This is a genomic window from Flavobacterium sp. CSZ (genome assembly GCF_015350725.1).
Taxonomy (GTDB): Bacteria; Bacteroidota; Bacteroidia; order Flavobacteriales; family Flavobacteriaceae; genus Flavobacterium.
This window is the reverse complement of the sequence record NZ_JADKPQ010000022.1, coordinates 1-57,671: the sequence shown is the minus strand read 5'-3', so window position 1 is coordinate 57,671 and position 57,671 is coordinate 1. Positions and strand designations below refer to the sequence as shown.

The window sequence follows — 57,671 nt, the reverse complement described above, 5'->3', positions numbered from 1 at the left end:
TAGCCCCTAAATATTTACAGGAGTATTGGCATATTCAAAAACATTATCCCAAAGTTCATCGATGGTAACAAGGGCTTTGTCTAGCGGAATAACTTCCCATTTTCCGTTGGTTTCTATGCCAAGGCCAATATTTTTAAGTTTCAGTAAAGCGTCTTTTACATTAAAATCAAGATCTGTATGGAGCTTTGTTATGAACCAGGATTCTATTTGGTTATCGAGTTCTTCGGCGGTTAAAGGTTTGTCGCTTTGGTATAGAAAAGTATACGCCAAAATGGTTTCTTTAAGGACTTCTTCTTCGGAGGAATTCAGCAGTGAATAAAAGGCGCCGCTGTTGTTCCCGAGATTCTTAAAATAGAGACTGTCTGAAAGTATTTTAGAGTATTTGATTTTCTTGTTTACAAAATTGCTGTATTGGCGAAACAGGTACAGCGACAAAACGCCAAGGGCAATTAAACCCTGATTTAGCGAGGCTTTACTGTTTAATAAATCGATTGTCTCGCCAGATTGATAGGCCGCATACATACCAATTAAGGCCGGAACTACGGTGGTACTTAATAATGAGATGCCGCCGCCAATACCGGGAACCCAAAAGAATAGTTTGTCTCTGGTAGACATTCTGGGGATGGCGTTGGGAAAAATGGTTTCGAGATCGTTTTTCGGAACACGCTTAAAGATTTTTAAGGCTATCGTTCCCGGATCAATTGGCATTTTACCTAATTTGACTTTGTTTTCGCTTAGGTATTCTTTTTCGTTATAGTTGAGGTAAATCAGGACACGATCGTAGTATTCGATTTCGATTTCTTTTTTCCAGAAAATATATTTCTTTACTTTTTCTTTTGCCTGATGGTGCCCGCGAACATATAATTCGTAATCTTTGAAGGCATTAAAATCTATTGAAAGATTCAGGCCTATTAAATCCGAATCTTCAAAGGCTTTGTCGAGAGTTTCCTGATCTACACGACGATAATTGCCTTGATCTAAAACTTTTAGAAGGGTTTGTTTGAAAACAGAAAAATCACTTTTGCCCAAAAATGCCTGACGCTCTTTGAGACTTAAATCCGGATCGAATAAGGCGTAGTTTTGCTTTAGGTTTCGGTTCAGGTTAAAGGCTTCGTAATGAAAATAGTGCTCGATGATATCAAATAATTTTTTGAAATCTTCGACCTTTTTTTGATCATCAGCGAAAGTGGCTATTTGTTGTTCGAGTAAGAATTCCTTGTTAAAGGGAATATAATGTTCTCGCTTCATACATTTTGGGGGCTTAAATTTAGTGGTATTTCTAAAACGCAAAAATACCATCGGAAATTTGATTTCTGAACGGATTTTCTATTAAAATTTAGTTATTTTCTTTTAAAGGTTTAAAGACGGTAGAGACATGGGTATCACACAACAATTCGAGCAGAATTTTGCAAATAACGCACTACAGATTATCGTAAATTTGGATAGGTTTGCTTTGAAATAAAACTCAAATTTTAAACTGGAAATTAAAACTTTACACCAATACATCCTGATATGGAAAATATACATACTTCTAAAACTCAAAATTTTGTTAGAATACTTTTGGGTATTTTTATGATAACAGCCGCCATTGGTCATTTTACTTTTCAAAGAGATGATTTTCAGGCACAGGTTCCTAATTGGGTTCCCCTTGATAAAGATCTTGTGGTAATACTCTCCGGAATTGTAGAAATTGCCTTAGGTCTTGGTATGATATTTTTAACCAAATATAAAGTACAGGTAGGAATCGCGCTGGCTTTATTTTACGTTTTGGTTTTTCCGGGTAACATTGCACAGTATCTAAATGGTACAAGCGCTTTTGGTCTGGATACTGATCAGACCCGTTTGATAAGATTGTTTTTTCAGCCCGTTTTGATTTTCCTGACGTTATGGTCTTCGGGGGCAATAGCTTTCTTTAAGGGATTAAAACGCTAAGGAACTAATTTGCTAAGGTTTTTTTAGGAAAGGGGCAGAGCAACAAAGGTTCAAAGGGGCAAAGTTTAGAATTTTTTACTTTGGATTTTTTTCCCGTTTAGAATTTCAGTATTGGAATTTATTTTCCCAATACTATCATCATTATAGCTCAAGCCATTTCTATTAACCTACCTTACCAAAAAAAGGATGGCGATAGAAGAGAAGGTTAGGCAGGTTGAAGCATTATTTGATCGTCTTGAAGTTGAAATTACTGCTTTTCAGTCAGAAACTCATTTGTACTGTAATGCGGGTTGTGGCAAATGCTGTACTACGCCTAATATCGATGCTTCGCCTTTAGAATTTTTACCTTGGGCATTTCATTTGTTTTTGAATGGTAAAGCCGAGGAAACCTTAAGACTTTTGAATCAGACTAATAATCATAATTGCCTGATATACCGTCCGCTTTCTGTCTTAGAAGATAAAGGAAATTGTAGTAATTATCTTTACCGTGGGCTGATATGCCGACTTTTTGGCTATGCCGCTACTACCGATAAATATGGAAAACTACGTTTGGCTACCTGCAAAATTATCAAAGAAGAACAACAGGAAAATTTTATCGCTGCCGAAGAATCTATTAACAACGGTAAATATGTCCCGATTTTTACGGATTATTATATGCGATTGGCGCAAATAGACATGAGGATGGGCGTTATTTTAGTACCCATAAATGAGGCGCTCAAAATAGCAATCCAAGAAGTTTTGCATTATTACGCCTACAGACCATTTCCGGACGGACTTGGCAACATAGCTTAAGTTTCTTTGTGAAAAGAAGTTCAAAGTGGCAAAGATTGGAATTTGGAATTTATTAAAAGATTTTGGACCAAAGCTTCGGGATATTTTTGGTGCATAATCAAAGCTTGTTTCATTTTATAATTTGAAATATAGTTTGTTTCTAAAAAATGATTTATGTCTTTTTAACTTTATAATTTTATAAGACTTTTAAATACTGTTTAAACTTTAATAAAGAAATGGATCTGTAAAAAATAGAATGATCTGCAACAGTATTGATCGCAATGTAATTTTAAAAATTAACGTGTTAGTTGCCGCATAGTAGGCTAGACTCTTACTATTTTTATTTTACTTAATTTAAAAAATCATTTTATATCCCTCCCAAACGAATTGCACAACGCAAAATTTGCCGAATATATTGAATCTATCAAAATCATGTATTTGGTAGACGATCGATTTAAATGATTTGTGATGATTATTGTATCAGTAAAATAAATGCTGAAAAATTCAGGGAAAAACTCGAGAGGGATTTCCAGCATCAGCTCAAATATGAGCTCTTATCTAAAGAGCTAGAAGAGGAGATACTGATTTACATCATGAAAAATACTTAACTTAAAATCTGTTTTACTACGATTCGAGAACTTGCTGTGTTTTCTTATCGACTCCTCTAGATTTGATCTGGATACCTAAAATTTATAAGTGCGATGGTGCTTTATAAGTTACAGGTAATAGTATGTCGTCTTTGGGAAGAAGTGTTGATATTGTTATCCATAAAAAGGTATATAATCATAAGGAGACAGTATCATTTGCGGAGAAATATATCTTGTTTATGTCAACAATGATGATAATGAATTCTTTTTTATCCTTTTTTAAAACAATCTGAGCAGGAATAATTTGTGTAGTTAGTGGCGCAAAATCCAGATCATTAAACTATAGAATTTCCTTTAAGCAGTAATAAGGCATTGTCTTTGGTAATGGCTTCAATTACTGTAAATTTTCAGTTTTGGAATTTAAAGCTACTAAGGTAGGGGGCTTGTAAAAAAAAATAAATAAATAGAAATATAAAAAAAGTGAGACTTTTAATCGTTGGCGTCGATTAGAAATCCCACTTTTATTGTTCCAAAAAAAAGTGACAGCATTTAATATTTTCCTTTCGGTAAAATGATAAATCTTGAGTAAAAATTATTTACCGCAATTTTACCACTAAATATAGTTTTGGCAATAGGTATTTATACCTGTTTTTTAAATTTAGCCACCAGGACACTAAGACAATAAGGCTTTTTATTTTGAGGCTTTTGATATGAAGATACTAAGGCTTTTTTGCTGAGGTTTGTTTTGCCCCGAAGTGGCTAAGTCACAAGTTTTTTGTTTAATGTTGTACGATTATTTGGATTAATTGAGTTCAGGGCTTTTTAATTCGATTATTTTTTCGACGTATTGTATAAGGTATTTTCTTTCTACCGAAAATATAGCATCTTCATCTTCTGTTTTTAGGTATAAATCGGCGATGCTTTCGGCATCCATTTGATTGTTTAGGTAGTGGTGTTCGGCGTATTTTATAAGATTGTCTAAAAAAAGTTCTCGTATTTTTGCTTTTTCGAGTGTTGCTTGGTCCCCTTCTTTTATTTTTTCCATTTCAGATTCCGTTAAATCTATAGTGAGGTATGTGTAGTCTACAGGAACTTTTGCCAGCATTTCTTTGTCTACTTTTCCGGATCCTAAGCAATACGCGCAAGGGGCGGGGGTCCATTTTAATTCTTGGTTCAGGCGTCGTATGTCATCCCAATCCACAAAAGCTTTTCCTAGGCATCTCGGGCACTCTATATTTGATTTTCTAAATAGGAAATTAAAAATGGTCATTTTTCTCTACAATTATTTAGCGATTAGTGGCGTCGCGAATATAATTATTTATGTAAGAAAAATTGGTTTAGGAATGCATTTTTTTTAAGGAAACGATTTATGAGTCCTGAGAATTGAACATTTTTTTAGGGTAAAGAGAACAGTTGGTTTTTATAATCTAAGTTTTTTGTTTTGTGTATTCTACAGATTTAAGCCTTTTTTTTCATCAAATAATAATAAACATTTTCTGCGCCATCGGCGACAATATTCGAATGTATAAATTCGTATCCGTAGGCTGCCATAAAGTTTAAAGCATCAATAATAGAGTTAAATACTAAAACTTCTCCATTTTTATCTATTAAACGCGCTGTCTCATTATTGCTCGACATGAGTTTTGTTCTTTGCCCAATGTCTATCAAAATCCTAACTTTAGAAGACATGTATTTTGAAGTTCCAATAATTTGAAGGTATTCTACATCCAAATCCTGAATAGGAATTCCGTTGATGGTTTGTGCAAAACCAGAGAAACTGAATAATAGTGTAAGGGTAAGAAGTAGTTTTTTCATGGGTTAATTTGGGTTAATAATTAGTGGTTTAGATAAGATAATTTTGATGTTAAGATTGCAATTTTTGATTTATAGCTTCGATACAGGCTTTTTTAAGAAATATCAAGATTTATACCACAAAATAAAAACTATCAAGTGTTTTATCATTGATTAACAAAAACAAAAAAGCCCAACAAAACTTGAGCTTTTCAAATTGTCTAATTTTCAAATCTACTATTTATCTAATTTGCAGATTATCCAACAAAATTTGGTATTTCCTCCCAATAGGAATAATTTCGCCATTGAATATGGTAAGAGATTTAAAAGTTACAGCTGTAATTTTGGTGATATTTACAATAAAGGAGCGATGAACTTGTACAAAATTGGCGTTGTCAATTTCTGTAGCAATACTCAAGAGTGAACCGTAAATTATGATAGGAGATTTTAGTTTGGTGCTGTACAATTTCATGTAGTTGCCCAGGCTTTCGATATAAATAATATCGCTTAAGAGGGTTTGAGTCATTTGTCCGTTTACGCGGTGCGAGAGGACTTTGGTATTGGTAGTAGTTTCTTTTTTTATGGTAGTGCCGGAGAAATAAATCTTGGCTTTTTCAATCGCTTTTGAGAATTTTTCGAACGAAATGGGTTTGAGTAAATAGTCTATAGCATCGTTTTGGTAAGCCGAAAGAGCAAAATCAGAATAAGCTGTGGTGACAATGGTAAGCGGTCTTTTAGGCTGTAACTCCATCAATTCGACACCGGAAATTACGGGCATATTAATATCCAGAAAAATAATATCATAGGTGTTTTCGTTGAGCATTTTTACCGCTTCCATACCACTAAAAGCACTTCCGGAATGTTCCAGATCGTCAAATTTAGACATGTGTGATGCAAGCGCCTTATGTGCCGGCGATTCATCGTCTATGATAAGACAGCGGTAGGTAAGTGCCATATTTTTAATTTTACCATAAAGATATTCTTTTCTTTCTTGCAGTTCAGTTCATGTCGTAAGCCGTAAACTTCCAGACGTCTTTTTAGGTTTTCGATTCCAATTCCCGTGCTCGAAAGTCGTGAACCCGATTCGAGATAATTGTTTTTTAAAGTAAAAGACAATTGGTTGCACTTTACCTTAAGATCTATATTTATAAAAGGTTTTGGAGTTTCTGCCGAGAATTTAACAGCATTTTCAACTAGTGGCAAAAAGAACAAAGGCGGAATATCGATATTGTCATAATCGCCTTCAAAAAGCTGAGTGACCACAAGGCGTTCGTTTTGAAAAGTATAATATTCGATGTATTTTTTGATAAAGGCAATTTCTTCTTCCAGAAAAACATAATCCTTTTTAGTGGCTTCAATCTGATAGCGGAGCATGTCCGAAAGATTCAGGATTCTGTCCGGTAATTTATCAGGATCAGATAACGATTCTCCGTATAAATTATTCATGGCATTCAGTAAAAAATGCGGATTCAGTTGCTGTTTCAAAAACGAAAGTTCAGATTTGAAATTCATGATATCCTTATCTGCATCCCTAATTTTTTTAGTGATGACAACATGAATAAAATAGAAAAACATTCCGTTGATAATCAGTGATAATATTTGAAGCGTTTTGAAATTTCCCAGACCAACCAGCGGAAAAAACCAATTCATAAAAAAGTAAAATGAAGTCCAGTAAATGACAAAGAGTGTAAAGAATGTTTTCAGTTTTCTTTTAAATAAAAAAGGCCTGATGATAAAAACGTTAAAGATCGTTACCCAGATAATACAAGGTAAATACCCAACGGCTATTTTACTGAGCATATAAGACCAATCGCGACCGTCTAATTTTATTTCGTCATAAACACAAGCCAAAATAACCAAAATTATAAAGGCGTTGACAATGATGTTGCGCAGAAAAAAGTTCTGATAAATTTTTAAAATCTTCATAACGGCAAAAATAGGCTAATATTATAGTTTGTAACACTTTGTAAAGCATAATTTATACAAACGCCATTCGTATAAATGATACGCCATTTGTATAAATATGCTATTATAATAGATGCTTCGCAGTTACTTTTGCCGAGGGTTTTAATCCTTTTCCAGTAAACAAATTTTAATCTTATACCAATTTATGAAAACAAAAATCATTTGTGTTTTATTCATTTGCGTGTCGATACGAACTACGGCTCAGGAAAAAGAAGCGCCTATGAAAACGGTGGTAAAAGCAATAACGGATAAGTTTCCTACTACCCGAATTCTGGATGTGCAATACGAACAATTGGGACCAACAAATTATGATTCGAAGCTTTTTGGCGATCGTTATGAAAGAGGCCGAATCGACCATCACGACCGACTAAAAGTAGCGATCAATGTGCCGTTTTTTGCCACAGCATCAAAACGTTTTGTGCTAACGGGTTCTTTGCGTTATAAATACGAAACCTATGATTTTGGTGATGTTTATAATTATGCTGCGGCTTCTGCCTACACAAAACCAAAAGAGGAATTTCATTATTTTGCAGGGGCTGTGAGTGCCACTTATATGTCGACACTTTTTCGCAAACCTGTTATTTACAACGCCACCGCCACAGTGGACGGGAATCAGGATAATGTACAGCGCGTAAAAGGATTTGTAACTGCCAATATCGTTCTTAAAAGAACAGCCAATACTACGATTACCGTTGGAGCTTTGGCCATGTTGGATCCCTCATCAATTATCCCCATTACGCCGCTTTTTACGCTGAATCATAAATTCGAAGATTCAAAATGGGATTTGGACTTCATTCTTCCCCAGCGTTTATTGTTCAGAAGGCAATTTTTAGAAAATGGAAGAATTTCCTTAGGAACAGAACTAAATTCTGAAAGTTTTTATTTAAATTTAAATGCTTCAAATTTAAAAGGAATTTACGAGTTAAATCAGTTGGAACTAAAGTCCGGTATTACCTATGAATACCGTATTACAGCTCAAATAATTGGTTTTTTAAAAGGAGGTGTTAATAATATTTTGAGTACTCGTGTAACAGAAAGAGGTGAACGAACGTCTAAGTATATTTATGAGCACAAAGAAGATGCTCAGGGATATTTTAGATTTGGAATCTCATACAATCCTTTTTAATCAGAATTAGTTCTATAGTTCATTTATTGTTTTTTATTGTATTAAAATAAATAATTATGGTTGTTGAAGTTTTTAAAACAAATGTTCAAAAAGAAGCAGATACCAATTACATCATTGCCGTAATCCTGACGCAGTTTCCTGATTATAAAATTAATTTTGATCTCGAAGATTGTGATAAAATATTACGTGTCGAAGGTGTAGATCTCGAGCCCAATAATATCATAGACTATGTAAATTGTCTGGGATATACGTGTGTGAAATTAGAATAGTTTATTTTTTTTAGATTACTAATGAAGCACTAAGATTAGTTTTATTTATTGCTGTAATAAAATAAAAACAGGTATAAATACGCAGCTTTATATATCATTTTATAAATAATTTTGTACGATAATTTCTTTTGAAAATTAAGTTATGACAAGTTTTATTCTTTCACTTTTGGTTTTACTTTTAAAACAGCTTAGTTAACTGTTTTGATACCTTATTATTTTTATGATGCTTTTTCAGATTTGAAAAGGTTAATGCTCTTTTGGTCATTATTTTCTACATTTGTGGCCTATGAAAAAAGCGCTCCATCTCTTTGACTTTACCCAAAAAGTAAATTACAAAAACGAAATTTTAGCCGGTTTAACCGTTGCCATGACCATGATTCCTGAATCGTTGTCCTTTGCTATTTTGGCTGGCTTTCCGCCTTTGGTGGGTTTATATGCTGCTTTTATTGCCGGTTTGGTTACTGCTGTTTTTGGTGGAAGACCCGGAATGATTTCGGGCGGGGCAGGAGCAACTGTTATTGTTTTGATTGCCTTGATGAAATCCCACGGTATAGAATATGTTTTTGCAGCTGTCGCCCTTGGCGGTGTCGTGCAGATCTGCATCGGACTTTTTAAACTCGGAAAATTTATTCGCTTAGTGCCTCAGCCCGTTATGTTTGGTTTTGTAAACGGATTAGCGGTCGTGATTTTTATGTCGCAGCTCGAGCAGTTTAAAACCGTTGTAAACGGACAAGTTTCATGGCTGCAGGGTACTCCTTTGTATATTATGCTGGGTTTGGTCGCCTTAACAATTGGAATCGTTTTACTTTTTCCGAAATTGACCAAAGCAGTTCCGGCTTCCTTAGTTGCGATAATGGTGGTTTTTGCCATTGTCCTGATTTTTAATATCGAAACCAAAACGGTCGAGGATATTGCCTCTGTTCAAGGCGGATTTCCTCCGTTTCATATCCCTGATATTGCACTTTCTTTTGAGACTTTCAAAGTTATATTTCCCTATTCTGTAATTGTTGCTGCTGTTGGTTTAACCGAAGGTTTGCTTACGCTGAATTTAGTCGACGAAATTACCGGAACACGAGGCAACAGCAATCGCGAGTGTATTGCGCAGGGAAGTTCGAATATTTTAAATGGTTTCTTTTTTGGAATGGGAGGTTGCCCAATGATTGCACAGACTCTGGTGAACCTTTCGGCAGGTTCAAGAGCACGACTTTCGGGAATTATTGCAGCACTGACGATTTTATTGATTATCCTTTTTGGTGCGCCTGTAATTGGTAAATTGCCCATGGCGGCTTTGGTAGGAGTAATGATGATGGTAGCAATTACCACTTTTGAATGGGCGAGTTTCAGAGTCATCAATAAAATGCCCAAACATGATATTTTCGTTGGAATTTTGGTAGCCGTAATTACAATTGTATTGCACAATCTGGCTTTGGCGGTTTTAATTGGTGTGATTATCTCAGCCCTTGTTTTTGCATGGGAAAGTGCTAAAAGAATCCGAGCAAGAAATTTTATTGATCAAGCAGGAGTAAAGCATTACCAGATTTACGGTCCTTTATTTTTTGGTTCGATAGCTGCTTTTGTCGAAAAATTTGATGTTGCAAACGATCCTGAACATGTTATTATCGATTTTAAAGAAAGCCGTGTCGCTGATATGTCAGCGATTGAAGCTCTGAATAATTTGACTAAAAAATACAATCAGCTCAATAAAGTAATAGAACTTCAGCATCTCAGCCCTGATTGTATCACATTGCTTAAAAATGCCGAAGCGGTGATAAAAGTAAATGTAATTGAAGATCCTACTTATAAGGTAGTTTCTTAATTAGAAAATCTGCCAATTGGACCGCCCTTGGACTGTGCTCAGAGTGACACACCATTCATGATCAAATTATCTAATTGCCTAATTTGTTTGATTTTTGTAACTTTGCCAAATGAAACTACAAGAAACACTCGAAGATTTTTATACTGTAAAGATAAAAGGAATGCCCGAGAATCTTAAAAAAGAAATCGGACACTTTAATGTTTTTAAACTCGACGATTATGTTGGGAGTACTTGTAATCCTTTGCCTTATACCCGAAAAGACTTTTATAAAATAAGTTTAATAATTGGTAAAAACAAAGTGCATTATGCTGATAAAGTCGTTTCGATTGACAATCAGGCTTTATTTTTTGCCAATCCACAAATTCCGTATAGTTGGGAACATATTGACGAAAACCAAACCGGATTTTTCTGTATTTTTACAGATGCATTTTTTAGTCAGTTTGGGAATTTAAAAGAATATCCTTTGTTTCAGCCCGGCGGAAATCCGATTGTTCCGGTTTCAAAGGAATTGGCCGAGTCTTTAAATAAGGTGTATCTGAAAATGTTTGATGAAATCAATTCAGATTATGCTTTTAAATATGATGTAATTCGAAATTTGGTTTTTGAAATTATCCATCTTGCGCTAAAAACACAAACGCTAACTGCTTCATTATACAGTAAGTCGAATGCTACGATTCGAATTTCATCTTTGTTTCTGGAATTGCTCGAACGTCAATTTCCTATTGAATCTATTTCGCAGCAAATTAACTTTCGATCCCCTTCAGAATTTGCGAATCAATTAAATGTTCATGTCAATCACCTCAATAAAGCCTTGAAAGAAACTACCGGAAAAACCACTTCGCAGATTATATCTGAAAGAATTGTTCAGGAAGCCATGATTTTATTAAAACAAACCAATTGGAATATTAATGAAATTGCGTGGTGTTTAGGCTTTGATGAATTGTCTCATTTTATTAATTTCTTCAAGAAAAATACTCAGGTTTCACCCAAAACGTATCGCGTGACCGAAATTGTTTGATTTTTGTAACTTCTTGTTTGATTCCTTTAATTTTTTAAAAGTACTTCGCCAATACCTTTGTCCTGTAATTAAAACGTAAAAATTTAAAATCATGGAAAATAACAAAGTTTGGTTTATCACAGGTGCTTCAAAAGGACTTGGATTAGAATTGGCTAAAAAACTATTGAATGAAGGTTACAAAGTAGCTGCAACGTCAAGAAGTGAAGACGCCTTGATTAAAGTACTAGGAAATCCATCAGCAAACTTTCTTCCGCTGGAAATGGATTTGGTTGATGAAAAAAGTGTCAAAAATGCAATAGAAGTTGCCGTAAGTCATTTTAAAACAATTGATGTTTTAGTAAATAATGCAGGTTACGGATTATTAGGTGCATTAGAAGAATTAACAGATGCCGAATCAAGAAAAAATTACGAGGTAAATGTTTTCGGATTGTTGAATGTAATTAGAAATACAGTTCCGTATATGCATGCCAATCAATCGGGACAAATTTTTAATATTTCATCTGTTGGTGGTTATTCGGGTAATTTTCCGGGTTGGGGAATTTACTGTTCGACAAAATTTGCAGTTGCAGGTTTGACAGAATCGCTGGCAGCAGAAGTAAAACCATTCGGAATCAATGCTACTATTGTATATCCAGGTTATTTTAGAACCGATTTCTTAAAAGACAGTTCTTTATTATTGCCTCAAAACCCAATTGCAGATTATAAAGCGGTAAGACAATCTGAAAGCGCGCACAAAGATGATATCAACCAAAATCAACCGGGAGATCCTGTAAAATTAGCAGAAGCTTTAATTAAAGTAAGTCACGAAGAAAATCCTCCTTTGCATTTATTCTTAGGACAAGATGCGTATGATATGGCGAACCAAAAGATAGAAAGTGTTCAGAAAGATTTAGAAAACTGGAAAGCGGTTTCTGTTTCGACAGGTTTCTAATTAGATAATTAGAAAATGTGTTAATTAGATAATTAATTACGGTGTCTTAAAAATAAAATTTTTTTGAATAGCCTCCAGCTTTAGCTGTAGTAAAAATAAGATTGCAAAAAAGGCTTTGGCCAAACTTTAAAGTTCGGCTAAAGCCTTTTCTATTTCATTCAATATCGCCAGCTAAAGCTGGGGACTATTCATATATTTCTGATAATAGGAAATAAATAAATATATTAATTCAATTTTCAAATTATCTAATTTTCTAATTGACACATTCTCTAATTAATTCACCAGCATCGACTTTACATGGCTGAATTCCCCATCAACTTTGTCTATATGCAGTCCTAAAATATGAGCAATCAAAGGATAAACTGAAACGTTTTGAAACGTTTTTACTTCTTTATCTACTTTAAAAGCCGGGCCTTTTGCATAAAAAATAGCGTGCATATCTTTTTCGCTATTGTCGTAGCCATGCGTTCCGCCTTTTATATTTTGAGTTTTGTCTTTTGCTAAACTATATCCTTTTTTAGCTTCAATCACAAAATCATGTACACGCGGATTGGTTCCGTAATGCAGTCTCTTTGGGACTTCGGTAGATTTCCAGAATTTAATATGGGGTACTTTCTTTAACGCTTTTGCAATAGAATCCTGATAACCCGGTTTTGCTTGAATACTCATAATGGGGTTAATTACATCTTTGTAACCCAGCCATTCTGGTTTTAGGTAATCTAAGACTACTACTTTTTTATCATTGCTGATATTGGCCATTCCGTGATCTGAAACAATAATTAAATTAATTTCTTTTCCAATGGCTAACTGATCTAATCTTCGTGATAATTCACCCATAATAGAATCCATTTTGATGACCATTTTTTTGTTTTCCCCGGAGAGCGGACCAAAATTATGTCCGGTATGGTCTGGTTCATCAAAATATAAAGTAACCAAATGCGGACGTTGTTTCTCTGGAAGCTGTAACCATTTTAAAACTGTATCGATTCTGGCTCCGTACGGAATTTTATTGTCATAATTTTTATAAATACCAGGATTTCTTTTGTCAATATCAGATCCCGGCCAGAAGAAAGAAGCCGTTTTTACACCTTGTTGTTCAGCTACATTCCAAATTGGATTTCCACCATAAAAACGCGAATCATTTTTTGCTTTGCTTGATAGGGAAAAAGATTCGTTGAGTTGAGTATCATAAAAAACATTATTGATGATCCCGTGATGATCCGGATAGAGTCCGGTTACAATTGAGTAATGATTCGGAAAAGTTTTACTTGGATAAGACGGTTTCATAGATTTGGCATGAACACCTTTTTTAGCAATTTGCTTTAAATTCTCAAGATTAAATTGTTTTTGATAATCCCAACGAAATCCATCCATAGAAACCAAAACGACGTAAGCATCTTTATTGGATTGAGAATAGGAAAAAGAGGTAAGAAGTAAGAATGTAAAAAGTAATAGGTGAGTGGTGAATTTTCTCATTTTGCAATTTTAATAGAACTGTAAATTTACTGATAAACGATTTTTTAAAGAAAAAGACAATGTTAAACTAAAGGAAAAGTTTGTCCCGAAATAAGCTAAAAGAGTTTGCCACGAACTTCACGAATTTTCGCTAATTTTTTAGGTATAATTTATAGAAAAAGAATTTGTGCTAATTTGTGCAATTCGTGGCAGAAAAAACTATAGCAAAAAAAAACGCCAGATAAAATATCCGGCGTTTCAATTTTTAAGAAGTGAAGAACGATTACATCATTCCTGGCATACCGCCGCCCATTGGCATTCCGCCTGCGTTTTCTTCTTTAATATCAATTAATGCACATTCTGTAGTAAGGATCATTCCTGCAACAGACGCAGCATTTTCTAATGCCACACGAGTTACTTTTTTAGGATCGATAATTCCAGCTGTAAGCATATCTACATATTCGTCAGTTTTTGCATTGTATCCAAAATCACTTGAACCTTCAGAAACTTTTGCTACTACTACAGAACCTTCAAGACCTGCATTTTCAACAATAGTTCTTAATGGAGATTCAACAGCGCGAGATACAATCTGAATTCCTGTAGCTTCGTCAGCGTTGTCAGCTTTAAGATCGGCTAATGCAGCTTTTGCTCTTAATAAAGCAACACCACCACCAGCAACAATTCCTTCTTCAACAGCAGCGCGAGTAGCGTGTAATGCATCGTCAACTCTGTCTTTTTTCTCTTTCATTTCAACTTCAGAAGCAGCACCAACATAAAGAACAGCAACACCACCAGCTAATTTAGCCAAACGCTCTTGCAATTTTTCTTTATCATAATCAGATGTAGTAGTCTCCATCTGACCTTTAATTTGGTTTACTCTGTTTTTGATGATATCAGCTTCACCAGCACCACTTACAATTGTAGTGTTGTCTTTATCGATAGAAACTCTTTTTGCAGTTCCTAACATTTCGATAGTTGTATTTTCAAGTGTATAACCTCTTTCTTCAGAAATTACAGTTCCACCAGTTAAGATAGCGATATCTTCAAGCATTGCTTTTCTTCTGTCTCCAAAACCTGGAGCTTTTACAGCAGCAATTTTAAGAGCACCTCTTAATTTATTTACTACAAGAGTAGAAAGAGCTTCTCCGTCAACATCTTCAGCGATAATTAATAATGGTTTTCCTGATTGAGCAACCGGCTCTAAAACTGGAAGTAATTCTTTTAAAGAAGATACTTTTTTGTCGTATAATAAGATGTATGGAGAGTCTAATTCAACTTCCATTTTCTCAGGGTTTGTTACGAAGTAAGGAGAAAGATATCCTCTATCAAACTGCATACCTTCAACAACGTCAACAAAAGTATCGGTTCCTTTAGCTTCTTCAACAGTAATAACACCTTCTTTACCTACTTTTGCAAAAGCAGTAGCGATTAATTCACCAATTACTTCGTCATTATTTGCAGAGATAGAAGCAATTTGTTTGATTTTATCAGAATCACTTCCAACTACTTTAGCTTGTTTTGCAAGATCAGCAACGATAGCTTCAACAGCTTTATCAATACCACGTTTCAAGTCCATTGGGTTTGCACCTGCAGCAACGTTTTTAAGACCTTCTTTTACGATAGCCTGAGCTAAAACTGTAGCAGTTGTAGTTCCGTCCCCCGCTAAATCATTGGTTTTAGAAGCAACTTCCTTAACCATTTGCGCGCCCATATTTTCTAATGGGTCTTTTAATTCGATTTCTTTTGCAACAGAAACACCATCTTTAGTAACAGTTGGTCCACCAAATGATTTACCAATAATTACATTACGACCTTTTGGTCCAAGAGTTACTTTTACAGCATTTGCTAATGCATCAACACCACGTTTTAATCCGTCACGTGCTTCAATATCAAATTTTATATCTTTTGCCATTTTCTTTTTTGTTTAATGTTTTATTTGTTTCAGGTTTCCCTAATACTTAATTCTTGAGACCTATGTTTTTTTAGATTATAGCTAAGATATCATCTTCACGCATAATCAAATAATCAGTTCCTTCAAGTTTTAATTCTGTTCCTGCATATTTACCATAAAGAACAGTGTCGCCAACTTTTACAGTCATAGTGTGATCTTTAGATCCATTTCCTACTGCAACTACAGTTCCTTTTTGTGGTTTCTCTTTGGCAGTATCCGGAATAAAAATCCCTGACGCAGTTTTAGTCTCAGCTGCAACAGGCTCAATAAGTACGCGGTCTGAAAGCGGTTTAATGTTTAAAGTCATGATTTATATTATTAATAGTTTATATTTTTTTAATGCTAAAGTAACTTTCAGAAATTGTGCCATGCTGGAAAAACTGACATTATTTCCTAAAAAAAATGCCAGCTTTGACAGGCTGGCATTTTATATTTATTTCAAAATTATTATTTCGCTGCAGGAGTTGCCGGAGCAGGTGTTTGTTGAGCTGGAGCAGCAGGTGTGCCAGCAGCAGGAACTTCAGATTTGTCAATAATTTTAGAGTCAGTATCACTTAATGATCCTGTAAAACTTAAACTTGAAAGCAAGATTAAAGCAATCAAAATAGTAGCTAGTGTCCAGGTACTTTTATCTAAAAAGTCAGTTGTTTTTTGTACTCCACCTAACATTTGAGTTCCGCTAATTGTAGACGATAATCCGCCTCCTTTAGGGTTTTGAACCATGATTACTACGATCAATAGAAAACAAACTATTGTGATTAAAACTAAAAAAATTGAAAATGTGCTCATTGCTTAATTATTATTGTTATTTTGTTGTAAAATCTTTATATCCGAAATACGGTCTGCAAAGAAACTAATTTTTTCTGGATATTTCAAAATTAATATTTCATATGCTTGTATTGCTTTTGTATATTTCTTTTGTTCCAAATATACTCTGGCCAAAGTCTCTGTCATTAAATAAGAATTATCTTCTTTATTAAGGTCAAATTGTACTGCAGGGGTTATTGCAGTTTGTTTTATTGGAGATATTTTTGGGTTTGTCTCGATGAATTTATCGATTATTTCTGCCTTTTTCTTTTTCTCCAGATCAATTATTTCTGCTTTAACTTTTGGCTCAGCTGTCTTTTTGATTTCTTTTTGCTCTTGAGGACCTTCTTCTGTTCTGTCAATTGGTTCTGTTCGTGCTAATTGAAGCCACTCCTGAAAAGAGTGTTTTTCATTAACAGAAAAATCAAGTGGTTTTCCTATTTCAAGGTTTTCCTCTGCGATTTTTACATTTTCCTGAATTTCTATTTCTTTTGGTTCTTCAGCTATTTTTGGTTCTTCAAAAACTACTGCATTTGCTTCTTTGATAGAATTTAATATCGATTGTTCGATAGGATCAATTCTTACTGATGGAATTTCCTGTTCTACTATTTCTTCTTCTTCTTCTTCTCCGTCTTCTACTGTTTCTTCAAAAAAGGTTTTGGTATGTTCTTTAGTCGAAGTTAAAATGGGCTGCTCAGCAATTGGTTCCTCTTTTGACTCTTCTATTTTTGGAGCTTTCTCAAAAGTTATATTGGCTACTTCTTTTATAGATTCTAAGATAGACTGTTCAATAACCGGATCAATTTGTTTTTCTTCAGTTGTTGCCGGTCCTTGAAAAGTGTTTGGTGTTACTTCTTTAAAAGTGTCTAAAATAGACTGCTCGGTAATAGCTTCAATTGGTTTTTCTTCAATTTTTACCGGTTCTTCAAAAGTGGTTGGCAGTACTTCTTTAAAAGTATCTAGAATTGATTGTTCAGTAATTGTAATTGGTTCTGTAATTGGCTCTACTTTAACCTCTTCGATTTTTACCGGTTCTTCAACAGTAGCAGGTATTACTTCTTTAAATGAATTTAGAATCGCTTGCTCGTCAATTATTTCAATTGGATTTTCTTCACTTTTTACTTCTTCTTCAACAGTATCTGGTGTTACTTCTTTAAAAGAATTTAAGATCGCTTGCTTGTCAATTATTTCAATTGGCTTTTCTTCTATTGCTGTAGGCTCAGTAAAAGTAGTATTTATTGCTCCTTTTATAGAGTTGAGAATCGATTGCTCAATGGGATCAATTCGAACTTCGGTTGCTTTTTTAATTTCTTCAAAAGAAACAATCTCGCTGTCGAATACTTTAATTTCTAACAGGTCTCTTAATTTTTGATCATAAAAATCGTTCTGAATAGAGGTAAAACTTTCTGAGGTAATAAAATCAAATAAAACAGCGCGATCAGTAGTATGAGCGGCTGTAACTTTTAATGCATAATTATACTTAAAGCTGTTTTGATTGTAAAGTCCTTTTAATCGTAATGCTCTTGCACTTTGAAAATACGGAAATTCATTCAAAACACTTCCTAATGCGTCCGCTTGCTTTTCTGTGATAGCATCGGGTTTGTTCATTAAGTAGGTATAATCAGTTACATTCATGTTTTTATGTTTAATCGTTTTTTTTGTTTAACTGTTTAATCGTTTAAAAGAATCGATTAAACAATTTTACCATTTAGCTAATGAATCATTAAAAATATCCTGCGTGATTCTTTCAAAAATAGCCTGAAGGGCAGTATTTAAAGTGGCACCTGTTGGTAAACCGGTTCCAGGGAAATCATAATAGAATTCGAATGGTTTCTCGAAATCATCTGTTTCTTTATTTTTATTGGTAAACCTAACATTTATACGAATCGTTAAACGGTTTTGAGCCGCTTGCTGATCTGCAGTTGCTGTCATTGGAGTGGTTCTGTAATCTACAATTTCTCCTTCGTAAACTAAGTCACCACTATTGCTTACTAAGTTTAAATTGGTCTGATTTTGAATTAAATCCTGTAAAGCCAGTGTAAAGGTTCTGTCAATTCCCGGTTCAATCAAATCAGCATTATTCTGGAAAAAGTTAACCTGAAATGTTTTAGCATCGATTTTTCCTGTTCCTGTAAAATTGTAAGGCCCACAGCCGCTTAGCATAAAAAGGCTCATTAAAGCTAATAGAGAATATATTTTTTTCATAAAATCAGTGTAGTTGTAAAATTCCAATTTTTTTCAAATATAACAATTTGGACCCGAGCGCTGGCGAACTGCTAAGTAATTTGGGATTTATTTTTTAATATTTAACTTTTTAAAAGTTGGAATTTAGTATTTAAAAAATTTGGGATTTATTTATTTTTATAAATCGAATTGTTTAATTTTTCTGTATAAAGTACGTTCAGAGATGCCTAATTCATCAGCGGCAGCTTTTCGCTTTCCTTTGTTTTTTTCTAATGATTTTTTGATCATTTCGATTTCTTTTTGTTCTAAACGTAAAACCTCTTCTTCTTCAATGGTTTCAGCAAACAAATAGTTATCGTCCTGCATCTGATAATTATCTTCGCGCGTTGCAGGAGTCATAACAGCGGTTCTAGGTTCCTCTTCAAAATCAATTTCGCTTTCGTTTTCCTGCGAGCCGTATATCTTCTGAATCAAATTAGGGTTGATATCCTGTACTTTTGTACCGTTTTTCATCAATTCCAGAGTAAGTTTCTTTAGGTCATTCAGATCGCTTTTCATATCAAAAAGGACTTTGTATAAAATGTCTCTTTCGGTACTAAAATCGCTTTCTTTTTTCTTATCGCTAATTACAGACGGCAAATTAGTGCCTTCAGTTGGTAAATACGATTGTAAAGTGGCAAGTGTAATATCGCGATTGGTTTCTAAAACAGATATTTGTTCGGCTACATTTCGCAGCTGACGAATGTTTCCGTTCCATCTGAATTTTTGCAAAAGCTGAACTGCATCATCGTCTAGTTTCAACGGTGGCATTTTATATTTATGTGCAAAATCGGCAACAAATTTTCTAAACAATAAATGAATGTCTTCGTTTCTTTCTCGCAAAGGCGGTAGGGTAATTTCGACAGTTGTCAAACGATAATACAAATCCTCACGGAATTTTCCCTTTTCAATTGCATTGAATAAGTTTACGTTTGTAGCGGCCACAATTCTCACATTTGTTTTTTGAACCTGAGACGAACCTACTTTTATAAACTCACCGTTTTCAAGTACACGAAGCAAACGAACCTGAGTTGTCAGTGGTAATTCACCCACTTCATCCAGGAAAATAGTTCCGCCATCTGCCACTTCAAAATAACCTTCACGTGTACTTGTAGCTCCTGTAAAAGCGCCTTTTTCGTGACCAAAAAGTTCACTATCGATAGTTCCTTCCGGAATTGCACCACAGTTTACGGCAATATATTTACCATGCTTTCTGTGCGAAAGCGAATGGATTATTCTTGGAATATTTTCTTTACCAACACCACTTTCCCCAGTTACCATTACCGAAATATCAGTAGGAGCAACCTGAATGGCTTTTTCGATGGCGCGATTTAATTTCGGATCATTTCCAATAATTTCAAATCGCTGTTTTATTGCTTGAACTGTTTCCATGTATGTTTTGTTTCAAGTTTTATTTGTTTCAGGTTTCAAGTTACGCAATGTATACGAGTCTTAAAACCACAAATAATATTTTTATTTTTTATGCCACAGATTAAAATGATTAACACAGATTCTTTTAATTTTTATAAAACATATCTTTTATGTTGAAGCGATTTTGTTTGGAAATTGACAAGAAGTCCAACTTCTGAATTTGATAATTTTATATAATTTAAAATCTGGGCAATATGTTCATTTGAAAATTCTTTTACTGCTTTAACCTCTAAAACTATGTCTTCATTAATTATACAATCAGCATAAGATTTATGAGGTAAGATTCTACCTTTATATTCAATTGAATATTCTTTTTCTCTTTCAAAAGAAATATTGTTTCTAAATTCTATTTCTAAAGCATCTTTGTAAATTACTTCTAAAAGACCTGGTCCAAGATTTGGATGGACTTCCATACAAATTCCTATAAGCTTGTAAGTCTGAGCTTCTCTATAATGTTGCTTAATTAATTTTTATCACAACTTAAAAGTAAGAAAAGTAATGTATAAAATCATTTTGATCCTTTTAATCTGTGGCAAAAAAAACTTTAATTCATGCTGCTTAATCCAACCGCTTCACCTTTTAGAGTTCCACTAGTACAACTTGTGATTTTTACGTTTACAAAATCCCCAATCTTATAATTCTCTTTTGGGAAAACCACCGTAATACTCTGAGAATTTCTTCCTGAGAATTCTTCGGTTGACTTTTTAGACACTTTTTCTACTAAAACCTCTACAATTTGTCCCACATATTCTTCACTACGAAACCAGGCATGTTTTTGTTGTAAATCCACAATTTCCTGTAATCTTCTGGCTTTGGTTTCTTCCGGAACATCATCCTGCATTTTTCTTCCTGCCAGAGTTCCAGGACGTTCAGAATACGAATACATATAACCAAAATTATACTTTACATATTCCATCAAGCTCATGGTATCCTGGTGATCTTGTTCAGTTTCTGTTGGGAAACCGGCAATCATATCTTGCGAAATCGAAGCATTAGGAATAATTGTTCTGATTTTGTCAATCAAAGTCATATATTCTTCACGGGTATGCAAACGATTCATTTCTTTTAGAATTCTATCGCTTCCCGATTGAACCGGTAAGTGAATGTGTTTGCAGATATTTGGATATTTGGCAATCACGTGCAAAACACTTTCGTGCATATCCTGCGGATTAGAAGTCGAAAAACGAATACGCATTTTAGGGAATCCAATAGCAACCATTTCAAGTAATTGATCAAAATCAACAGCAGTTGCTTTTTGCATATCCGATGCATTTACGAAATCTTTTTTCAAACCGCCACCATACCAAAGATAACTGTCAACGTTTTGCCCTAAAAGCGTAATTTCCTTAAAACCTTTGTCCCACAAATCCTGAATTTCGTTGATGATACTCTGAGGCTCACGACTACGTTCACGTCCGCGTGTAAAAGGTACAACACAAAACGTACACATATTATCGCATCCACGAGTGATCGAAACCAAAGCTGTAATTCCGTTGCTCATCAAACGAACCGGCGAAATATCTCCGTAGGTTTCCTCTTTGGATAAAATTACATTAATGGCGTCGCGGCCCTCTTCAACTTCTGCCAGTAAATTAGGCAAATCTTTGTAAGCATCAGGACCAACAACAAGGTCGACTATTTTTTCTTCCTCCAAAAACTGACTTTTCAAACGTTCGGCCATACAGCCCAAAACGCCCACTTTCATTTTTGGGTTAATACGTTTTACCGCATTGTATTTCTCCAGACGCTTACGAATAGTCTGTTCGGCCTTATCCCGAATCGAGCAGGTATTTACCAGGACTAAATCGGCGTCTTCAAGAGTTTGTGTAGTATTATATCCGTTTATTGATAAAATAGAAGCTACAACTTCACTGTCCGAAAAATTCATCGCACAACCGTAACTCTCTATAAAAAGTTTTTTAGTATTCTCAGGTTTATTTTCTAAAACAAGACTTTCGCCCTGTTTGCTTTCTTCAATAATCTTTTCCATTGTATAATTTCAAAGTGCAAAGATAACGCAAATGTGATCAATGTGACAAGATGGCAGAGAAAAGATTTTAGATTTTAGAATTCAGATTTTAGATTGTTGGAAGCGACAAAGAATAAGGGAATCTAAAATCTAAAATATTTTAAAGCTATTTCCAGCTTTCCGTTACATCGCGATAGCTATCGGGACATAAAAAGCACAAATTTTCTAATGTTTTCAAAAGAGATTCCGTTGGTCGCTTTTTTAAAACAAGAAACTTTTGCATTTTTTATTCTGGGCTTTTCACTACAATCCGTGCTATTAATATTGGGTAAAAAAGAATATTTGGTGGTCATAAACCTATAAAAGTTATACCTATATATAATAGGTAGCAATACAGATAAATCTGTAATTTTAAGAATCATAATACTAAAATAACTCAAAAATCAATTCGCTAGGCTGATATTTAAAAAAAATAGATACTTTTGTTGCAGAAAAATAGAGCAATGGCAAAGAATTTAGTAATAGTGGAGTCACCTGCAAAGGCGAAAACGATAGAGAAATTTTTAGGAAGTGATTTTCAGGTAGAGTCAAGTTATGGTCACATAGCCGACTTGCCATCAAAGGAAATTGGTGTAGATGTAGAGAATGGTTTTAAGCCTAAATACGAAGTTTCTCCGGATAAAAAAGCCCTGGTAAGTAAATTAAAGACACTATCTAAGAATGCCGAAATGGTTTGGTTAGCAAGCGATGAGGACCGCGAGGGGGAGGCTATTTCATGGCATCTGGCGGAAGAATTAAAATTGGATGTTAAAAAAACCAAACGAATTGTTTTTCATGAGATTACAAAATCTGCGATTCTTAAAGCAATCGAAAATCCAAGAGAAATAGATTATAATTTAGTAAACGCACAACAAGCACGTCGAGTATTAGACCGTCTAGTAGGTTATGAGTTATCTCCTGTTTTATGGAGGAAAATTAAAGGAGGATTATCAGCTGGTCGTGTACAATCAGTTTCAGTACGTTTGATAGTAGAGAGAGAACGCGAGATTCAAAACTTTAATGCAGTTGCAAGTTATTCTATCGTAGCAGAATTTGTAAATGAGGCTGGAAAATCTTTCAAAGCCAAATTGCCAAAAAACTTCAATACAAAAAAAGAAGCCGAAGATTTTTTAAGACAAAACATCGGATCAAAATATAAGGTAGCCGATTTAGAAACTAAACCTAGCAAAAAATCACCAACAGCACCTTTTACAACTTCGACTCTTCAACAAGAAGCAGCGAGAAAATTGTATTTGCCAGTTGGAATCACCATGCAGCTTGCACAACGTTTATACGAGGCTGGACTTATTACTTATATGAGAACAGATAGTGTGAATCTTTCTAAAGATGCAATGGATGCCGCTGAAGCTGAAATCATAAAATCATACGGTAAAGAATTTTCAAAACCGAGAGTTTTTGCCAACAAAAGTAAAGGAGCTCAGGAAGCGCACGAAGCAATTCGTCCAACTGATATGTCGCGTCACACCGTAAACATTGACCGTGACCAGGCTCGTTTATATGATTTGATCTGGAAAAGAACATTGGCTTCTCAAATGAGTGATGCGCAACTTGAAAGAACAAACGTAAAAATTGAGGCCAATAATCACAGCGAAATTTTTACAGCTTCAGGAGAAGTTTTACTTTTCGAAGGATTTTTGAAAGTTTACCTAGAAGGACATGATGATGATGAGGAAGAACAAGAAGGAATGTTGCCGGCATTAAAAGTAAACGAAAAATTAGTTAACAACTATATCACGGCAACCGAGAGGTATTCAAGACCTCCGGCTCGTTACACAGAGGCTTCTTTGGTAAAAAAATTAGAAGAATTAGGAATTGGTCGTCCCTCTACGTATGCGCCAACTATTTCGACTATCATCAACAGAAATTATGTTGAAAAAGGAACTCTTGAAGGTCAGCAACGTAATTATACTCAACTTACTTTGCAAGCAGATAAAGTTGATGAAAAGCTGTTGAAAGAAAATACAGGTTCTGATAAAGGGAAATTAGTTCCAACAGATATCGGGACAATCGTTACAGATTTCTTAGTGAAGAATTTCGGGAACATCTTAGATTATAACTTCACTGCAAAAGTAGAACAGGATTTTGATGAAATTGCCGAAGGAAATATCGACTGGGCAATCATGATGCAGGAGTTCTACAATAAATTTCACCCAAATGTAAAAGAGGTTGAAGCAAATGCAGAACGTGAAAGCGGAGAAAGAATCCTGGGGAAAGATGCTGAGGGAAGACAAGTTTCTGTTCGTTTAGGAAAATTTGGACCAATGGCTCAAATTGGAGAAGCAGATGACGAAGATAAAAAGTTTGCCAGTTTAATGGCAGATCAAAACATTGGGAATATTACCCTTGAAGAAGCATTGAATTTATTTTTATTGCCTAAAAACTTAGGTGAATATAAAGGAGAAGAAGTAGAGGTGAGTAATGGTCGTTATGGTCCTTATGTACGTCACGGAAGTGTATTTATTTCTTTACCAAAAGGAGAAGATCCGTTAAGTCTTTCTAAGGAAAGAGCGCAGGAATTAATCGATGAAAAAGCAATTGCCGATGCTCCGATTGCCGTTTACAAAGGCGAAGGTGTTCAAAAAGGTGTAGGGCGTTTTGGTCCGTTCATCAAATGGAACGGTATTTTCATTAACGTAAGTAAAAAATACAATTTCGATAATTTATCTCAACAGGAAATCGAGGAATTAATTGAGGATAAATTACAGAAAAATATAGATAAAGTACTCCACAATTGGGAGGACGAAGGAATTTTGGTTGAAAAAGCACGTTGGGGGCGCTCGGTAATTACAAAAGGTAAAATCAAAATTGAACTAAGTAAAGATGTTGATGCAACAAAATTGACACTGACCCAAGTTCAGGAAATGATTGCGGCTAAAACACCGGCAAAAAAGACACCAGCAAAAAAAGCAACAACCGCTAAGAAAGCTCCAGCTAAAAAAACAGCTGCTAAAAAGAAATAATAAATGGAATTTGATTTTCTAGAACCAGTTAATGACGGAATTTTAAAATTCATTAATTCATTGTCTTCACAAGAATTGGGAAGCAAAATTGTTTTGCATACACAGGATCAGTTTCCTGATATTAGTAAAATTACAATTGCAATTGTAGGTGTTTTAGAAGATCGCCGTAATAGCAATGTAATTAATGAGGTTAATTTGAATGCAGTTCGTAAGAAACTGTATAATATGTTTCCCGGTAATTGGGATGCATCGATTGCTGACTTAGGAGATATTCTTGCAGGGGATTCTGTAGAGGATACTTATTTTGCTTTAAAAAAGGTAACTTCTACTTTAATTAAGAATAAAGTGATTCCTATAGTTATAGGAGGTTCACAGGATTTGACCTATGCATTATACCGTGCATATGATGATTTAGAGCAAATGGTAAACATGGTTGCTGTAGATAATAAGTTTGACTTTGGTAAAGAAAATGAAACCGTTTCGGCTAATTCTTATCTGACTAAAATTATTATCGATGAGCCAAATAATCTTTTTAATTACTGTAATATAGGATATCAAACCTATTACAATTCTCAGGAAGAAATCGATTTGATCGAAAAATTGTTTTTTGATGCCTATCGTTTAGGGGAAATTTCCAGTAAAATTGCATTGGCAGAGCCCGTTTTTAGAGATGCTGATTTGGTAAGCATTGATCTTAATTCAGTAAAATCATCAGCGTCAGCTAACATGGTTTCTTTTGAGCCAAACGGATTCAACGGAAAAGAAATATGTTCATTGGCCAGATATGCCGGAATTAGTGATAAAGTTTCCTGTTTTGGAGTTTTTAATCATCATAGTACAGCGCCGGAAGCAGCTATTATTGCACAAATAGTGTGGTATTTTATCGAAGGGTATCATTATCGATCAAAAGAATATCCTTTTGGTAGTCGGGCAACGTATTTAAAATATATTGTTCCTCTTGAAGATGAAGAATTAGTTTTCTATAAAAGTGATAAAACAGATCGTTGGTGGATCGAAATTCCGTTCGAATCAAATGGTCATAATAAATTGAAAAGAAATACGTTATTACCGTGTTCGTACGACGAGTATTTGAGCGCTTGTAATCAGGAATTGCCTGAAAGATGGTGGAAAGCACAACGAAAAAACGCTTTATAGAGTAAAATTTAAGCGAAAATTGTGGTTTTTTTTGAGTTTTTTAAAAATGTTAAAATATATTAGTAAGAAAATAAATATAAAGTATAAAATTTAACGTTTTACGTCGATTTTTTCTGTTAGTTTATCGATGAAATATTTTTTTTTTATTTTATTTAACATTATTTTTGAACGGTAAAATAAATTTCGCAACTAGTATTGTTTTTTAGATAAATAATAAATACGTTTACGGACTTATAATAATGAATAGATAATCCCAAATTTATATGAAGAAGTTTATTGCATTTGCAGCAATGTTAACACTGGTAATTGGCTGTGGTAAGTCAGGAGACAAAGGTGAGTTAGTTGGTGTTACAGGAGGGAAATGGCATCCTGAAAAACCTTATGGAATGACGTTAGTTCCAGGTGGATCTTTTATTATGGGTAAATCAGATGCTGATTTAGCTAATGTTGAAGATGCTCCGACTAAAACAGTAACGGTTCGTTCATTCTATATGGATGAAACAGAAATTACTAACAGCGAGTACCGTCAGTTTGTAGAATGGGTAAAAGATTCTACAATGAGAGTTCGTTTAGCAATCTTAGCTGATGAAACAGGACAAAAATCTACTGGTGATAAAGGTAAAAAAGGTGGAAGTATTGCAGATTATGCATTTAATGATTCAGAGCCGGACAAAATGACGGCATATGATAAATATATGTATGATAACTACTATAGTGTAGGAACAAAAGACGATCCGTATGCTGGTAGAAAATTAAACAAAAAAGTGAAGTTAATTAAAGATACTAAAGCTTATCCGGATGAGTATTATGCTGAGGTAATGGACTCTATGTATTTGCCAATTGAAGAATCATATAATGGTTTAAGAACAATTGATGTAAATAAATTGAAATTCCGTTATTCTTGGATGGATATTCAGGCTGCTGCAAAAGCCAAAGTTGGAAAAAGAAAAGACTTCGTTAAAACAGAACAAGTAAGCGTTTACCCTGATACAACAGTTTGGATTAAAGATTTCGCTTATTCTTATAATGAGCCAATGCACAATGATTATTTCTGGCACAAAGCTTACGGAGATTATCCTGTAGTTGGTGTAACATGGAAACAAGCAAAAGCATTTTGTGCTTGGAGAACTTTAAACAAAAACAGCTATATCAAATCTAAGAAAAAAGGACGTGATTTAGTAAATGCATTCAGATTGCCAACCGAGGCAGAATGGGAGTATGCTGCAAGAGGAGGTCTGGAATCTGCAACTTATCCTTGGGGTGGTCCTTATACTAAAAGTGACAGAGGTTGTTTCTTAGCAAACTTTAAACCAAGCAGAGGAGATTATGCTGCAGATGAAGCTTTATATACAGTTGAAGCTAAATCATACGAAGTAAACGGTTACGGATTATACAATATGGCAGGAAACGTTTCAGAGTGGACAGATTCAGCTTATAATCCAAATGCATACGAATATGTTTCTACAATGAATCCTAACGTAATTGACGGAAACAACCAAAGAAAAGTGGTTCGTGGAGGTTCTTGGAAAGATGTTGCTTATTTCCTACAGGTAAGTACTCGTGACCACGAATATGCAGATTCAGCAAGAAGTTATATTGGTTTTAGAACTGTACAAGATTACATGGGGACTCAAACAACAGGAAGCGGAAAAAAAAGTAAATAATAATTAAATTCAAATAACCAAATCAAATCTATTTTAAATTAAAACCTAAAAAAAAGTATTATGGCATTATTAAGTAAAAAAGCAATGAATTTCGCTTATGGTATGGGAGCGGCAGTAGTAATTATTGGAGCTTTATTCAAAATTACTCACTTTGAAATTGGACCATTAACAGGAACTGTGATGTTATCTATTGGATTGGTAACTGAAGCGTTAATCTTTGCACTTTCTGCTTTCGAACCAGTTGAAGATGAATTAGACTGGACTCTTGTTTACCCTGAATTAGCTAACGGTCAGGCTAGAAAAAAAGCTGACAAAGTTGAGGCTCCAGCGGATGCACAAGGATTGTTGTCACAAAAATTAGATGTAATGTTGAAAGAAGCTAAAATTGACGGTGAGTTAATGGCAAGTTTAGGAAACAGCATTAAAAATTTCGAAGGAGCTGCGAAAGCAATTTCTCCAACAGTAGATTCTATTGCAGGACAAAAGAAATATGCTGAGGAAATGTCTATGGCTGCTGCACAAATGGAATCATTAAATAGCTTATACAAAGTACAATTAGAAAGTGCTTCAAGAAATGCACAAGCAAACAGCGAAATTGCTGAAAATGCTTCTAAATTAAAGGAACAAATGCAATCTATGACTGCAAACATTGCTTCTTTAAACAGTGTTTACGGTGGTATGCTTTCTGCAATGAGTAACAAAGGATAATTAGTTTTTGACTATTATATTAAATTTATTAATAAAGAACTAATTAGAAAAAATGGCAGGAGGAAAATTAACCCCTAGACAGAAGATGATTAACCTGATGTATCTGGTTTTCATCGCAATGTTAGCAATGAATGTATCAAAAGAAGTTATATCTGCTTTTGGTTTGATGAATGAAAAATTCGAAGGAGCAAATACTAATTCAACTGAAACAAATGCAAGTTTGTTGATGTCTTTAGATCAAAAAGCTGCTGAGGCAAAAGGTGAATTCGCTATTGCTGCATCTACTGCTCATAAAGTAGAAACAATCTCAAAAGAATTTTACGATTATATTGGTTCTTTAAAAGCTCAATCTATAAAAGGATTTGAGGTTGATAAGGAAACAGGAAAACTACCTTATGAGTCTATGGACAGAGGTGATAATATCGATGACTGGTTTACAGGAGACGGTTATACAGCAAAAGGAAAGGAAATCATTACTAAAATTGAGAAATACAAATCAGATATTAAAGCTGCTTTAGGTACAGATAAAAAATATGCTGGAATTATTTCTGAGGTTGAGAAAAAATTTGATGTTTCTGATGTAAAAAACAAAGAAGGTATCAAAGAAAGATATTTAGAATATCACTTTAAAGGTTTTCCTGCAATTGCATCAGCTGCTAAACTTTCAGCTTGGCAAAATGACGTAAAGAAAACTGAAGCTGACGTTTACAATAGTGCTTTAGGAAAAGCGGCTGTAGCTGCTGCTTCTTACAGTAACTATCAAGCAATTGTTGTTTTAGATAAAAATGCTTATTTCCAAGGGGAAAAAGTAACTGGTAAGGTAGTTTTAGGACGTTATGATGAAAACACTAAGCCAGAAAGTGTAACAGGAGCTTCTTTAGATCCTGCTACTGGACAAGCTAGAATTAATTTAACAGCTGGTAATGTTGGGGAACAAAATATTGGCGGTCAGTTTAATTTCATAGAAGATGGGAAAAAAATTAATTTGCCATTTAAAGGAACTTATGTTGTAGTACCAAGACCAAATTCTGCTACTATTTCTGCTGATAAAATGAATGTTGTTTATAGAGGTGTAGTTAACCCAATCTCTGTATCATTCGCTGGTGTTGCTGACAACAAAGTTGTTGCAAGTGCTCCGGGATTATCTTCTGCTGGGAAACCAGGGAAATATAACATGAATCCGGGTTCTGGTAATGAAGCTACAATTGCTGTTACAGGTACATTACCAAACGGAGATAAAGTTACAGATAAGAAAACATTTAGAATTAAAGGTATTCCTGGACCAACTGGTACAATTAGAGGAGAACAAGGTGTTGTTAAAGGACCTAAATCTAACTTAGAAGTTGCTACTATTGGAGCTAAATTAAATGACTTTGATTTTGAGGTTGGTTTAGATGTTGTTGGATTTAATATGAAAATTGCTGGACAGCCTACTGTTGTTGTTTCTGGTAACAGATTAAATGCACAATGTAAACAAGTACTTTCAAGAGCCGGAAAAGGAGATCAGGTTACTATTTCTGAAATTAAAACTAAACTTGTTGGAGCTGGTAGTTACTTATTGCCAAGAACTGCTCCGGTAATTTTCGAAATACTATAATAAAAGTAGGTAAACCTACATTCAATATTTTATAATAATACCACGATGAAAGTAAGAAATTTTTTAATAGCTATTGTTTCTATCGCTGGAGGTTTTTCTTCTTATGCGCAATCTAATTTGCTAAATGCGAAAACACCTGCTCAGATAGGACTTAAAACTCCTGCGCAACTTATCTCAGATAATGATAAACCTTTGGCTTATGGTTATGTAGATGATAGAGACATCTTGATGGGAAAAACGACTTGGGAAATCATTGATTTAAATGAAAAAATCAATTTTCCAATGTACTTTCCGGTAGATACGGCTAATATTGGTTCTGATAGACGTTCTCTTTACGACGTTTTGACGAAAGCTGTTAAAAACGGCAGAATAACTGAAGTATATAGCGACAGTTATTTCAATACTAAAAAATCTTTGAAAGACATTCAAGGTGCATTATCTCGTATTGATACAACAGATGCTGGTAGAGAGTTAATCAACCAATATCCGGATGACTACAAATCACGTGTTGTGAAGAAAAAAGTAGTTACTGGTACTGGTAAAAAGAAAGTTGTTTCTTATGTTGAGGAAACAGTTGGTCCAACAAGATCTGTTCCGGCTGAGTATATCCTGAAACAAGACTTAACAGCAGCTGATGTTACACAATATAAAATTAAAGGATACTGGTATTTTGACAAACGTCAGAGTGAACTGAAATATCGTTTACTAGGAATTTGTCCTGTAACCCCGGATGTTTATACAATGAATAGTGACGAGAAAGATTATATCGAGTTATTTTGGGTTTTCTTCCCTAATGCAAGAGAAGCATTACATGAAGCAAAAGCATTTAACGACAGTAACTCTGCACTTCCAATTTCATTCGATCAGATCTTAAATTCAAGACGTTTTAACGCAGTTCTTTATAAAGAAGAAAACTTGTACGGAGATCGTGAGATCAAAGAGTACATGAAAGATAACGCACAAAACCAATTGTTAGAATCTGAAAGAGTAAAAGAGAAGATTCGTAACTTCGAACAAGATATGTGGAACTACTAAGTATCTAAAATACATTATATAAAAAGCTCTTATTGCCTTGGCAGTAGGAGCTTTTTTTATTGGACCTAATTGGCCTTTGTAATGATTTTGCAATTAAGATTTGATAATTGAATATGGAGTCTTGTTACATGTTTGATAGTAAGTCGTTTATATCGCATTTTCTTGGTTCGCTTTTATTAGGTGTATCGCTGTTAAATATGAGCTTTTTAGGCCTTAATTATAAAAACTCAGTTAATTGTAGGAAAATAACAATAAAATACAAAATATTGCGTTAGCTTTGTTACAAAAAATTGTTATGATGAAAGGGAAATTTTTTTTATTGTTTATTGTATTTGTTACAGGCGGTCTTGTTTCAAATGCACAATCGAATCTGCTTAATGCAAAAACAGCTGACCAGATTGGTATAAAGAGTGCGGCGCAGCTTATTTCAGACAATGATAAACCATTATCTTATGGTTATGTCGATGACAGAGATGTTTTGATGGGGAAAACAGTATGGGAAATTATTGATTTAAACGAAAAAATCAACTTTCCGTTATATTTTCCTGTAGACACGGCCAATATTGGTCCTGACAGACGCTCGCTTTATGATGTTTTGACAAGAGGTATTAGAAGTGGAAGAATAACTGAAGTGTACAGCGACAGTTATTTTAATACTAAAAAATCTTTAAAAGACATTCAGGGTGCATTATCCCGAGTAGATACAACAGATGCGGGCAGGGAATTAATTAACCAATATCCGGATGAGTATAGAACTCGTGTGGTAAAGAAAAAAATAGTTACCGGTACAGGTAAAAAGAAGTCTGTTTCTTATATTGATGAAACTGTTGGTCCGACAAGATCGGTTCCGGCAGAATACATCTTAAAACAAGATTTAACTGCTGCTGATGTGACACAATATAAAATAAAAGGATATTGGTATTTTGACAAAAGACAAAGTGATTTAAAATATCGCTTGCTGGGAATTTGCCCTGTTACGCCAGATGTTTATACAATGAATAGTGATGAGAAAGATTATATTGAGCTTTTCTGGGTTTTCTTTCCTAATGCGCGGGAAGTATTGCACGAAGGAAAAGCTTTTAATGATAGGAATTCAGCAACTCCAATTTCATTTGATCAAATCTTAAATTCAAGACGTTTTAATGCTATTATCTATAAAGAAGAAAATATGTACGGAGATCGTGAGATTAAAGATTACATGAAAGATAATGCACAAAATCAGTTATTGGAGTCTGAAAGAGTAAAAGAGAAGATTCGTAATTTCGAAGAAGATATGTGGAACTACTAAGTATCTAAATAACATTAAAACAAAAACTCTTAGTACCTTTGTATTAAGAGTTTTTTTTATATTTTATCTTTTTACACATGTTAGATTATTTAATTGTCGGATCCGGATTAGCCGGAATTTCTTTTGCCGAAGTTGCCCTTAAAAACAATAAATCTATTTTAATAGTAGATAATATGTCTCAGGTTTCTTCAAGAGTTGCCGGTGGATTTTATAATCCTGTGATTTTAAAGAGATTTAGCGAAGTATGGAATGCTCAGCAGCAATTGGTTATCATGAATGATTTTTATGATCATATCGAAAACAAACTCCAAACCAAGTTTAATTTTAAACTTCCAATACTGAGAAAATTTTTCTCTATCGAAGAACAAAACAATTGGTTTGCCGCTTCTGATAAAATAAATCTGGCGCCCTTTTTATCTACAAAAATAATTTCAAAAAAATACAAAGGCATTGATTCTCCGTATGATTATGGCCAGGTCCTGCATACCGGATATGTAGATACCATGTTGCTATTAGATACCTACAGAGAATATCTGCAAGGGAACGATTTGCTATTAAATCAGTTTTTTGATTACGGATATATTGAGTTTTTCGATTTTGGAATTCAATATAAAAATATTCAGGCACGTAATATTGTTTTTGCAGAAGGATTTGGACTGCATAAAAATCCTTTTTTCAATTATTTACCTCTTGATGGTACAAAAGGCGAAATGTTTGTAATAAAAGCTCCGGATTTGGACCTGGATGTTATTATGAATACCAGTGTCTTTATATTGCCATTGGGTAATGATTTGTTCAAAGTAGGGGCTACATACAACTGGGAAGATAAAACCGATTTACCTACAGAGGCAGGAAGACAGGAATTAATCGACCGAATCAAAGAAATTATCAACTGCGATTTCGAGATTGTAGAGCATTACGGAGGAGTTCGTCCTACAGTAAAAGACAGAAGACCCCTGATAGGAACTCATCAAGAGTTTAAATCACTCCACGTTCTTAACGGATTAGGAACAAGAGGAGTGATGCTTGGGCCATCAATGGCAAAAGTTTTATATGATTACATCGAAAACCAAATTCCTTTGACTCGTGAAATTGATATTAAAAGATTTCATAAAAGATATCTAAAAAGTCTTATTTCTGACCGGCCTTAGGATCATAAGAAACAAACATATTAATGTATAGATTTCGTGATAGTCGTAAAACAAAAGGAAACAATACGATCAGGGTAATTACGATTGCTATAAATGACTCTTCGATTGTGGCTTTAAAAAACACAAACGAAACAATAAAAGCAGCAATTCCTACGGCAACATTCAATCCGTAACTTACATACATTGCACCATAAAAAAACGAAGGTTCAATTTGATATTTAAATCCACAATGACTGCAATGATCGTTCATTTTGAGAACTTTAGTCAGGTGAAGCGGATTTTTGTCTGAATACATGCTTTCTTTTTGGCATTTTGGACAACTTCCTGTTAAAATACTATTTAGTTTCGATCCTTTTTTTAACATTTGCAAAAAATTAAAATTACCCATTGATTTGGGTGTGTAAATTTACACAATCAATTAGTTATAAAATAACATTACATGCTTAATATACATAATTTATCGGTTTCTTTTGGTGGTACTTATTTATTCGAAGAGGTAACTTTTCGTTTAGGTGCAGGAGATCGTGTTGGACTTGTCGGGAAAAATGGTGCAGGAAAATCTACTATGCTTAAAATGCTAGCAGGAGATTTTGCTCCTGACTCGGGAGTTATTTCTCAGGAGAAAGATATCAGAATGGGTTTCTTGCGTCAGGATATCGATTTTGAGCAAGGACGAACTGTTCTTGAAGAAGCTTATGAAGCTTTTACAGAGATAAAAATTGTTGAAAAAAAACTAGAACAAATCAATCATCAATTGGTTACCAGAACCGATTATGAAAGCGAAGAATACAGCCAGATCATCGAAGATTTATCGGATTATACACATCGTTTTGAACTTCTTGGAGGTTATAATTATGTGGGAGATACAGAGAAAATCCTTTTAGGATTAGGTTTTAAAAGAGAAGTTTTTAATAATCAAACCGAAACATTCTCAGGAGGTTGGAGAATGCGTATCGAGCTGGCTAAACTACTATTACAATCTAATGATGTTTTGCTTCTGGATGAGCCTACCAATCACCTTGATATCGAGAGTATCATTTGGTTAGAAGGTTTTCTTCGTAATTATCCCGGAGTTGTGGTAATTGTTTCGCACGATAAAATGTTCCTTGATAATGTTACCAATCGTACGATCGAAATTTCGTTAGGAAAGGCCTACGATTTCAATAAACCTTATTCTCAATATTTAGAATTACGTCATGAAATTCGCGAGAAGCAATTAGCGACTCAAAAAAATCAGGCAAAGAAAATTGAAGAAACAGAAAAATTAATCGAGAAATTCCGTGCAAAAGCCTCAAAAGCTTCAATGGCACAATCGTTGATTAAAAAATTAGATAAAGTAGAGCGAATCGAAGTTGATGAGGATGACAATTCTGTTATGAATATATCTTTTCCCGTTTCAAAAGAACCAGGAAGAGTAGTAGTAGAAGCCGAAAATGTTACAAAAGCGTACGGAGATAAGGTTATTTTAAAAGATATTGATTTGCTGGTAGAACGCGGAAGTAAAATTGCTTTTGTTGGGCAAAACGGACAAGGGAAATCGACTTTTATTAAAGCCATTGTAAACGAATTCGAATATCAGGGAAACATCAAATTAGGACACAATGTACAATTAGGTTATTTTGCTCAAAATCAGGCCGAATACCTGGATGGTGAAATTACATTGCTTCAAACTATGGAAGATGCCGCAATGGACACCAACCGATCCAAAGTGCGTGATATGTTAGGTTCATTTCTATTCCGTGGCGATGATGTAGAGAAAAAAGTAAAAGTACTTTCAGGAGGAGAGCGTAACCGTTTGGCACTTTGTAAGTTACTGTTGCAGCCTATCAACGTATTGCTGATGGATGAGCCTACCAATCACTTAGATATTAAATCTAAAAACGTTCTAAAAGCCGCACTTCAAAAATTTGGAGGAACTTTATTATTGGTTTCTCACGATAGAGATTTCCTGCAAGGAATGTCGAATATCGTTTACGAATTCAAAGATCAAAAGATAAAAGAATATTTAGGAGACATCAATTATTTCTTAGAACAACGTAATCTTGAAAACATGCGTGAAGTCGAGAAAAAAGATGTGGCAAAAGCCGCTGCTCCTAAAGAAAGCAATAAAACATCCTATGAAGATCAGAAGAAAGGTAAAGCATTACAAAATAAATTAAGCAAAGTCGAGAGTCAGATCAAACAATTAGAGAAAGACATTCAGCACGACGATAAATTGCTGCTTTCTAATTATGACAAACATATCGAGGATGCTTCTTTTTTCACCGCATACAACAAAAAGAAAAAAGATCTGGATCAGCTACTTCTGGACTGGGAAATCGTTCAGGAAGAGATTGATAATTTTAATGCTTAGTGTAGTTTTTAGTCACAGTCACAGTTTTAATAGCCTTTGTTGAAGTTTTTAAGCTTTGACAAAGGTTTTTTTATTGTTTTCAGGTGCTAATCCAGCTTTGCGTTTCAAGTCCTCACAAAAAAAACACTAATTTTCTAAGCCATAAATAGAGTTTCTTTGGGTCGCTTTTTTTCAACAAGAAATGCAATTTTTTTTGCTTGGGGCTTTCCACTTCAATCTGGGCTAGGAGTAGCAGTATTCAGTCACAGTATTGAGTTTTAGATTTATTTAGTTTTCAGCTTAAGAATTTTTCGTAATGACAAAAACAAGAATAAAATCTGCGAAAACCAGTTAAAACCCTTATCATCCGTGTGCCAACCTTAAATAAGCCCAATGCTTTTAGAATGCATAATTGCTTCGCTGCTATTTTTATAATAACAAACAGAAACCTCTAAAGCCTGTAGATTTTTCATTATTTTTTTAGTCGATTCTTTCTGGTGTTTACCAGTTTGCCTGATATAAACCGCTTTTACGGTAACAGGAAATATTTTGCAGATTCTTTCATATAAAACAGGATCATGTTGTGAATCATCACCTAACAGAACATATTTAAGATTAGGGTAAAATTCCAGAACGTGTTTTATTTTATCAAATTTATGATCGTGATTTCCGCGTCCGCTCATAAAAAAGTCGGTGATGCCTCGTCTGATATCTTTTAGTAGAATTACTGCCCTTGGCAGATTGTGTATTTTAGTGAATTTTACAATAAAACGATACAAATTCCATTCGCTGCTTGAAACATAGAAAAAAGCATTTTCTTCTTCTTTATTATTTCTTCCAGCCGAACTCAAAGCCTGGTAATGAGGTACAACATCTGTAAATACCTTACGGTCATTTACGTTTTTGAATAAAAGAATATATATTTTTTTAAAGAAATTCTGGGTATGGGAGATCAAAAAAGTATCATCAATATCCGATATAATTCCCAGTTTTCCTTTGTGAGGTCTTATGAAACTGCCTTTTTCGGTTATGGTTTCATTTTCATCTTTAATGCTCACTTCATATTCCATCCAACCAAAATTGGTTTGAGTTTCAAGGGGAATGCAAAACTTAAAATAACCGTCATCCAATGTTTTGGTATGAATCTCCTGATTACCGCACTTTAGATAAATATCAAAATTTTCAAGCGTTTTTATCCTAAACTGATTGATAATTGAACGTGCATTTTTTAAGTTTTTCTTCTGAAAATCATAATCATACGTTCTTTTAAAAACATGGCCCATTACAATTAATTCTTCTTCATTGGCATAACCTCGATATAATTGTAAAATTGGTTTCATTAATTGCGTATATTTATAGATAGATGCTGTAAATTAATTATTTTAATTGACTTTAAAAATAAAACTTTGAAAAAGAATATCATATTTGTTGTAAACCCTATTTCCGGAGACCTTGATAAATCAGATTTGATTCAGGCTGTGCAGGAATTTGCAACTACGAATAATTTTGACCTGGAAGTTTACGAAACTACAGGTAAAACAGACCAAAAAGCAATACAATCAATTTATAATCAATTACAACCGGAGCGAATTATAGTAGCTGGCGGTGACGGAACTATAAAAATGGTTGCCGAAGCAGTAGAACAATATGATGTCATTATTGGTATTTTACCCGCTGGTTCAGCAAACGGTTTATCTGTAGATCTTAATTTGCCCACTACAATCGAGGAGAACCTGAAAATTGCCTTTTTAAGCCGTTATATCGAAATGGACATGATTTGCATCAACGGTAAAAAAAGTATCCATTTAAGCGATATTGGTCTTAATGCCGATTTGGTAAAAAACTACGAACAAAGTAATCTCAGGGGAATTTGGGGATACGCCTTACAGGCCTACAATACTCTTGTGGACTCCAGCGAACCATTTGTTGCCACAATTACGGCAAATAAAGAAACAGTTGAGCATACGGCAAGAATGATTGTAATAGCCAATTCTAAAAAGTACGGAACCGGCGTAACAATTAATCCAAATGGTGCAATGAACGACGGAAGATTTGAATTGGTTATCTTGAAAAGTCTTGATTTATTATTACTGGGAAAAATCATTACCGGAAATATGCCAATCGATTCTGATGATATTGTGATTATTTCGACAGACAAAGCGACTATAAAAACAAATTATCCGGTTAATTTTCAGATCGATGGAGAGTATTGTGGAGCGCAGACTTCGTTAGATATTCATATTTTGCACAAACAAATGAAAATTGCGGTGCCATAGTTCATAGAAAATTAGACAGCAATATATAATAGCTCGGTAGGAGCGATATTGAGTTTCTCTATTTGTAAAAAGCTATTTATTTAAAAGGATTTCGTTCCTGCCAGTCTGTTTTAGGTTCCAGATAATTAAACAATTTGGCAATGTTATGATTGATCAAAGCATTGCTATGTGTAATTAATCCGTACATTTTTAGGGGTTTTGCGCCTACAGAACTTTTAATTTCTAGAGCTGTACGGGCAAAAACAATTTCAGAGAATCCCTGATTGATAGAATAAGCAATCATGTCATATAACATGTTTAGGTACAACATTCTTTCGCGTTGAATGCTTTCGTCGTAACCTAAAAAGTAGGTGTCCATCACATTTCCGTTTTTAATCAGGGTATTGAAACCTATTAGTTTTTCGTCTAGGAAATAGCCATAAAACAAAAAGTCATCTTTCATGATTTCTTTAAAAAAACTAAAGTGATTTCGCGCTAAGAAAAAAGTATTAAAAGGCGCATTCTTGGCCACATGAAAGTACAAATCATAAATAACATCTTCGTACTTTTTAATATCAGCTAAAGACATTCTTTGCTTTCTTATTGCGTCAGCTTTTTTTCGGGCGCGTTTGTATTGGTCGCGATATTTTTTTGACAAAGCATCAATATAATCCTGTTCAGTTGTCCAGTTTTTATTGATTTCAAAAATCATATTGGGCTGGGTCGAAAACGTATAGTTGTTCTTAAATTCAGCCTGCAAAGGTTCGATCTCTGCTGCGGTAAAATCTTTTATACTGGTAATGTGTACTTTTTTTCCACTCGCTTTCAGGTCTTTTTTAAGCTGATTGATTGCTTTATGAAGCGTTTTAATGGCTTTAAGTTGCTTTACGTTTTTGTCGAAAGCAAAAGCGTTTTGTCCGGTAAGCATATTATTGCCCACGAATAATACATGCGATGCAAAATTTTTGAAAGCAAAATTACGTACCGAAGTTTTCAGGCATTGATCACGTTCTCCAAAAGAATCCAGTTTTTCTGCAAATAAAAATTGGGTCAGGACAATCCCGGCTAATTTATCTTCGTTGAAAATTCCAATAAAATGACAAATCATATTTACCGGAGAAGAATTTTCCAGTACTTCGAGATATTCTCTGGTCAAAAAAATATTATCTACAGCCAGCGAATTCCATTCTAAAGGCAATGATGATGTGCTATTGTAGATTTTAAAAGAATATGTTGTATTCAAAAGAGTGCGCTAATTTTTTCAAAATTAGGTAATATTTATAATAACTCATCTGGTTTAAGTTATTATTAAGAAAAACCCGTTTGAATTGTAATTTCCAAACGGGTTTCTGTTTTTGTCATTATGCATATGCACATATAATTCCGCCCATAAGTGTTAGGGTTAAAATCCAGTATCCTGAATTGATAAAAATGTATTTCCAGGATTTTCTTTCGAATAAACCATTAATAGCCAACATTGGAAAAGCAAAAAACAACCCCGATATAAAACCATGAAGCGCTCCGTGCTTAAAAGTGCGATAGGCAGTTCCGTAATCGGCCATAAAAGCCGCGAATGAAGGTTTTGCAGTTTCTATTAAAGGAGGTCCACCCACCATACCTACAGCTCCGGACTGGTGAATTGTCAGTGCTGAGATAATCATGGTCATCATTAAAGAAAAGATGTAGGTGAGTCCGAAAATTTTAATCATATTTCCGTTTTTCAGGGCTTCAGGCGTTAGTCCGGCCTCTCGCATCCAGACAGTTCCGAATACTTTAGGATTATACCAGATAAAACCGGTAACAAGAGTAATTAATGCCGAAATAAAAAAGGGTAAGAAATTCATTTCCATAAGATTAGGTTTTTGGATTAGTTGCTCAAATTTAAGCAAAAATAAAAGACGAAAGCCTCTGAAATTCTTTCATTCTTTTAGAGTGGAAATCTGTTAATTCTCATCAGAAAAAAATAATATATAATTAAGATCGTATTTTTTAAGAATTTGCTTTTTTTTCATAACTTTAATTCATCAATTTGCATAATCAAATAAAATGATAAAAATATTCTAACCTTTTAATAGCAAAATTATGGTAGTACAATATCAAGGTGAACAACACGGAAAAGCAACAACATTTACGATAAGAATTATAGGGAACAATTTGTCTAAAAGCAGTTCTAATTATCAAATCGATTTATTGGTAGGAGATAAAAAATTGCCAACATTTACAACGGCAATTCATCAAAGTTTATCGAATTGTCTTAAAGAGATTTATTTGTTTAGAAAACATAACGGAATAAAATTCGATGCTTCTTCAGAGAAAGTAGCAACGCCTTTAGTGCCTTACGATCAGGTTTTATACAACTATAACAAAGGAGCTTTATTTATGGCATAAGCTGCTTAGATATAGTATACTATTTAAAAGATTGTTCATTGAGCAATCTTTTTTATTTAGCATAAGTTTAAACTTTTAATTAAAAAAAGAGATAGGAAATGAAACAGAATATTTATGATGATATAGATTTTTTCGAAAGTTATGGCAAAATGCCGCGTTCGTTTGATGGTTTAAACTCAGCTGGCGAATGGCATGTATTAAAAAATATGTTACCGGATTTTAAAGGGAAAAGTGTTTTGGATCTTGGCTGTGGTTATGGCTGGCATTGTATATATGCAAAAGAACAGGCAGCGGAGAGTGTTGTTGGAATCGATTTATCGCAGAAAATGATTGATAAAGCGAAAGAAAATTCAAAAAATCTCTCAATCGATTATTATCAAATGCCTGTTGAAGATATTGATTTTAAGGATGAACAGTTTGATGTTGTTTTTAGTTCACTTACTTTTCATTATATAGAAAATCTGGAAACTGTTTTTAGCAAAATAAACCGATTTTTAAAGAAAGGCGGAAGTTTTGTTTTCTCAATGGAACATCCTGTTTTTACTTCAAGAGCCCAACAAGATTGGTCTACGAACGAGGAAGGAAGCAGGTTACATTGGCCGGTTGACAATTACCAAGACGAAGGAATCAGGCAAACAAATTTTCTGGGCCATAAAGTAATTAAATATCATCGAACGCTTGCCAGTATTATAAATACCGTCATTGATTCTGGTTTTAGTATTCAACAAATATCAGAGCCTAAACCATCAGAGGAAATTATTGAAAAATATGCTGAGATGAAAGACGAACTGAGAAGACCAATTTTTATTATGATTTCGGCTTTAAAATAGTATTAATCCTGATACCTGAGATAACAGATTACTTGCGATATTATTAGCTAAAAGTTTAATTATACTATTTGAATCTTTTTAATGCTGCTTATCACTTTAAGGCGTTTTATTTTAAATTACTTTTTCATAGTAACCTTTGATCAAAACAGAAATAAAACGCTTTAAATAGACTTCATTCAAAAAGGTGTTTGACCAATTTTCAAACCTGTTGCATTGAACTCCTAAATAAAAATAGTACATGCAAACACCCAAAATTGGAATTAGATGTTTCTCTTCATCGCTGATTTTTTCTATCGTCTCATAACCTTTATAAAATGCATTTATTTTTGTATTTCTTTCGATATCGTCTTTTTCAGTACTGTGCAATTGCAAAATGTAATAGGCAATGTCTAAGCAAAGCCAGCCATTTCCGCAAAAGTCAAAATCAAATAGTGTGACTTTATTATCATCAGAAATATTCAAATTATCAAACCATACATCCATATGCACGATTCCTGTTCGTAATAATTTGTTGTTGGCATTTAGTAATTCCTTTTCCAGAATGAATCGGGTCGAAGTAAGAAATTGCATCTCTTCGGTATCATCAGAGAGAAAAGGTTTGATATAATTCAGGGATTGATTTAATAAAATTTCTGGCGAATAGGTAATTCTGTTAAGCTCTAATCCTTTGGTTTGCTTATGAATTTTAGCCATTAGCGTTCCAATTTCAAAATGAATATCCTCGCTAAAGTTTAAAACTTTATTTCCTTTAGCAAAAGAGAACAAAACAGCAAAACGCAACCCTTCCGGAGCATTTATAGAGTTAATTAGATTATCTGAACGATCTGAAATTGGATATGAAACCGCAATATCATTTTGTTTTAAAAGCTGTAACAATTTTAATTCTTCTACAATTTCTTCTCTGGTTCGCCAGTTGTAGCTATAAAGTCTAAAGATAAATGTATTGTTATCGCTATCAATACGATACGTGTGATTGATTCCTGCTTTTAACAATCGGCAAGTTGTATTTGGGGATAATACATATTTTTCGCAAACAAAATCTGCAATGTCTGACAAAGAAATTATAGAGCTAATTACAGAGAAGGTTTTCATTTGATCGTGCTTAGATTGTTTATGAGTGCATAAAATTCAAAAGTAAGCAGATTTATTTTTGCAACAAAAAGATTTCTATATTGGATCGCCAACAAAAACGATTATTTAATTAGGTTTAAATAATCACTTAATAACTAAAAAAGTACTCTGGTTTTTATTGATTTTTAGAGATTTTAAAGGATTTAATCGTTTAGTTTTCAATAATCAAAACGGAATTTAGGGATAGCAATAATGAATTTCGGGATGCAGATTATCTTACAGGTACTGCTAACTTTGAGTAAATCAAAAAAATAGATTAGTTATGAGTTCTACAAATTCAAAATTCGAAAAATTATTACATGGTTCTAAAGAATATGGAAATGTGAACCACCAACCCGACTCAAGTAAAGAGATTCAAACACCACCAAATGCATAACATAGAAACGATCAAAGTTGTTTTACTAGTGATCGAGAATGCCTAGCAACTTATTATAATTATAAAAGGGTTGTCTCAATGTTTATTTGAGCCAACCCTTTTTTTGCTTTAATCTATAAAAGAAGTAAAACTGATATTTTAGAAATTAGTATTAATTTTCTTAGAACGGTCTGCAATGTATGACATAAGCCAGGTTACTTGTCCGTCTTTTACAAAATATATTTTCTTTGTCGCTACGTTAGGAATACTTTCAAGGCAGTTTGAAAGAATATTGTTTGCAGAAATAAGGTATTTCTGGTCGTATGTTTTTAAAACTCTGTCTACTTCTGCATTGGTTTTAGAGAGATTACTGAACTTGCTGAAGTTATTTTTCAGGATCGCGTCATAATTAATAACATCTTCTAAGCTGAAAGGAATGTAGTGATCTTTTAAGTTTTCATTATAATATAAAGTTGCAAAAGCCCATACAGCTCCTCCTGATAAATAGATTTTTTCCTTTTTTAATATAAGAGGATTTGCATCAAGCATTTCTTTGATTTTTTTACGCAAAACGGTATTAAAGTCAAAAGATTTTTCCTGATATGTCGACATATCATTGGCCTGACTTGGATTTACAACCGTCTTTTTTACTGCATCGGTAAGTGTCATTGTACCAAAATCAAGTTCTAGAGCAATGAACTCTAATTTGTTATCATCAATTTCATCAATGTATCCCCCTTTAGTAGTTTGAGCACCAATGTCTAATAATATTGCGTTAGAATAATCAACAGGAGGTATAGCACCTTTCACTAACATTTTAGCTTCCTCCTCAACGTTGATGATGTCAAAAGTTTTGTTGGTAAGAGTCGAAATTTTATTTTTTAAAACGTCGATGTTGCGGGCAGAGGAGAAAACTGGAGAAGCAACTATAAATATATTCCCTTCAGAAATTTTAAAGTCAGCTCTTACTTTTCTTAATTGGTCAGCAACTATAATACTGGTTTTGTTGATGTCTTCCTGAGGTAATTCTCCAAAACTTGCAATATGATCAGCAAGGCTAATTCTGTCATTGGAAAAGTAAAGAATTTTATAATCTGCTTTCTTGATATTGTTGATTTCAAGAACAGAAGTTTTGATTGCTCTTCTTCCGATTTCAATTCCTACATATACATTTTTTTGCGAAAAGGAATTAATGGAAAAAAATAAGTTTAAAAGAATAAAAAATAAAATCTGGGGTTTGTTTTTTTTAAGCATTGTGTTGTGTAAGTATGATTATAAAAATTTGTTTTGGATGAAGACTTTAAGGTAATTTTGAGGTATTTGTGTGAAAGTCATAATTTTGTGCTGAAAATAAACGGTTTCAATATAAGATTGCAAATTTATAAAAACATTTACGAATACAAACTGCGTTGTAGAGAAAACATTTTAATTAATTTACTGTAATGTTTTCCAATTGTTATTTCTTTTAGAAAATGTTTTTTATTATACAAAATCAAAACAAATTTGTACTATTTTGAAAGGCATCGTATTATTTTGAAAGGTGTTTGTAAATCGAATGAGAATGTATGTTTTTTATACTTGTTTGAAATTCATCCACTTATGATTTATCCCATTATTTTGGCACAACATTTGACTTTACGCAGAAAAAAGTGGTGAATTAAAATAAAAAAATATGAAAGTAAATAAATCAAGAAAAAAAGACACGACGAAACTAGCATTCTCTAATAAATCGATTCGGGCAAAAGACAGAATCGTAAACTCAATAGTATTTACCGTAGTTTTTTGTATTGCTATTTTTATAATTTCCAGATTGGTTTAGGTTTTCTAAGCAATAAAAAAGCTCCAGATTTCTCTGAAGCTTTTGTTGTATTAAAGCGGTTTTTCTAAAACTTAATAAGTATTAGAAAAAGAAATAACCAACAGATAATTGAAATACACTGTTTTTATTTTTGTTAGAAGAACCCTCTACATTATTAATATCCGTTAGTCCCAGATTGTATCTCGCGCCAAAATTAAGTCCGTTGTCAAGTTTATAGCCTAAGCCAAAATTAACACCAAAATCAAAAGTGTTAAACGAATCTTTTACATTTGTCTTTTCATTTTTGGCCGCAAGTAAAAAACCTATTTGCGGTCCGGCTTCAAGGCTCAATCCTTTTGTTAAATAATATTTCCCCATTAAAGGAATGTTCAGATAACTTAAGGCAACTGTATTATCATCGAAACTATATCCCTGACCGGAATACATTATTTCAGGTTGAAAAGAAAATTTCTCGGAAATGGGAATTTCTGATACAACACCAACATTAAACGATGTTACAACATCAATACCTTTGGTATTATCTCCGCTGATATTGGCAAAGTTTAGACCTCCTTTAGCACCAAATTTAATTTCTTGGGCATTAACATTTAAAAATCCTAAAACTGTAAGAACAGCTAGTAATAAAAAATTTTTCATAAAAATTTGTTTTGAATTATTGAGTCCAAAATTCATATAAGAAAAAGTAAAAAAGGTTTCAAAAGCTTAAAAATGGATAAAATGGCACCTATTTTGGCGGTGTTTTAACATTATTTAATGTTCTGACATGTTGTTTTTTTTTAAGCTTTATAAAAGGCCGTTTTGAAATACCCCTGAATTGTAATCTCTCAGCTTGCACGAGTTTCCCGCTTGTGAATACAAAATTGTTTCAGGATAATCGACAATAAAAAAAGCTCCAAATTTCTTTGAAGCTTTCTCTTAATAACGGCAAGCATTAAAATAGATATCCCACACTCAGTCCAAATTTTGCAACTATAGTATGATCTGTTTTATCTGCATTGACTATTATACCGCCATAACCAACATTTGATTCAAAAAGAAATCCGCTTTTACTGACCCATTTCCAGCCTCCGCCGGCACCGAGAGCAAAATTAATAACGTCGGGATTCTCGGTATATATTGAATGATCATCTGATGTGTATATTTTTTTACCATCTATTGAAGCCAGTATTCCAAATCCTTCAACAAACCAGCCTGATGCGTATTTTTTACCAAAATATCTTCTGTAATACGGAGATATTGAATAATTTAAATCCTTTTCATTCTTTGTATTGTCAAAAACATAATAAAAAGAGAGTCCTAATGACGAATTATTATTTAAATGTCTTTGGTAACCAACTTGAAAAGATTGCAATAAAGGAGCCAGTGCATTTAATTTAATTTCATTATTTTTCTGATAAGGATCAGTTTCATTTTGAGCATTGACACAATAAAAGGCAAACAAAATGATAAGTAGTAAATAGTTTTTTTTCATAAAAAGGAATTTGAATTATTTAAACGCAAAATTCACTTAAGAAGAAATAGAAAAGGTTTCAAAAACTCAGAAATGTATAAATTGGTACTTATTTGCTGGTGTTCTTATATTCATTTGGTGTCTGACCAGTAACTTTTTTAAAGGCTTTATAAAAAGTTGTTTTTGAAGTAAACCCAGATTCCAATCCCATCGTCAACAAATTATAGTTTTCATATTCAGAATTTGAAATCATTTCTTTGACCGCTTCAACTCGATAGTTATTGATGTAATTGGCAAAGTTGTCTCCTGTTATCGTGTTTATAATTTGTGAAACATATCCTGGGCTTATACCTAATTTTTCAGCCACTTTTTCTCTGTTTAATGTACTGTCTGTATAAATGTGCTGCTCTTTACAAAGATGTTCCAGTTTTTGAAAATAAAGATTATCTACTGTGATAGCTTCCCTATATTCTTCTGGTGTACTATTTTCTGCCATTTGCAGATTGCTATACGAAAGAGCTACATCTGTATTTAAAAAATTGAAAACTGCATCTTGGTCTTTGGCCAGTTTGTATTTGTAAATGCCTATGTAAGCTGTCCAGTGAATTATGAATGTTGCAGAAAGAGCCAGAACACTCATAGTAGAGGAAATATCTAAACCAAGCAATAACCCAACCAAATAGGTCGTAAGCCAAGTCAATAACAATAAATAAAGAATAGTTAATAAAGTAATTATCCATTTTTTTTCTTTAGAGTCTTTTAAATGCCTTATCATAAAATAAGAGTAAAGAGGTAGAAACGGGATGATGATAACGGCAAATAAAAGCTGAATTAGCATAAGTATATTGATTAGGAAAATACTTGAATCCGGGATTTTATAAATTCCTGCAACATTACTAAGATCGTATGTAATATGAACAATAGAGGAATAGGCAAACGGAATATAATACAAATAGTGCTTCTGCCTATTCCTTACAGTATCGTCAATCCGGTTTATAATGAACAGAAATATGAAAACGGGTAATAAAAATATCCACTCGATATCGTCTATAAAACGTAGAAAAGGATACGAAGTAAATGCACCTTCAATTTCAAAAACATAATTCAGTAAAACAATGGAAAGTGCAAATAGTAAGTATGCTAAATATTTATTTGAATTGCTATTGAATAGTGAAGACTTTAAAATGATCAAGCCTAAGACAATTCCTTGAAAAATCGCAATATTTATAAGTGCTGTATAGATCAATATTTTACTGTAAAAGTTGTTTTTAAGATTTGTTTTGGGATATCATGGTAATGAGTCATTTTTTAAAACATAACTTATTTCATACGAATTGACAGAACGAATTTATAATAATACTAATAACTTTCTTATTGGATTAAGAAATGATTAACTAAAAAGATTCGTTCTGAATCAGACATTGTTTTACAATCTAAATAAATGAAAAAAGCTCCAGATTTCTCTGAAGCTTTCTGTTGGTTTTGGGAAGTATAAACAAATCCAAATTATTTTGTTTTTATAAGGTTAAGTGTAAACTCCATTTGTGTATCCTTATGTTGGAAAAAATCATCTAGAGATGGCCATACTTCATGGTTGGGCATAATTCCATGACCTTCTGGCTGATTATCCTTTTTTGGAGCATCCTGCACCAGATTTACAATTGAAAATTGGGTTTTTATCTTTGAATTGGGAAGCTCATAGACCAGTGGTGAATGTCCGTTGTGACGATAGTAACCGCCAACAGTTTCTACACCAACTATGGTAACATTTTCAACGTATGCTTTTACCAGAGAAGCAAAATGTGAGGCAGCTGATGCTACATTTTCATTAATCAAAAGATAAACATTGCCTTTAAACCCTGGTGATTTAGGATAATAAACCGGATTGTATTTTTGGTTTTGTACACTTATATTGTTTTTGAAAACCGGATACAGATCTTTTAGGTATGCTTTCCCCATTTTTTTAGAAATACTATCCATTCGTTCTGATGTTGAAACGCCCCAGAAATAGTTTTCAAAAGGCAACAAGTTGGGATCGAAAATTATGGTGGCTTTTAGATTTTCTTTGAATGGTTTATCTGTGAGATACATTACAGGCTGTTCAAAGTTAGGGTCACTGCCACCGGGATTATTTCTAACATCAATTATCAGATTAGAAACCTTGTTTTTGTCCAGTCCTGCAAAAACGCTATCCAAAAAATGAACATAGGGTTCAAACTTAGGATCGTCTGATCCGTATGCCATTCCAAACCATCTTAGATTTAACAAACCTGTAGCCGGATTAATCATGCGAAAACTATAGGGAGCCTGCTTTTTGTAATCTATCAAATCAGTAACAGGAGCACTAAATCTATTTTTAATGTTTGTTTCTCTTTGCTTTAGCGTTACTGCAGGGAGTGTCTTTTTTTCAAGAGACTCAGATTTTGGTGAATTGTATTCTATTGTGAATTCATTACAAAGACCATATTCCAGAAGATAGTTTATCCCAAAGGATTTATTTACGCTGGCCGATAACTTTTCTGTAGTGTTAAAGCCATCTGCTGTATAATATTTATAAAAAGATTGCATCAATTTTACGTCACTTATCCTGTTTATGCTTCTTATCCTCGAGCCGGCTGGTATATCTGATGATTGACCATCGAAAATAATTTGCCCGTTAATATAAATAAGAGGATAAGGAAAAAATGATTTTTGGCGATTCAGAAATTTTATTAAATCAAGATCAGGAATGGTGTAGTTATGTACACTTCCTTCATAATCGGCCAGGGGGAGCATTATTTTGTAAAACTCGGTAATGCTCATAGGCTTTTTAATACTTTTGATGGTAGTATTGTAAATGCTGTCTATTTGTTTTTTAGAGCGGTACTGGTACAAGCCAGAATTTGCTTTTTCGTTTATAGCAAGGAGTATTTTAAGATCTTGCTGCATTTGTTTTACTGAAAGCATTTTATTGTACAGTATTATACTATCCTTCGCGTTTTTATCAGATCCTTGTGCCTTGATTTTAAACGATAAGAAAAGCAATAATATAAAAATTGATATCAGATTTTTATTACTCATGTAATACATTAGTTATAGGTTAGGGGTTAGAGGTTTAATTTTTAGAGTTTAACAATCATTTTTATTTCATTTTTTTAACTACAATCTTGTGATAAAAATAAGATAAAATTGCATTACAAAAAAAAGAAAAATAGTGCAAAATGATTAGTGAAATTGATAGAGTTGAATTATAGTGTTTTGATTAATAGGTGTTTAGTTTTTTTTTGTTTATGAAGAAAGAGTCAGCGATATTTATGTGACCTTTGCTAGCTGACCCCGGAGAGTCAGTTTGATATTTAGGATGATTTTTTTAGGTTTGTGCGCTATCGCTTGGCTGGTAAATCTCAATAACAGGATTATTTAGGTTTTAAAGCCAGCCAGGTCCCGGAATGTTATACCAGATTATTACAGTAATGATAAATAATTAGCTATAATTCTGTCATTTATGCGCAGTAATTTTACAAAAACTTTAGAATTAAAAACTGAATTCGTATATTGTTCTGCTAAAATTAACTATGCCTAACATAGAGATTTTAAAAATCTGCTTTCAAACGTTTTTCAGTTCATTTTAATAGAAATAGTCTAGATTATGAAAAATTCATTAATGCTCTTCATCGCATTCTTAGCTTTTACAGCATGTTCAAAACATGAAGGAAAAAAAAATGTTGCTATCACCGGAATAGATTCCACATTGCGGCCTGGTGATGATTTTTTTAAATATGTAAATGGCAAATGGTACGATTCTGTATCAATACCTGCATCTCAATCCGGAGTTGGTGCCTATATGTTTATGAATTACCCACAACGAATGCGCCTGCAAGGGATATTAGACAGTATTTCGCAAAGCAAAAATTCAGCAGGAAGTATAGCGCAAAAGGTAGGAGACTTTTATGCATCAGGTATGGATACTCTAACTATTGACAAACGCGGTTATACACCCATAAAACCCTTACTTGCCAAAATTGAAGCAATTAGCGATTTACCATCGTTAATGAACTTTGTGGTGACTGAAGAAAAAGTGAACAATTCTTCTATTATAGGTTTTGGAGTGTCACCTGATGATAAACACAGCAGTATGAACATTGCCCAAATCTATCAGACAGGTATCGGTTTGCCTGACAGGGACTATTATTTCAAATCAGATTCATCAACTGTTGCCATACAAAAAGCGTACAAAAAATACCTTGCTACATTATTTCAGCAAACAGGCAGCAACGTTCAGGAGGCTCAAAAGAATGCTAATTTGGTTTACGATCTTGACAAACAACTCGCCGTTGCGCATAAAACAAAAGTTGAACTTCGCGATGTGCAGGCCAATTATAATAAAATAGCTGTAACAGATCTTGCAAAAAAACATCCCAACATAAACTGGACTACTTTTTTAAATGATTTAGGCGCTCAAACCGATTCTATTAACGTAGGACAGCCTGCTTATTATGATGCCCTTAATAAGCTCTTGAAAACAATTCCCATAAATAATTGGAAAATTTACCTGAAAGCAAATTCTCTGGAAAGATATGCAGATGATTTAAGTAAACCTTTTGCAGATGCCTCATTTGAGTATACCAAAGTGCTTTCTGGTCAGGCTGTTCAAAAATCACGTGGCGAGAAAATGGCGAATGTCCTTGACAATTACTTAGGCGAAGCGTTGGGTGAATTGTATGTAAAGAAATATTTCTCTGAAGATGCCAAAAAACGCATGTTAGTTCTGGTGAATAATCTGCAAAAAGCGTATGCCAAAAGAATTGATAAATTGGAATGGATGAGTCCTGATACCAAGCAAAAAGCGAAAGAAAAATTGGCGGCCATGACTAAGAAAATAGGATATCCGGATAAATGGAGAGACTATAGTAGTGTAAAAATAGCCAGAAATACCTATTTTGAGAATATGGTTTCGGCCGCTACAGCGGCATATCAATTTCAATTGGCAAAATTGGGAAAACCAGTAGATAAATCAGAATGGTATACTACAGTTCCAACAGTTACAGCATATAATAATCCTACTGCAAATGAAATTGTTTTTCCTGCAGGTATTTTGCAAGCCCCATATTTTGATAATAATGCAGATGATGCGCTTAACTACGGAGGTATTGGAATGGTTATAGGGCACGAAATAACCCATACTTTTGATGATCAGGGTGCTCAATATGACAAGGATGGTAACTTAAAAAACTGGTGGACAAAAGATGATTATGCAAAGTTCAAGGCAAGAATACAACAGGTTATCAATTTGTATAGTACCTATACAGTTTTAGATAATCTACACATTAATGGTGCAATGACAGTTGGGGAAAATACAGCGGATATTGCCGGAATAGCAGTTGCCTATGATGCTTTTAAAATGACCCAACAAGGTAAAGGAAATACAAAAATCGACGGTTTTACCCCGGACCAGCGCTTCTTTATTTCTATAGCTAAAATATGGAGAGTAAAAATGAAAGACGAGTTCCTGCGTTTGTGGATTAACAATAATCCGCATTCTCCACCAAATTGGCGTGTTAATGGTCCTCTAATGAATACTACGCCTTTTTACGAAGCATTTAATGTGCAGCCTGGAGATAAAATGTTTGTGTCAAAGAAAGATAGAATAACTATTTGGTAGCGTTCCGCTCGTACTAACATGAACACAACAAGTATAAAATCAAAAATGAGAATTCAAAACTTACTCTTCTTACTTTTAGTTGTTTTTACATTTTCCTGTGATAAAGACAGCGAAAATAAAGATGATATGAATTGTCAACCAACAAGTGTCCAATGGTAGTGAACGGCCAATCTCAAACTTTCCAAGCAATAGGTTATGGAATAGATCTCACTTCTAAAGGATATGTATTACACTTAAACGTTGATAGTAGGAGTAATGATCCTCTTGGAGAACAGGGAGTTGCTATTATTTTACCATATAAAAAAACAGGTAAAAATGTGATTGAAAAATTTCTTTAGTATCAATATATAAATAACGTATCATTTGATGGCGATTTTACTGATGGTGAATTTGAATGTAATGTCAAAATAAATAGAAAGTCTTGTTTCTTCGCAACATTTTCAGGGAAACTAAGTGATGGCAAGCAGGAAGTAATCATAACGGATGGAATTATTAGTTACCAATACAGCGATCCTTTTGATAACTAAAAAGTAGCATATATGGTATTAGCTACTAATTTTAATCCAACGCTGGTGCTAGCGTCACGCTCGTGAATTTATTTTATATAATACAAAAGCTTTAGAGAAATCTGAAGCTTTTGTATTAGTATTAGGAAACATTCAAATATCTAACCAGTTTGTTGAGGAATATCATAGTATTATAGCGTAGGCATCTTAATTTTAAATATTACGATAATTCGTTTCCAAAAAAAAGAAGGCATTTTGCTTTGAAATCTAAAACTATTGAAAGAATTTGACAAATTCATTAATTACAAAAATGGAACTTAAGTTTTTATTTGCTTTCCTTTGAATAAAATCAAAATTTTTGATGTAATTTAAAGTAAAGGGGAATGTCGGTAATGTTACAGATTAGGTGTTTTTACAAAATAACAGCGTAACGAACTGAAAAAGAATATAAACTATTAATTATTGAGTGTAAAAAGAGACGACCAGTTAGCCAGTGATGAAATTGTCCGGCTTACTGTAAAAGATATTGATTTGGACAACGGTACCATTTACTTCAAAGGTTCTACAAATCTCAATAAAAGAAAATTGGAACTTGTACCAAAACAAATGATTCTATTCCCCAATTACATAAATGAAACCCGTCCAGCAATGAAGCGTTGCACTACAGATAAATTCATATTATCCAAACTCGGAAAGCCAATTACCGTTGACAGCATTCATGCCATGATTGAGCCATTAAGAGGATTATTGCCTGATAGAAAACTCAATCGGCAGACCACTCGAATGAGTGTGATCTGCAACTGGCTTAATGAAAAAAATATTCCGCTGGAAAGGGGTCAGGAATTGGCAGGACATAAATGGCCAGGAACTACAGAGAAATATATTAAAGTCAATAGTTCGCAACAAAGGGAATTAATTAATCGATATTTTCCAAGTATATAACTATAGTGTTTATTAAAATTGAAATTTCTTATCTTTGTAACAATGAATAAAAATCTTTATATAATAGCTGGCTGTAATGGAGCAGGAAAGACAACAGCTTCCTTTACAATTCTGCCTGAAATATTAGAATGTAAGGAATTTGTAAATGCGGACGAAATTGCCAAAGGACTTTCTCCTTTTCAGCCTGAAAAGGTGGCTTTCGAAGCGGGTAGAATAATGCTGCACAGAATAGATGAACTATTAACTAACAATGAGGTTTTTGCCTTTGAAACTACTTTAGCTACAAAAAGCTATAAACAGAAAGTTATCACGGCTCAGAAAAAAGGTTATAAAGTAGTACTTTTATTTTTTTGGCTCAATAGTGTTGACTTGGCTATTGAGAGGGTAAAGCTCAGGGTTCAGGATGGGGGGCACAATATTGAAACCGATGTTATTAAACGCAGGTATAAAAATGGAATAACTAATTTATTTGATATATATTTGCCAATAGTTAATGAGGCATTGATTTTTGATAATACAGCTGTAAAAGCTGAATTAATAGCACAAAAAACATTAGGCAACGATATTGAAGTTATAAATAAAATCAAGTTCGATAAACTCAAAAATAATGAATCATGGGAGAACACAAAACAACAACGACACCGACTCAGAAGAAGATTATAGACGCAATGGATAAAGTTTCTGAAAAATTAATTGAACTGAAAAAGAAAACGAACAGCGATTTAGTTGTCATGCAGGATGGTAAAATCGTAAGAATAAAAGCTAGTTCATTATAAAATAGGTAATGTATCAGATGTGTTGGTGGTTATTTATTGCATCAAACATTTACAGAAAATCAGATATTTATATTAATATCGCATAAAAATTAAAACAGCCTTTGGGCTGTTTTTTTATTTTATAATGCCTTAAATCGAAAAAAATGGAGTCAAACCAGACTAGGTGTTACAGATGTGTTGGTGACATTAGAAAGATGATAAAGTATGGAAAGACAAAGTCTGGTAATCAAAGATATATTTGCAGAGCATGCGGGAAAACTAGAGTTGAAAATTACGTATATCTGGCTTATAAAGGAGATATAAACCAGAATATTATTCAATTAACTAAAGAAGGTTTGGGAATTAGAAGTACGGCAAGAATATTGAAAATATCAACGACAACATTATTAAAAAGAATCGTTTTTATCGCCCGAAATATTTCCAAGCCAATTATTAGCAAAGGCAAAACTTATGAAGTTGATGAACTGTGTACTTATATTCGACACAAGAAAAATTATATTTGGCTTGTGTATGCTTTGGAAAAGAATTCTAAAACAGTTGTGAGTTTTAATGTTGGGAAACGAACCAATAAAACTCTGAACCGTGTTCTGGAAACTTTAAAATTATCTGACGCTAAAAAGATATTTACGGACAGATTAAAAAACTACAGGTATCTGATTGATGAGAAAATGCATTCTATCAAACGTTTCGGAACAAATCATATTGAAAGAAAAAATTTAACACTCAGAACTCATCTTAAGAGATTAAACCGCCGGACAATTTGTTTTAGTAAGAGTTTTGTGGTTTTAGTTTCAATTTTGAAAATTTATTTTTGGTCATAGATTATAAAAAACAAAAAAGCTCCAGATTTCTCTGAAGCTTTTGTCTTAGTAGCGGGAACAGGACTCGAACCTGTGACCTTCGGGTTATGAGCCCGACGAGCTGCCTACTGCTCTATCCCGCGATGTTTCGGGTGCAAAGATAAGCACTAAATACGGTTATGCAAAGAAATTTATGAATTATTTTTAAATCGAGGCTTTTTTGTTGTAAATATCTAGAATATGGAGGTTTAAATATGCAGAATGTAAAGCTTATATTTTATAGCCTAATAATTCCATGTACGGATCTCCTTTTAAGCCCAATATAAAAGCGAAAGCAGGCTCGGTTTTGTAGCCATTTTGTTTGAGCTTGATGATCTCTAATCTGAAATTTTCACCTTTTGATTGTAAAATTTCATATTCGATAAGCATGTGTTTATATCCGTTTTGGTCTTTGGTGGGAATATTTTGTCCAAATACTTCAATTTCAAAATCATTTATTTTGAAGTTTGCAATAATAGATTCCTTATCGTTAATGATTGCTTCTCTGATGGAGAATTCGTTTTCTTTGCCGAAAACTGAATTTAGTTTTTCTCTAAAATCAGTTTTGTTTTTCCAATGGCAAATAATATCCAGATCGCTATTTTCAATATCAATGTTAATGGGAATTGTTCCAACCAAAATTGGGTCGAATTCGGCGAGCTTCGATAAAACCTTATTTTGAGTTAAGATTTCAAATACCTGTTGTTGTTTTTGATTGCCGTTTTTTAAATATTCAATAGTAGTAAAGTCTCTCATTATTATAATTTGTCAGGATACAATTGATTACCAATCTTGATTCAACTATTAATCTGTAAAAGCAATGATACCGCTTTTTCTGTTTTCTGCAAGGTCAAGTAATTGGTTTAAAAGCTTTATGTCTGTATCTTCTTGTATCGACGATTTTGTACTATTTTGACGAATTTGCAATATTGTTTTGGAGTTCCATCTAAAGTCTGAGTAATAATCATAAGATTTATCAATAATTCCTTTAGTCTTTAAATTACGAAATGTATTGTCGTCAAGTTGACCAATAAATTCAAGTCCTGTTGGAGAATTTGGAGTAATTTGCTCCTCTTTTATAATATAAAAATCTAACATGGGATCTAATTATTCTTTGATATAATTTTTTTCTTGTTTTATCTCAGCTTCAATTCTTTTATTAATATTGATTTTAGCATTGGTAAAAACAAAAATGGTCGTTTTGTATTCGCGAGCGTATTTATCGGTTATTTCGCCGGCAATTGCTGAGGATTGAAAAAACGGACCAGTTTCCTGAAATTCGGTACTGTTTTCTTCGTGGTTTTTAATTCGGATTAGATTTTTGTATTGAATATCAAGATCAAACCAATTGACATAATCAGCATTAAACGAAACGGCTTTTATCCCCTTTTTAGTATAATAATTGATGGCTCCGGCTTGTCCGTAATTGTCGCAAAGTACAATCGTTTCTTTTTTGTTTGGGATCAAAGCATAAAGAGAATCTGTTTTTCGGGCCAGTTCTTTCCATCCCAGCATGTCGGCAAAATCTTGTGGTAAATCGTGATCTTTTCCGTCTTCCCAGCGAAGCATTCCTAGCTTTTTATATTTTTCAGGATTTTTTATAAAATATTCCGGACTTTTATTTGGGAAAGACAGATTGTACATTGGTATAAAAAACAATAGCGGAATAATAATAAACACCGGTTTTAAATACCGTTTCCAACCTGTTTGCAATATTTGCGAAAGAAAAACAGCTCCAAAAGCAATATAAACAGGATACAGACCAATAGCATAATAGGCTTTGGCCTTAAAGTACATAAAGATGACAAGTGTAAAAATCAGCGATGCAAAAAAGAATTTGAATCTGGCAAAAGGTTTGTAAAATAGCAAAGCATATAAAGCTGCGATGATAACAAAGAAAGAACCAATAAAAAACAAGACTTGCTCTTTTAGAAATCCTGTTCGATCTACATTGACCAATTGTATTGCTGACAATTCTTTCATATGATGTACAATAGGAAAATGATTGTTGTATTGCCACAAAATGTTTGGTAGTATTAAAAGCAATCCTGTAATCAGGGCCAAATAAAGTTTTTTCTCTACAAATACTTTTCTCTGGCTCGATAATAATAGGGCAGGTAAGAGGCCAATGAATAAAAACAGAATGTTGTATTTGTTTAAAAAACCAAGAGCAAAAACAATAGCACCTATAAAAAGCCATTTAGGTTTTTGGCTCGAAAAGTATTGAATGATAACATAATAAAAACCTGTCCAGCATAATACATCTAGAGAATTGGGTTGATAGAGCATATTAATTCGCAACAATGACGAAAATACGATGCAAGTTGCACCTAAAATTAGTGCATATAAATTGCCTTTTAAAGTCTCAATGGTTTTCCAGACTATTAAAAGTGTCAAAGCACCAAAAAGGGCAGGAAAGAACCGGACCCAAAATACACCATTACCTAATGAAAAAATAATATACGAAATCCAGGAGGTTACAGGCGGAACCGATAAATAGCCCCAGGCCAAATGATGTGCCTGGTCGAGGTGTAAATATTCATCGCGTTGCAAATCGTATTCAGGACTTATTAGTACATATTGCAAAACAAATTTTAGAAGGATAAACCCAATCAGGATTAGCGTTTTTTTGGTCATGAAGATTTGGTTTGTAATTGGTTAATGGTAAAGCTAATATATAATTTATTTTGAGTTTCGAATAAGACAGTTTATTCTCTTAAATGTTACAAAATAAAAAAGCTCCAGAA

Annotated in this window: 52 protein-coding genes and 1 tRNA gene; 25 read left to right on the top strand and 28 right to left on the bottom strand. The window is 33.6% G+C overall.

The window, feature by feature from the left end; translation table 11 throughout:
• Positions 1 to 6: 6 nt before the first annotated feature.
• Entirely contained in the window at positions 7 to 1,248 is a 1,242-nt protein-coding gene (locus tag IRZ78_RS21580) for a TMEM143 family protein (protein ID WP_194618697.1), read from the bottom strand.
• 264 nt (positions 1,249 to 1,512) lie between these two features.
• On the opposite strand from IRZ78_RS21580, the gene IRZ78_RS21575 reads away from it, so the two are divergent.
• Both IRZ78_RS21575 and IRZ78_RS21570 read left to right on the top strand, forming a co-directional pair.
• On the top strand, positions 1,513 to 1,932 hold the full coding sequence (locus IRZ78_RS21575) for a hypothetical protein (RefSeq protein WP_194618695.1): 420 nt from the start codon (positions 1,513 to 1,515) through the stop codon (positions 1,930 to 1,932).
• 186 nt (positions 1,933 to 2,118) lie between these two features.
• The gene (locus tag IRZ78_RS21570) at positions 2,119 to 2,724 is read left to right on the top strand and encodes a YkgJ family cysteine cluster protein (RefSeq protein WP_194618693.1); all 606 of its coding nucleotides are present in this window, start codon (positions 2,119 to 2,121) and stop codon (positions 2,722 to 2,724) included.
• Positions 2,725 to 4,092: 1,368 nt separating this feature from the next.
• Here the strand turns inward: IRZ78_RS21570 and IRZ78_RS21565 are convergent.
• The 4 genes from IRZ78_RS21565 to IRZ78_RS21550 all read right to left on the bottom strand — a co-directional run bounded on the left by IRZ78_RS21565 (position 4,093) and on the right by IRZ78_RS21550 (position 7,007).
• Positions 4,093 to 4,560: a hypothetical protein gene (locus tag IRZ78_RS21565; RefSeq protein ID WP_194618691.1), complete on the bottom strand. Its 468-nt coding sequence runs from the start codon at positions 4,558 to 4,560 to the stop codon at positions 4,093 to 4,095.
• Between the two features lie 188 nt (positions 4,561 to 4,748).
• Positions 4,749 to 5,105 carry a hypothetical protein gene (locus IRZ78_RS21560; RefSeq protein WP_194618689.1) on the bottom strand — a complete coding sequence of 119 codons (357 nt, stop codon included), beginning with the start codon at positions 5,103 to 5,105 and terminating at the stop codon, positions 4,749 to 4,751.
• Positions 5,106 to 5,322: 217 nt separating this feature from the next.
• Positions 5,323 to 6,036, bottom strand: coding sequence for a response regulator transcription factor (locus IRZ78_RS21555; protein ID WP_194618687.1), 714 nt, complete (start codon positions 6,034 to 6,036; stop codon positions 5,323 to 5,325).
• The gene (locus IRZ78_RS21550; RefSeq protein ID WP_194618685.1) at positions 6,006 to 7,007 is read right to left on the bottom strand and encodes a histidine kinase; all 1,002 of its coding nucleotides are present in this window, start codon (positions 7,005 to 7,007) and stop codon (positions 6,006 to 6,008) included. The genes IRZ78_RS21555 and IRZ78_RS21550 overlap by 31 nt, the downstream gene beginning before the upstream one ends.
• A 184-nt stretch (positions 7,008 to 7,191) precedes the next feature.
• On the opposite strand from IRZ78_RS21550, the gene IRZ78_RS21545 reads away from it, so the two are divergent.
• The 5 genes from IRZ78_RS21545 (at position 7,192) to IRZ78_RS21525 (ending at position 12,206) form a co-directional block, all read left to right on the top strand.
• A complete protein-coding gene (locus tag IRZ78_RS21545) occupies positions 7,192 to 8,172 on the top strand; it encodes a DUF6268 family outer membrane beta-barrel protein (RefSeq protein WP_194618683.1) in 981 nt (326 codons plus the stop codon).
• A 56-nt stretch (positions 8,173 to 8,228) separates the two neighbouring features.
• On the top strand, positions 8,229 to 8,441 hold the full coding sequence (locus IRZ78_RS21540) for a hypothetical protein (protein WP_065452198.1): 213 nt from the start codon (positions 8,229 to 8,231) through the stop codon (positions 8,439 to 8,441).
• A gap of 286 nt (positions 8,442 to 8,727) precedes the next feature.
• Positions 8,728 to 10,257 (top strand): SulP family inorganic anion transporter, encoded by a 1,530-nt coding sequence (locus IRZ78_RS21535; RefSeq protein WP_194618681.1) that lies wholly within the window; start codon positions 8,728 to 8,730, stop codon positions 10,255 to 10,257.
• 109 nt (positions 10,258 to 10,366) lie between these two features.
• On the top strand, positions 10,367 to 11,275 hold the full coding sequence (locus tag IRZ78_RS21530; protein WP_194618679.1) for a helix-turn-helix transcriptional regulator: 909 nt from the start codon (positions 10,367 to 10,369) through the stop codon (positions 11,273 to 11,275).
• A gap of 91 nt (positions 11,276 to 11,366) precedes the next feature.
• Positions 11,367 to 12,206, top strand: a complete 840-nt coding sequence (locus IRZ78_RS21525) for an oxidoreductase (protein ID WP_194618677.1) — start codon at positions 11,367 to 11,369, stop codon at positions 12,204 to 12,206.
• Between the two features lie 273 nt (positions 12,207 to 12,479).
• On the opposite strand, the gene IRZ78_RS21520 is transcribed toward IRZ78_RS21525, so the two are convergent.
• The 9 genes from IRZ78_RS21520 to miaB all read right to left on the bottom strand — a co-directional run bounded on the left by IRZ78_RS21520 (position 12,480) and on the right by miaB (position 22,063).
• Entirely contained in the window at positions 12,480 to 13,682 is a 1,203-nt protein-coding gene (locus IRZ78_RS21520; RefSeq protein WP_194618668.1) for an ectonucleotide pyrophosphatase/phosphodiesterase, read from the bottom strand.
• Between the two features lie 262 nt (positions 13,683 to 13,944).
• Positions 13,945 to 15,573 (bottom strand): chaperonin GroEL, encoded by a 1,629-nt coding sequence (groL, locus tag IRZ78_RS21515; RefSeq protein ID WP_194618666.1) that lies wholly within the window; start codon positions 15,571 to 15,573, stop codon positions 13,945 to 13,947.
• A 70-nt stretch (positions 15,574 to 15,643) separates the two neighbouring features.
• On the bottom strand, positions 15,644 to 15,919 hold the full coding sequence (locus IRZ78_RS21510; protein WP_007806577.1) for a co-chaperone GroES: 276 nt from the start codon (positions 15,917 to 15,919) through the stop codon (positions 15,644 to 15,646).
• A 140-nt stretch (positions 15,920 to 16,059) separates the two neighbouring features.
• Positions 16,060 to 16,401: a preprotein translocase subunit SecG gene (gene secG / locus IRZ78_RS21505; protein ID WP_194618663.1), complete on the bottom strand. Its 342-nt coding sequence runs from the start codon at positions 16,399 to 16,401 to the stop codon at positions 16,060 to 16,062.
• A 3-nt stretch (positions 16,402 to 16,404) separates the two neighbouring features.
• Positions 16,405 to 18,054 (bottom strand): tetratricopeptide repeat protein, encoded by a 1,650-nt coding sequence (locus tag IRZ78_RS21500; RefSeq protein ID WP_194618655.1) that lies wholly within the window; start codon positions 18,052 to 18,054, stop codon positions 16,405 to 16,407.
• 66 nt (positions 18,055 to 18,120) lie between these two features.
• On the bottom strand, positions 18,121 to 18,624 hold the full coding sequence (locus tag IRZ78_RS21495; protein WP_194618653.1) for an LptE family protein: 504 nt from the start codon (positions 18,622 to 18,624) through the stop codon (positions 18,121 to 18,123).
• A 156-nt stretch (positions 18,625 to 18,780) separates the two neighbouring features.
• The gene (locus IRZ78_RS21490; protein WP_194618651.1) at positions 18,781 to 20,034 is read right to left on the bottom strand and encodes a sigma-54 dependent transcriptional regulator; all 1,254 of its coding nucleotides are present in this window, start codon (positions 20,032 to 20,034) and stop codon (positions 18,781 to 18,783) included.
• A gap of 131 nt (positions 20,035 to 20,165) precedes the next feature.
• Positions 20,166 to 20,537 (bottom strand): GxxExxY protein, encoded by a 372-nt coding sequence (locus IRZ78_RS21485; RefSeq protein ID WP_194618820.1) that lies wholly within the window; start codon positions 20,535 to 20,537, stop codon positions 20,166 to 20,168.
• 80 nt (positions 20,538 to 20,617) lie between these two features.
• On the bottom strand, positions 20,618 to 22,063 hold the full coding sequence (miaB, locus tag IRZ78_RS21480; protein ID WP_194618649.1) for a tRNA (N6-isopentenyl adenosine(37)-C2)-methylthiotransferase MiaB: 1,446 nt from the start codon (positions 22,061 to 22,063) through the stop codon (positions 20,618 to 20,620).
• Between the two features lie 482 nt (positions 22,064 to 22,545).
• On the opposite strand from miaB, the gene topA reads away from it, so the two are divergent.
• The 8 genes from topA to IRZ78_RS21440 all read left to right on the top strand — a co-directional run bounded on the left by topA (position 22,546) and on the right by IRZ78_RS21440 (position 33,660).
• Entirely contained in the window at positions 22,546 to 25,062 is a 2,517-nt protein-coding gene (topA, locus tag IRZ78_RS21475) for a type I DNA topoisomerase (RefSeq protein ID WP_194618647.1), read from the top strand.
• A gap of 3 nt (positions 25,063 to 25,065) precedes the next feature.
• Positions 25,066 to 26,217 carry a formimidoylglutamase gene (locus IRZ78_RS21470; protein ID WP_194618645.1) on the top strand — a complete coding sequence of 384 codons (1,152 nt, stop codon included), beginning with the start codon at positions 25,066 to 25,068 and terminating at the stop codon, positions 26,215 to 26,217.
• Between the two features lie 263 nt (positions 26,218 to 26,480).
• Complete coding sequence (gldK, locus tag IRZ78_RS21465; protein ID WP_194618643.1) at positions 26,481 to 27,881, top strand: gliding motility lipoprotein GldK; 1,401 nt, start codon at positions 26,481 to 26,483, stop codon at positions 27,879 to 27,881.
• Positions 27,882 to 27,941: 60 nt separating this feature from the next.
• On the top strand, positions 27,942 to 28,589 hold the full coding sequence (gene gldL, locus IRZ78_RS21460; RefSeq protein WP_194618632.1) for a gliding motility protein GldL: 648 nt from the start codon (positions 27,942 to 27,944) through the stop codon (positions 28,587 to 28,589).
• 52 nt (positions 28,590 to 28,641) lie between these two features.
• Positions 28,642 to 30,186, top strand: a complete 1,545-nt coding sequence (gldM, locus tag IRZ78_RS21455) for a gliding motility protein GldM (RefSeq protein ID WP_194618630.1) — start codon at positions 28,642 to 28,644, stop codon at positions 30,184 to 30,186.
• A gap of 45 nt (positions 30,187 to 30,231) precedes the next feature.
• Positions 30,232 to 31,221, top strand: a complete 990-nt coding sequence (gene gldN, locus IRZ78_RS21450) for a gliding motility protein GldN (protein ID WP_194618628.1) — start codon at positions 30,232 to 30,234, stop codon at positions 31,219 to 31,221.
• A gap of 298 nt (positions 31,222 to 31,519) precedes the next feature.
• Complete coding sequence (gldN, locus tag IRZ78_RS21445) at positions 31,520 to 32,509, top strand: gliding motility protein GldN (RefSeq protein WP_194618626.1); 990 nt, start codon at positions 31,520 to 31,522, stop codon at positions 32,507 to 32,509.
• Between the two features lie 77 nt (positions 32,510 to 32,586).
• Positions 32,587 to 33,660, top strand: a complete 1,074-nt coding sequence (locus IRZ78_RS21440; protein WP_194618624.1) for an FAD-dependent oxidoreductase — start codon at positions 32,587 to 32,589, stop codon at positions 33,658 to 33,660.
• Here IRZ78_RS21440 and IRZ78_RS21435 read toward each other — a convergent pair.
• A complete protein-coding gene (locus IRZ78_RS21435; RefSeq protein WP_194618622.1) occupies positions 33,641 to 34,024 on the bottom strand; it encodes a DUF983 domain-containing protein in 384 nt (127 codons plus the stop codon). The genes IRZ78_RS21440 and IRZ78_RS21435 overlap by 20 nt on opposite strands.
• A gap of 75 nt (positions 34,025 to 34,099) precedes the next feature.
• Here IRZ78_RS21435 and IRZ78_RS21430 point away from each other — a divergent pair, with 75 nt between their 5' ends.
• A complete protein-coding gene (locus tag IRZ78_RS21430) occupies positions 34,100 to 36,013 on the top strand; it encodes an ABC-F family ATP-binding cassette domain-containing protein (protein WP_194618621.1) in 1,914 nt (637 codons plus the stop codon).
• A gap of 359 nt (positions 36,014 to 36,372) precedes the next feature.
• Here the strand turns inward: IRZ78_RS21430 and IRZ78_RS21425 are convergent, their stop codons facing one another.
• Positions 36,373 to 37,332, bottom strand: a complete 960-nt coding sequence (locus IRZ78_RS21425; RefSeq protein WP_194618619.1) for an App1 family protein — start codon at positions 37,330 to 37,332, stop codon at positions 36,373 to 36,375.
• A 66-nt stretch (positions 37,333 to 37,398) separates the two neighbouring features.
• On the opposite strand from IRZ78_RS21425, the gene IRZ78_RS21420 reads away from it, so the two are divergent.
• Positions 37,399 to 38,268: a diacylglycerol kinase family protein gene (locus tag IRZ78_RS21420; protein ID WP_194618617.1), complete on the top strand. Its 870-nt coding sequence runs from the start codon at positions 37,399 to 37,401 to the stop codon at positions 38,266 to 38,268.
• A gap of 76 nt (positions 38,269 to 38,344) precedes the next feature.
• Here the strand turns inward: IRZ78_RS21420 and IRZ78_RS21415 are convergent, their stop codons facing one another.
• Positions 38,345 to 39,490: a GNAT family N-acetyltransferase gene (locus IRZ78_RS21415; RefSeq protein WP_194618615.1), complete on the bottom strand. Its 1,146-nt coding sequence runs from the start codon at positions 39,488 to 39,490 to the stop codon at positions 38,345 to 38,347.
• Between the two features lie 118 nt (positions 39,491 to 39,608).
• A complete protein-coding gene (locus tag IRZ78_RS21410; protein ID WP_072959598.1) occupies positions 39,609 to 40,097 on the bottom strand; it encodes a DUF1761 domain-containing protein in 489 nt (162 codons plus the stop codon).
• 232 nt (positions 40,098 to 40,329) lie between these two features.
• Here IRZ78_RS21410 and IRZ78_RS21405 point away from each other — a divergent pair, with 232 nt between their 5' ends.
• Both IRZ78_RS21405 and IRZ78_RS21400 read left to right on the top strand, forming a co-directional pair.
• The gene (locus IRZ78_RS21405; protein ID WP_194618613.1) at positions 40,330 to 40,635 is read left to right on the top strand and encodes a hypothetical protein; all 306 of its coding nucleotides are present in this window, start codon (positions 40,330 to 40,332) and stop codon (positions 40,633 to 40,635) included.
• A gap of 98 nt (positions 40,636 to 40,733) precedes the next feature.
• Positions 40,734 to 41,465 (top strand): class I SAM-dependent methyltransferase, encoded by a 732-nt coding sequence (locus IRZ78_RS21400; RefSeq protein WP_194618611.1) that lies wholly within the window; start codon positions 40,734 to 40,736, stop codon positions 41,463 to 41,465.
• 111 nt (positions 41,466 to 41,576) lie between these two features.
• Here the strand turns inward: IRZ78_RS21400 and IRZ78_RS21395 are convergent, their stop codons facing one another.
• Entirely contained in the window at positions 41,577 to 42,557 is a 981-nt protein-coding gene (locus IRZ78_RS21395) for a phosphotransferase (protein WP_194618609.1), read from the bottom strand.
• Positions 42,558 to 43,110: 553 nt separating this feature from the next.
• The gene (locus tag IRZ78_RS21390) at positions 43,111 to 44,205 is read right to left on the bottom strand and encodes an exopolyphosphatase (protein WP_194618600.1); all 1,095 of its coding nucleotides are present in this window, start codon (positions 44,203 to 44,205) and stop codon (positions 43,111 to 43,113) included.
• 418 nt (positions 44,206 to 44,623) lie between these two features.
• On the opposite strand from IRZ78_RS21390, the gene IRZ78_RS21385 reads away from it, so the two are divergent.
• A complete protein-coding gene (locus IRZ78_RS21385) occupies positions 44,624 to 44,770 on the top strand; it encodes a hypothetical protein (RefSeq protein ID WP_194618598.1) in 147 nt (48 codons plus the stop codon).
• An 81-nt stretch (positions 44,771 to 44,851) separates the two neighbouring features.
• Here the strand turns inward: IRZ78_RS21385 and IRZ78_RS21380 are convergent, their stop codons facing one another.
• The 4 genes from IRZ78_RS21380 to IRZ78_RS21365 form a co-directional block, all read right to left on the bottom strand.
• On the bottom strand, positions 44,852 to 45,406 hold the full coding sequence (locus IRZ78_RS21380; RefSeq protein WP_194618596.1) for a porin family protein: 555 nt from the start codon (positions 45,404 to 45,406) through the stop codon (positions 44,852 to 44,854).
• A 295-nt stretch (positions 45,407 to 45,701) separates the two neighbouring features.
• The gene (locus IRZ78_RS21375; RefSeq protein WP_194618594.1) at positions 45,702 to 46,241 is read right to left on the bottom strand and encodes a DUF3575 domain-containing protein; all 540 of its coding nucleotides are present in this window, start codon (positions 46,239 to 46,241) and stop codon (positions 45,702 to 45,704) included.
• Between the two features lie 88 nt (positions 46,242 to 46,329).
• Entirely contained in the window at positions 46,330 to 47,466 is a 1,137-nt protein-coding gene (locus IRZ78_RS21370; RefSeq protein WP_194618592.1) for a helix-turn-helix transcriptional regulator, read from the bottom strand.
• A 260-nt stretch (positions 47,467 to 47,726) separates the two neighbouring features.
• Positions 47,727 to 49,280 (bottom strand): S41 family peptidase, encoded by a 1,554-nt coding sequence (locus IRZ78_RS21365; RefSeq protein WP_194618590.1) that lies wholly within the window; start codon positions 49,278 to 49,280, stop codon positions 47,727 to 47,729.
• A 568-nt stretch (positions 49,281 to 49,848) separates the two neighbouring features.
• On the opposite strand from IRZ78_RS21365, the gene IRZ78_RS21360 reads away from it, so the two are divergent.
• From IRZ78_RS21360 to IRZ78_RS21340, 5 genes are all read left to right on the top strand, one after another.
• The gene (locus IRZ78_RS21360; protein WP_194618588.1) at positions 49,849 to 51,861 is read left to right on the top strand and encodes a M13 family metallopeptidase; all 2,013 of its coding nucleotides are present in this window, start codon (positions 49,849 to 49,851) and stop codon (positions 51,859 to 51,861) included.
• Positions 51,862 to 52,013: 152 nt separating this feature from the next.
• A complete protein-coding gene (locus tag IRZ78_RS21355) occupies positions 52,014 to 52,199 on the top strand; it encodes a hypothetical protein (RefSeq protein ID WP_194618585.1) in 186 nt (61 codons plus the stop codon).
• Positions 52,200 to 52,829: 630 nt separating this feature from the next.
• Positions 52,830 to 53,309 carry a site-specific integrase gene (locus tag IRZ78_RS21350; RefSeq protein ID WP_228520555.1) on the top strand — a complete coding sequence of 160 codons (480 nt, stop codon included), beginning with the start codon at positions 52,830 to 52,832 and terminating at the stop codon, positions 53,307 to 53,309.
• Between the two features lie 42 nt (positions 53,310 to 53,351).
• Positions 53,352 to 53,972 carry a zeta toxin family protein gene (locus IRZ78_RS21345; RefSeq protein ID WP_131423248.1) on the top strand — a complete coding sequence of 207 codons (621 nt, stop codon included), beginning with the start codon at positions 53,352 to 53,354 and terminating at the stop codon, positions 53,970 to 53,972.
• Between the two features lie 256 nt (positions 53,973 to 54,228).
• Positions 54,229 to 54,906 (top strand): IS1 family transposase, encoded by a 678-nt coding sequence (locus tag IRZ78_RS21340; RefSeq protein ID WP_194618583.1) that lies wholly within the window; start codon positions 54,229 to 54,231, stop codon positions 54,904 to 54,906.
• Positions 54,907 to 54,955: 49 nt separating this feature from the next.
• On the opposite strand, the gene IRZ78_RS21335 is transcribed toward IRZ78_RS21340, so the two are convergent.
• The 4 genes from IRZ78_RS21335 to IRZ78_RS21320 all read right to left on the bottom strand — a co-directional run bounded on the left by IRZ78_RS21335 (position 54,956) and on the right by IRZ78_RS21320 (position 57,561).
• Positions 54,956 to 55,028, bottom strand: a tRNA-Met gene (locus tag IRZ78_RS21335).
• A 127-nt stretch (positions 55,029 to 55,155) separates the two neighbouring features.
• Positions 55,156 to 55,680 (bottom strand): DUF4269 domain-containing protein, encoded by a 525-nt coding sequence (locus IRZ78_RS21330; RefSeq protein WP_194618581.1) that lies wholly within the window; start codon positions 55,678 to 55,680, stop codon positions 55,156 to 55,158.
• A 48-nt stretch (positions 55,681 to 55,728) separates the two neighbouring features.
• A complete protein-coding gene (locus IRZ78_RS21325; protein WP_194618579.1) occupies positions 55,729 to 56,022 on the bottom strand; it encodes a hypothetical protein in 294 nt (97 codons plus the stop codon).
• 9 nt (positions 56,023 to 56,031) lie between these two features.
• On the bottom strand, positions 56,032 to 57,561 hold the full coding sequence (locus IRZ78_RS21320) for a glycosyltransferase family 39 protein (RefSeq protein WP_194618577.1): 1,530 nt from the start codon (positions 57,559 to 57,561) through the stop codon (positions 56,032 to 56,034).
• Between the last annotated feature and the right edge of the window lie 110 nt (positions 57,562 to 57,671).

Excerpts from the sequence above, each read along its gene's own strand:
- IRZ78_RS21580 (WP_194618697.1), bottom strand. The coding sequence starts at position 1,248 with ATGAAGCGAGAACATTATATTCCCTTTAACAAGGAATTCTTACTCGAA.
- IRZ78_RS21575 (WP_194618695.1), top strand. The coding sequence starts at position 1,513 with ATGGAAAATATACATACTTCTAAAACTCAAAATTTTGTTAGAATACTT.
- IRZ78_RS21570 (WP_194618693.1), top strand. The coding sequence starts at position 2,119 with ATGGCGATAGAAGAGAAGGTTAGGCAGGTTGAAGCATTATTTGATCGT.
- IRZ78_RS21565 (WP_194618691.1), bottom strand. The coding sequence starts at position 4,560 with ATGACCATTTTTAATTTCCTATTTAGAAAATCAAATATAGAGTGCCCG.
- IRZ78_RS21560 (WP_194618689.1), bottom strand. The coding sequence starts at position 5,105 with ATGAAAAAACTACTTCTTACCCTTACACTATTATTCAGTTTCTCTGGT.
- IRZ78_RS21555 (WP_194618687.1), bottom strand. The coding sequence starts at position 6,036 with ATGGCACTTACCTACCGCTGTCTTATCATAGACGATGAATCGCCGGCA.
- IRZ78_RS21550 (WP_194618685.1), bottom strand. The coding sequence starts at position 7,007 with ATGAAGATTTTAAAAATTTATCAGAACTTTTTTCTGCGCAACATCATT.
- IRZ78_RS21545 (WP_194618683.1), top strand. The coding sequence starts at position 7,192 with ATGAAAACAAAAATCATTTGTGTTTTATTCATTTGCGTGTCGATACGA.
- IRZ78_RS21540 (WP_065452198.1), top strand. The coding sequence starts at position 8,229 with ATGGTTGTTGAAGTTTTTAAAACAAATGTTCAAAAAGAAGCAGATACC.
- IRZ78_RS21535 (WP_194618681.1), top strand. The coding sequence starts at position 8,728 with ATGAAAAAAGCGCTCCATCTCTTTGACTTTACCCAAAAAGTAAATTAC.
- IRZ78_RS21530 (WP_194618679.1), top strand. The coding sequence starts at position 10,367 with ATGAAACTACAAGAAACACTCGAAGATTTTTATACTGTAAAGATAAAA.
- IRZ78_RS21525 (WP_194618677.1), top strand. The coding sequence starts at position 11,367 with ATGGAAAATAACAAAGTTTGGTTTATCACAGGTGCTTCAAAAGGACTT.
- IRZ78_RS21520 (WP_194618668.1), bottom strand. The coding sequence starts at position 13,682 with ATGAGAAAATTCACCACTCACCTATTACTTTTTACATTCTTACTTCTT.
- groL (WP_194618666.1), bottom strand. The coding sequence starts at position 15,573 with ATGGCAAAAGATATAAAATTTGATATTGAAGCACGTGACGGATTAAAA.
- IRZ78_RS21510 (WP_007806577.1), bottom strand. The coding sequence starts at position 15,919 with ATGACTTTAAACATTAAACCGCTTTCAGACCGCGTACTTATTGAGCCT.
- secG (WP_194618663.1), bottom strand. The coding sequence starts at position 16,401 with ATGAGCACATTTTCAATTTTTTTAGTTTTAATCACAATAGTTTGTTTT.
- IRZ78_RS21500 (WP_194618655.1), bottom strand. The coding sequence starts at position 18,054 with ATGAATGTAACTGATTATACCTACTTAATGAACAAACCCGATGCTATC.
- IRZ78_RS21495 (WP_194618653.1), bottom strand. The coding sequence starts at position 18,624 with ATGAAAAAAATATATTCTCTATTAGCTTTAATGAGCCTTTTTATGCTA.
- IRZ78_RS21490 (WP_194618651.1), bottom strand. The coding sequence starts at position 20,034 with ATGGAAACAGTTCAAGCAATAAAACAGCGATTTGAAATTATTGGAAAT.
- miaB (WP_194618649.1), bottom strand. The coding sequence starts at position 22,063 with ATGGAAAAGATTATTGAAGAAAGCAAACAGGGCGAAAGTCTTGTTTTA.
- topA (WP_194618647.1), top strand. The coding sequence starts at position 22,546 with ATGGCAAAGAATTTAGTAATAGTGGAGTCACCTGCAAAGGCGAAAACG.
- IRZ78_RS21470 (WP_194618645.1), top strand. The coding sequence starts at position 25,066 with ATGGAATTTGATTTTCTAGAACCAGTTAATGACGGAATTTTAAAATTC.
- gldK (WP_194618643.1), top strand. The coding sequence starts at position 26,481 with ATGAAGAAGTTTATTGCATTTGCAGCAATGTTAACACTGGTAATTGGC.
- gldL (WP_194618632.1), top strand. The coding sequence starts at position 27,942 with ATGGCATTATTAAGTAAAAAAGCAATGAATTTCGCTTATGGTATGGGA.
- gldM (WP_194618630.1), top strand. The coding sequence starts at position 28,642 with ATGGCAGGAGGAAAATTAACCCCTAGACAGAAGATGATTAACCTGATG.
- gldN (WP_194618628.1), top strand. The coding sequence starts at position 30,232 with ATGAAAGTAAGAAATTTTTTAATAGCTATTGTTTCTATCGCTGGAGGT.
- gldN (WP_194618626.1), top strand. The coding sequence starts at position 31,520 with ATGAAAGGGAAATTTTTTTTATTGTTTATTGTATTTGTTACAGGCGGT.
- IRZ78_RS21440 (WP_194618624.1), top strand. The coding sequence starts at position 32,587 with ATGTTAGATTATTTAATTGTCGGATCCGGATTAGCCGGAATTTCTTTT.
- IRZ78_RS21435 (WP_194618622.1), bottom strand. The coding sequence starts at position 34,024 with ATGTTAAAAAAAGGATCGAAACTAAATAGTATTTTAACAGGAAGTTGT.
- IRZ78_RS21430 (WP_194618621.1), top strand. The coding sequence starts at position 34,100 with ATGCTTAATATACATAATTTATCGGTTTCTTTTGGTGGTACTTATTTA.
- IRZ78_RS21425 (WP_194618619.1), bottom strand. The coding sequence starts at position 37,332 with ATGAAACCAATTTTACAATTATATCGAGGTTATGCCAATGAAGAAGAA.
- IRZ78_RS21410 (WP_072959598.1), bottom strand. The coding sequence starts at position 40,097 with ATGGAAATGAATTTCTTACCCTTTTTTATTTCGGCATTAATTACTCTT.
- IRZ78_RS21405 (WP_194618613.1), top strand. The coding sequence starts at position 40,330 with ATGGTAGTACAATATCAAGGTGAACAACACGGAAAAGCAACAACATTT.
- IRZ78_RS21400 (WP_194618611.1), top strand. The coding sequence starts at position 40,734 with ATGAAACAGAATATTTATGATGATATAGATTTTTTCGAAAGTTATGGC.
- IRZ78_RS21395 (WP_194618609.1), bottom strand. The coding sequence starts at position 42,557 with ATGAAAACCTTCTCTGTAATTAGCTCTATAATTTCTTTGTCAGACATT.
- IRZ78_RS21390 (WP_194618600.1), bottom strand. The coding sequence starts at position 44,205 with ATGCTTAAAAAAAACAAACCCCAGATTTTATTTTTTATTCTTTTAAAC.
- IRZ78_RS21385 (WP_194618598.1), top strand. The coding sequence starts at position 44,624 with ATGAAAGTAAATAAATCAAGAAAAAAAGACACGACGAAACTAGCATTC.
- IRZ78_RS21380 (WP_194618596.1), bottom strand. The coding sequence starts at position 45,406 with ATGAAAAATTTTTTATTACTAGCTGTTCTTACAGTTTTAGGATTTTTA.
- IRZ78_RS21375 (WP_194618594.1), bottom strand. The coding sequence starts at position 46,241 with ATGAAAAAAAACTATTTACTACTTATCATTTTGTTTGCCTTTTATTGT.
- IRZ78_RS21365 (WP_194618590.1), bottom strand. The coding sequence starts at position 49,280 with ATGAGTAATAAAAATCTGATATCAATTTTTATATTATTGCTTTTCTTA.
- IRZ78_RS21360 (WP_194618588.1), top strand. The coding sequence starts at position 49,849 with ATGAAAAATTCATTAATGCTCTTCATCGCATTCTTAGCTTTTACAGCA.
- IRZ78_RS21355 (WP_194618585.1), top strand. The coding sequence starts at position 52,014 with ATGGTAGTGAACGGCCAATCTCAAACTTTCCAAGCAATAGGTTATGGA.
- IRZ78_RS21345 (WP_131423248.1), top strand. The coding sequence starts at position 53,352 with ATGAATAAAAATCTTTATATAATAGCTGGCTGTAATGGAGCAGGAAAG.
- IRZ78_RS21340 (WP_194618583.1), top strand. The coding sequence starts at position 54,229 with ATGGAGTCAAACCAGACTAGGTGTTACAGATGTGTTGGTGACATTAGA.
- IRZ78_RS21330 (WP_194618581.1), bottom strand. The coding sequence starts at position 55,680 with ATGAGAGACTTTACTACTATTGAATATTTAAAAAACGGCAATCAAAAA.
- IRZ78_RS21325 (WP_194618579.1), bottom strand. The coding sequence starts at position 56,022 with ATGTTAGATTTTTATATTATAAAAGAGGAGCAAATTACTCCAAATTCT.
- IRZ78_RS21320 (WP_194618577.1), bottom strand. The coding sequence starts at position 57,561 with ATGACCAAAAAAACGCTAATCCTGATTGGGTTTATCCTTCTAAAATTT.